Genomic DNA, 57,671 nt, shown 5'->3' on the forward strand with positions numbered 1-57,671 from the left:
GAAATTCACAGCCTTACAAACCGTTCCTTCCTCAATACATCAAGCAAACCTAAACCCGCTCAATGCCGCCCAGCTAACAACTCTTAACATCACTGCCAAGCACTCTAACTAAACTACAAGGACGAAACTATCTGCCGCTAGCAGCGTCGCCGCCCTCGTTGATCGCCATATACAACCCGCAAAGACGGGAAGTCAACGGACTTTCTGCAAAAATGCTAAAGTTTCTTTCCACAGGGAATATGGGCTTTTTTAACCAGACTTCAACCACTATCACCCGTTGATTCTTATCTTTTGCAACAATGAAATGACAAGCCAATGCATTATCTCTTCGGAATCGACGGTGGCGGCACTGGATGTCGCGCAATATTGGCCAACAAAGATGGAACCATTCTCGGAAATGGCCTATCCGGTCCTGCCAATATAGGTGCCGATACGCCAAATGCCATTCGACATATAAGGGAAGCCGCTGAACAGGCCCGGCTGGAGGCCGGATTGCACTCTTCTATATATGAAACAAGCAGCGCCGTACTGGGACTGGCGGGAGCAAACTCCCTCGCCGACCCTGACAGCGTCTATGAAGCGTTGCCATTCGCAGAAAGCAGAATCGTTTCCGACACAATAACGGCCTTACAAGGCGCAGTTGGTAATGGCGACGGTGCTATTGCAATTCTTGGCACCGGTTCTGCATTTGCAAAAAGAACAGGAAATATCGTCAAAATTGTAGGCGGGCACGGCTTTATGCTCAGTGATCACGCCGGCGGCGCACGTCTTGGCCGCGATTTGCTGGAACAATCATTGCTTGCTCATGATGGAATCGTCAACGAAACAGTACTGACCACCACTATAATGAGCAGATTTGGCAATGATGCGCACAAGATCACCCAGTTTTCCAGAACTGCGACTGCCGCCGACTATGCGATTTTCGCGCCAATGGTGTTTGAATTTTTTAAAAAAGATGATCCACTCGCTCTGAAACTTCTGTCAGATGCCTGCGTGATGATTGAACGACAGCTAGACAAATTAAACATCAAGGCTGGTAAGCGGTTCAGCATAATTGGTGGTTTGGCGTCTTCTTATGCCTCACTCGACTTGTTGCCATATAAAGAATATTACATCCCCGCGCAGGGCGACAGTTTGCAGGGCGCATTGGCCTTGGCTTTGCAAAAAAATGCTGATCACGCAACTGCGACGCGAAGGTAGCTTGCCGCAGCCTGTTTTCCTGCCTAATTCTCTTATAGATATAAATCGGGTTTGGGTTGTCCAACGGACATTGCAACGGGGGCATCATGCTAACCAAAAAAGGCAAATATGGCCTGAAAGCCATGGTTCATCTTGCCAATGTAACCGATGACCAACTGGTTTCAGCAAGCGAAATCGCAGAACGGCATCATATCCCGCGCAAGTTTCTCGATAATATATTCACCGAACTGCGCAATGCAGGCTTTGTGCTTAGTCGCAAAGGCAAAGGCGGCGGCTTTTGTCTGGCCCGTCCCGCAAATGAAATCCACATTGGCAATATCATCCGTGCATTGGACGGCGCCCTCGCCCCCATTGCCTGTGCAAGCAAGACTGATTATCAACCTTGCGATGACTGTGATGAGACGGAGTGCGAGGTTCGTCACATGATGCTGGAGGTTCGTGAAGCAATCGCCAATGTGCTTGATCATCGTACGCTTGCCGACAGCAGGGCTTCCGAACTTGCCGCGCTGTCGGCTGAGTAGATTTTAAGCCACGGCGGACCAACTCGGGAACGGATCGTTCAGACCTGTCCAGCTTTCCGGTTTAAACACCTCTTCCGGCACCAGACAGCTATCCAGTTCAGCAATTATCGCCGCCTTGTCCATTGGATCAACGCCGATGAAGACAATCTCCTGCCGACGATCTCCCCATTCAGCATCCAGATAGTCCTGCATTGCCTGATGCCATTGCGCATCTTGAGGCCAATAGCTGCGCGGAACGGCTGACCACCAGCGACCACGCTTGCTGGTGCGGACCAAAGCACCTGCCTGACTTAACTCGCCGACATAATCAGGGCGCGTTGCCAGCCAGAAAAACCCTTTGGCGCGAACAACGCCGGGCCAGCTTCTGTCGATAAATGTCTGAAACCGTGCCGGATCAAAAGGACGTCTGGCCCGGTAGACGAATGAATGCACGCCATATTCTTCCGTTTCCGGGATATGATCATTGAAACCATGCAGTTCTTTATACCAAAGCGGATGCTCGTGAGCGCGGTTGAAATCGAAACGTCTTGTGTTGAGAATCACATCAAACGCGACCTGACCGAAATCGACTTCTTCAATATGAGCGTCACGATTGAGCGAGCGGATAACTTTTCGTGCCAGATCCAGCTCTTCAGCGGAAGCCGTAGAAACCTTGTTGAGTATCACAATATCAGCAAATTCAATCTGTTCGACCAGCAGATCGACCAGCGTACGCTCATCTTCATCCCCAAGCGACTCACCGCGATCACGCAAAAAATCACTGGAAGAATAGTCTTTGAGCAGGTTCGCCGCATCTACGACCGTTACCATCGTATCAAGACGCGCCAGATCTGACAGGCTTTCGCCCTTTTCGTCGCGAAACTCAAATGTCGCAGCAACCGGCAAAGGCTCGGATATGCCGGTCGATTCGATAAGAAGATAATCAAAGCGGTCCTGCGATGCGAGTTGCGCTACTTCTTTTAAAAGATCATCGCGCAAAGTGCAGCAAATGCAGCCATTGGTCATTTCGACAAGCTGTTCTTCAGTGCGCGACAGATCGGCCCCGCCCTCACGCACCAGAGCAGCATCAATATTGATTTCACTCATATCATTAACAATCACCGCAACACGGCGGTTTTCCCGATTGTTGAGAACATGATTGAGAAGTGTGGTCTTACCTGCACCGAGAAAGCCGGAGAGTACAGTAACGGGAAGCCTTTTCATGGCAACTCCTTTGCTGGCAATTATAAGATAAGCTGGCTAGGTATTAATGTTATATCATTACATTTATTCGCCGAATAAAAGGCGGCAAAGCCACCTGATCTATTCACCGCATTCCGGTCCAAAATCCGAAAATGCGAAAACTTGTTTTAGAACATGCTCTGTTTCAATAGCTATAAAAGGTAGTGCCGGACTATCAAAAATCATGACAGTCCGGCACCAAGAACTGATCGCTGCCGGAGTGGGGTCCAGACTGCTCGCGACCAGCGCTATTTCGACAAACAGTCCTTCAGTGAATCAGCCAGATTACGAATGAGCTGCGGATAAAGATCCGGCCCATCCTTGAGTTCCGAACCAAGCGGATCGAGAACACCTGTCTTTGCCTGTGTTCCATCGATAACCGTATTGACCAGCTTGGGCTCGAATTGCGGTTCCGAGAAAACACAGACCGCACCCAGCGATTTGATTTTCTCGTGAATATCCTTGATGCGTGCAGCACCCGGTGCCTTTTCCGGGCTGACCGTTATCGATCCGGCTGCATTTACACCAAAGCGGTTCTCGAAATACTGATATGCATCATGGAAGACAATAAACGGCTTGTCCTTGACCGGTTGGAGTTCCGTTTCAATATCCTTATTGAGCGCATCGAGCCTAACAGCATAATCGGCTGCATTTTTCTCATATTGGGATGCATGTTCAGGATCACTTTCGCCAAGCACCCTGGCAATATTGCCAACCAGCACCTTGCCATTTTGCGGATCCAGCCAGAAATGCAGATCAAATTCCCCATGATGATGGTGATGATCATGCCCCTTCTCAGCAGCCTCATCTGCATGATCATGCTTATGGTCATGCTTATGGTCATGCCCGTGATCATGTTCATGAGCATGATTATCATGGGAATGGGAATGCTCTTCTGCACCATGATCGTGACCTTCATGTCCGTGATCATGGGCTTCAAACGGACCGCCCTCACGGAATTTCAGCTTCGTCAGACCATCAGTTTCACCAAGCGCTACCACTGTTGCACCTTCGCCAAGCGTGTCGATGGGCTTATCCAGAAAAGTCTCCATTGACGGTCCAGCCCAGAAGATCACTTTTGCGCCCTCAATAGCTTTCGCGTCAGATGGCTTGAGATTATAGGAGTGCTCTGAGCCGGCCCCCTGAACAATCAGCTTTGGCTCTCCCACCCCCTGCATTACCGCAGACACCAGCGAATGCAAGGGCTTGATCGAAACGACAACGCCTTCACGTTCGCCAGCAAAAGCCGCGCCACTCACAACAGACATAAAGGCAGATGCCAAAAGCAGAGATCGTAAGTATTTCATGATAGCCTTCTCAAAGTCTCTCTTGAACGTCCCCTGAACAGGAACAACATATAAGAATGATATGTTATTTTATTACATCATTTGCGTTATGCTATAACGTCTGCAATAAGGAGACACAACCTCTTTTTGGAGAAAAATGCACAGCGCCTAACCGCGCGAGGCAAATGATACCGAATCAGAATATCATTCACATATCTTGAGACAGGAATTTCGGGGCGGCTTTTATCCTTCGATAAAGGCATTTGCGCCCTGTCAAAAGGCAGCGAAAGCGCATTTAATGGCCCAAAAGACCGCCCTCCCCGCAGATCACAGACGGGAACCACTTCTGGAACTGAAAGGCGCCGGCATTTATCGCAATGGCCGCTGGCTTGTCCGCAATGTCGATCTGGCGATCAATCGCGGGGAAATCGTCACGCTGATTGGTCCTAATGGTGCGGGCAAAAGCACGACCGCCAAAATGGCACTGCGTATTCTCAAGCCTGATGAGGGTGAAGTTCGTCACATAACAGCTCTGCGCATCGGTTATGTACCACAAAAGATCAATATTGACCGGACCATGCCATTATCGGTTGAACGTCTGATGACCCTGACGGGGCCGCTTTCCAAAGCCGATATTCTCCATGCGCTTGATGCAGTTGGAATCTCGCATCTTCTCAAGGCGGAAATCGCCAATTTGTCGGGCGGTGAATTCCAGCGTGCATTGATGGCACGTGCCCTCGCCCGCAAACCGGATATTATGGTGCTTGATGAGCCGGTGCAGGGTGTTGATTTTTCCGGCGAAGCCGCCCTTTATGAACTGATCGCCAAATTGCGTGACGAGACCGGTTGCGGCGTATTGCTGATTTCCCACGACCTTCATCTGGTGATGGCGGCAACCGACCGCGTTATCTGTTTGAACGGCCATGTCTGTTGCAGCGGAACACCGCGCGATGTGACGGCAAGTCCTGAATATGCGCGATTATTCGGCAGCCGGGCCGTTGCTCCCCTCGCCATTTATGAACATCACCATGATCACACGCATCTGCCAGATGGTCGTGTCATACATGCCGATGGGACAGTAACCGATCACTGCCATGCAGAAGACGGCCACCATCACCACCATAAAGGGGAAGAACCCCATGCTTGATGATTTTTTTACACGCGCCCTGATTGCCGGCATCGGCCTGGCAATAACCACAGGACCGCTCGGCTGTTTCATCATATGGCGGCGCATGGCTTATTTTGGCGATACAATGGCGCATTCAGCCTTGCTGGGTGTGGCTTTAGCCTTGATTCTCGATATCAATCTGATGATCGGGGTTTTTGCAGTCGCTGTCGCAATTTCCGCCATTTTGCTTCTGCTTCAAAAGCGGCATTCTCTGTCGGCAGATTCACTTCTTGGCATTCTGTCCCACGCTACCTTGTCTCTGGGGCTGGTCATTGTGGCTTTCATGACATGGGTGCGCGTTGATCTGCTGTCCTTCCTGTTCGGCGATCTGCTTGCTGTTTCGCGTCTGGACATTGCTTTTGTTTATGGCGGCGGAATTCTTGTTCTGGCGCTGCTTGCATGGCTGTGGCGACCATTGCTTGCGGCAACACTAAGCGAAGATATCGCACAGGCTGAAGGCCTTAATCCGGCTTTATCACGGATTATTTTCATGCTCCTGCTGGCAATCGTCATCGCAATTTCGATGAAGATTGTCGGCATTCTGCTCATCACTTCGCTTTTGATTATTCCTGCCGCTACAGCACGACGTTTTGCATCGACGCCCGAGCAGATGGCCATTATTGCCTCTGTTATCGGCGTGTTTGGTGTCATCGGCGGGCTTTATGGCTCGGTTGAATTTGATACACCATCCGGCCCCTCAATCGTCGTTGCCACACTGGCTATTTTCATTTTAAGCCTCTTGCCATTACATAGGAGAGAGACTTCACCGAAACGGACCGCTGACAATGAGCAATCATCACGATCATAATCACGCATCGCACGATCTGACCCGTAATCAGTCTCTCGTTTTTGATGTATTATCAAAAGCAGATGGTCCACTGAGCGCCTACACCATTCTCGACCAGTTGCGCGATGATGGTTTCCGGGCTCCGCTGCAAGTCTATCGTGCTCTGGAAAAACTGCTGGAATACGGGATGATACATCGTCTCGAAAGCCTCAATGCCTTCGTTGCCTGCGCGCATCCGCAATGCCATGAGCATGGTCTCATCGCCTTTGCCATTTGCGAACAATGCGGCCAAGTCACCGAATTTTCCGATCCGGCGATTGAAAATCTCGTTGGTGCATGGAGTGTTCAAAATGGTTTCAAATCGCGCAAAACCACACTTGAATTACGTGGCTTATGCGAAAAATGCGGCCATCACTGATTTATACAACTCATAAAAAAGGCGGGCAATGCCCGCCTTTTTTAATATGCTCTTGAATATTACACAATCAGATGCCCGACTTCGAGCATATCTATAATGCCAAGCGAAAGGGCGGTTGCGACAGCTGCCGTCCTGTTGGCGCAGTTCAGCTTGATTTTCGCATTTTGCAAATAGGTGACAACTGTCCAGCGTGCGATGCTAAGAATTTCTGCAATCTCGCCATCGGTTTTTCCACTCGCAGCCCAGCGCAGACAATCGATTTCACGCGGTGTCAGCAAGCCTGCAGCAGAACTTACATCTTTGCTGCCACACATTGAATTGTGAATGATACCCGAAAGGCTCAGAAGTCGTGGACGCATACGCGCCACAAATTGCTCATGGTCCTCGTTTTCAATTTCAAACGTGAACAATGTGCATCCCAGAACGCCCTTTGCATTACGCGCAGAAACCGCAACATAGAGATTGCCAATTCCATGCTTCTCAGCATCTTGCAACATCTCTGCAACTGCCGGACATTCCTTCGCATCTTCTGCAAGGTTTTTAACAATTCCACTGGCATCGCTGTTGAAAAAAGGCGAGCTATCCTGGAAAATTGGGTCAATGACAAAATAGTTTTTCGTCGAATAGCGCGAGGCCCAGTTTGTCGGAACTGTTATGACAACGGTGAGGTCATCGGAACTGACCTTAGTGCTGTTACCCATCCGCCCCTGATAGGCATGCATGATATGGCGACAGTCAATCTCATCGCGAATACGCTGAAGCAGCGAGAGTGTATCACTCTGAAAAGACAGACCAAAAAAGGTCTTCTTGAAGTTTGGAAAATGAATCAGATCTAAAGTCATTGGCTAAATTCCTTGGCAGCGCAGATGCTCATTCCTCTCTTCAGAAACGGAACATCCACTTTGAAAAATTGAAGCTCCAAATGCTTCAATTCTCCATAAGTCACATAAAAAATACGTCTTAAATCAACTCGCAACTAATTTATTGCAATGAATTACCTGCATAAAATAAGTCAAAAAATATGACGTTCATGCACAAAAACTATTTTTTTTGTAAATTAATGCCCGCATGAAAGCGAAAAAAGGACCAGCTGTTTCATTTCTGAACAGCTCACTTTTTCTTACCAAATGCCTTGAAGAAAAAATCAACAGCCGATTCGACATTTTTAACGATCACCTGATCGGTCGGAGATTCTGGCATAGCACCAAACAGACGCGGACGATAAAGCCCCGCCAAAAACAGATCTATCAACTGTTGGGCTTTTTCCATTGGGTCAAGCGGTTCAATTTCCCCGGCCTTGACCATTCTTTCGAGATAATCTGCCATAATCAGAAGACTGCGCTTTGGACCCCGCTCATAAAAATGCGCCGCAAGTTCCGGCTTGCGCTCACTCACACCTATGATGATGCGCTGGGCACGCAGTGCCGTCGACGATGTGATGATTGTCACAAGCGCCACCCCGAATTCGACCAGTTCCTGCCGTGTAGAAAATCCGCGTTCGAGTTTGTCTATGAGATTACTGAACATTGTGCGCCGATAATGCTCGCACAATGCAACAAACAGCTCTTCTTTGCTGTTGAAATAAACGTAAATGGTGCCCTTTGAGACACCTGCTTCGCGCGTGATGTCATTCATACTCGCCGCGTCAAAACCCATGCGCAGAAAAACTACCTGTGCGCCTTCAAGAATCTGCTGTCGCTTAACCGGATCCTGCCCGGCACCCAGACGTATCCGCCCAGCTTCAGTGCTCAGTTCTTCAGCAGCGCCCAATTCTCCACCAGCACTCAGTTTTATTGACTGCGTTTCAACCTGATCATTTGTGGCGCCATCTTTGATGCCGTGTTCACGATTCATTGTACAAACTCATCATTAATTTCGAACCAAGCGGTTCGATGACACTTGATATGGGCAACTTATTGCTCTAAGTCAACATCGAACCAAGCGGTTCACCAGGGTCCATCCAGAAAGCTTTCCCATGCCCGCACCCAAATCTGTTGATACAGCTGATATACGCCAGTTTCCAAATTCATCGTCGCCGGATGAGCCGCAGACAGCGGCACCGGCAGCTGAGCAGCATTCGGACGCATCAAAAAGCAGCAGGAAAAAAGGCTTTGGCAAAGGATTTCTGCTTCCAGCCCTTCTTGTCGCCGCTGTCGCCGGCGGTCTGTGGTATGGTTATGACTGGTGGACAGTGGGCCGGTTCATGGTTTCAACTGACGATGCCTATGTGCAAGGTGATATTGCCTCCATTGCACCAAAAGTCACCGGCTATATTGAGAATATTCCTGTCGCTGCCAACCAGCATATCAAGGCTGGTGACGTGATTTTCCAGCTTGATTCAGGCGATTATCAGATTGCACTGGATGAAGCAGAGGCCAAGCTTGCGACACAACAGCAGACGCTGAACCGCATCAATGCACAGATCAAGGCGGCAAATGCCGCGCTTGAACAGGCAAAAGCAGATGAGCAGTCCTCCCGGGCTGTTCTGAAAAATGCCGAAAGCACGATGGTTCGCATTCAAAGGCTGCACGATACGCGCTTTTCTGCCCAGTCTGAACTCGACAATGCGCAGTCAGCGCTTGATCAGGCGAAGGCAAAAGTCGCCGGATCAAATGCGCAGATTGCATCGGCCAATGCGAATATTGATGTGTTGAATGCGCAATATAAGGAAGCGGAAAGCGGCATGCGTTCGCTTGAGCTTGCACGTGACAAGGCTGCCCGTGATCTCGATTTCACCACATTGCGTGCACCATTTGACGGCGTTGTCGGCAATCTTGCTGGCAAAAAGGGAGACCTTGTTTCCGCTGGTCAGAAAATTGCAGCCCTTGTTCCGGTTAATCAGCTCTATATCGATGCAAACTTCAAGGAAACACAGCTCGGCCATATCAAAACTGGCGAAACAGCACGTATCCATGTCGATGCCATTGACGGTCCCTATTTTGAAGGCAAAGTCGCATCAGTTGCGCCTGCATCCGGTGCCGTGTTCTCGCTATTGCCACCTGAAAATGCGACCGGCAATTTCACAAAGATCGTTCAGCGCGTTCCGGTTCGCATCACGATTCCGCAGGAAGCGCTTGATTCGGGCAAAATCCGCGCAGGTCTGAGTGTTACCGTAGAGATCGATACGCGCACGGCACCTGAAGAAACCGCAGATTGAATCGACGCGCCACGTTCCTTTTTCCTTTTCGGAGTGCGCCTTCATGGCTGCAAACACCACGATGGGAGCAATAACTCCCGCAGATGATCGCATTGATCCCAAAAAAGCTATTGCTTTTCTGGCGATGGTGTTTGGCATGTTCATGGCTATTCTGGATATCCAGATTGTCTCGGCGTCATTGTCCGAAATTCAGGCCGGCCTGAGCGCCAGCTCCGATGAAATCTCGTGGGTCCAGACCTCCTATCTGATCGCGGAAGTCATTATGATCCCGCTATCGGGGTTTCTGGGGCGCCTTGTCTCGACCCGCGTTCTGTTTACGGTTTCTGCGGCAGGCTTCACGTTTGCTTCCATGCTCTGCGCGACTGCAACCAATATCGATCAGATGATCGTCTATCGCGCCATTCAGGGCTTTATCGGCGGCGGCATGATCCCAAGTGTGTTTGCGGCAGCCTTCACAATCTTTCCGCCATCCAAGAGGTCTATTGTTTCGCCGATGATCGGCCTCGTCGCAACGCTTGCGCCAACCATTGGCCCGACCGTTGGCGGCTATCTGAGCCACGCTTTCTCATGGCACTGGCTGTTTCTGGTCAATGTCGGTCCCGGCATATTGGTGACAATTGCAGCCTGGAACCTCATCGATTTTGACGAAGGCGACAGCTCGCTTCTGAGCAAGTTTGACTGGTGGGGACTGGCTGGCATGGCAGCCTTCCTTGGCTCGATGGAATATGTGCTCGAAGAAGGTCCGCGCAACGACTGGCTACAGGATGAAGCGATCTTCATTTTAACCGGTGTGATGACCCTTGGCGGCATCGTGTTTTTCTATCGAGCATTTACTGCCGAAGAACCCATCGTGGATCTGCGTGCTTTCAAAAACGTCAATTTTGCCTTTGGCTCTCTGTTTTCCTTTGTGATGGGCGTTGGCCTTTATGGTCTCACCTATCTTTATCCGCTTTATCTGAGCCAGATACGCGGCTATGACGCCCTGATGATCGGCGAAGCACTGTTTGTCAGCGGTCTTGCCATGTTCTTCACAGCGCCGCTTGCCGGATTCCTCTCAAGCCGCATGGACCCGCGTCTGATGATGATGATCGGCTTTTTGGGTTTTGCCGCAGGAACATGGATGGTCACGGGCCTGACCGCTGACTGGGATTTTCATGAATTGCTGATCCCGCAAATCCTGCGCGGCTGCTCGCTGATGCTGTGTATGGTGCCGATCAACAATCTGGCGCTCGGAACCCTGCCCCCTTCCTTGATGAAAAATGCGTCCGGTCTGTTCAACCTGACGCGCAATCTTGGCGGCGCAGTCGGTCTGGCAGTGATCAATACAATTCTCACACGCCGCAGCGACATGCATTATGAGCGTCTGGCCGAACATGTTCGCTGGGGCAATAGTGAAGCTGAACAGATGCTGGCCAACCTCACTGCCAAATACAATGCAGCCGGTCTCGATGGAGCAACTATTGCGATCTCAAAAATGTCCGGCATAGTGCGTCAGCAAGCAACGCTGATGTCATTTATCGATGTGTTTTTTATTCTTACAGTCATGTTCTGCTCGCTTGCTGTTTGTGCGATCATGCTGCGCAAGCCAAAACAGGGCGTTGGCGGTGGTGGTGGTGGTCACTAGGAACAAAACCTGCCGTTTTGAGAAAAGCCCCGTTTCAAAATATGACAATGACGAAACATTTGTCATATTTATTGTCATAAAACTATGCATCACCCCATGGGTCAATTGCTAAGTCCCTGAAAACATGTTTCACTTTCTGTCATTGATAATTTGTGACAATAAACAAACTGTCATCCAACCGTCATCCATGACGGCTATCGGAAATGCGCGCGCACTGGAATCGACCGGGAGCGTTCGTCCGACTTAAACAGGGGAGTCAAACAATGCTTGCATTTACTGCGCGTCTGCTGTCGTTTTCGACCGCAATCGCTGTTTGTGGCGTTTCCATCGCTGCTGCTGAACCATCAGCCGAACTGATCGCCGCCGCCAAGGCCGAAGGCGAATTGACAACCATTGCACTGCCGCATGACTGGTGTGGCTATGGCGACATCATCCAGAGCTTCAAGGACAAATATGGCCTGAAGGTCAATGAACTCAACCCTGATGCGGGTTCAGGTGATGAAATCGAAGCCATCAAGGCCAACAAGGATAACAAGGGTCCACAGGCGCCTGACGTTATCGATGTCGGCTTTGCATTTGGCACCACTGCCAAGAAAGACGGCCTGACCCAGCCATACAAGGTCGCAACCTGGGACGAAATTCCAGATAGCGCCAAAGACCCGGAAGGTTACTGGTATGGCGACTATTACGGTGTTCTCGGTTTTGAAGTGAACAAGGACATCATCAAAGATGTTCCACAGGATTGGGAAGACCTGCTCAAGAGCGATTATGCCAATTCGGTCGCCCTTGCCGGTGATCCACGGGTTTCCGCACAGGCAATTCTTGGCGTTCACGCTGCCGGTATCGCACGCGGTGCAGAACCGGGTGCTGAAGCTGGCAAGAAGGGTCTTGAATTTTTCAAGGAACTCAATGCTGCCGGCAACTTCGTTCCGGTCATCGGCAAGGCTGCTTCGCTGGCCCAGGGTTCAACCCCTATCATTATTCGCTGGGATTACAACGCGCTCGCAGACCGTGATACGCTGAAAGGCAACCCGGAAATCGAAACAGTCATTCCAAAGAACGGCGTCGTTGCAGGCGTTTATGTGCAGGCGATCAGCGCTTATGCACCGCATCCAAATGCTGCAAAGCTCTGGATGGAACACCTTTATTCGGATGAAGGCCAGCTTGGTTATCTGAAGGGCTATTGTCACCCGATCCGCTTCAACGCAATGGCTAAGGCTGGCAAGATTCCACAGGAACTGCTCGACAAGCTGCCACCGGCAGATGCCTATGAAAAGGCTATCTTCCCAACTCTTGAACAGATTGAAACCGCTCAGGAAGAAATCACCAAGAACTGGGATAGCGTTGTTGGCGCAAACGTTCAGTAAACGCCCTTAGAGCGCATTTCGATCTGATTGAATCAGATCGGCGCTCTAAAGTCTTTGTATTTGAAGCATAATCTTATCGATCCTCGTTGAACGAAGGTCGGATTATGCTCTAAACTTGCCCTGTTTATGATCTGTGACGGCCAGAAATGGTCGTCACAGTCTTTGCTTTCATAGCGGACAGTTATGCCGATTAATCTGGAAAGCCTGTGGTATTTTCAGATTTCAGCCTCTAAGAAAGAACATATGAATTCAGCAATCGATACAGAAGCATCGTTCAAGCAGGTGCGTAAGCGCCAGTTACCGCTTTCCTATATTGGTGTTGCGCCTTTTTTCCTGTTTGCAATACTCTTCCTCTTATGGCCGACAATGTATCTCATTATCGGTGCCTTTCAGGACCCGGACGGCAATTTCACTCTCAAAAACGTACAAGATCTTTTCCAGCCCCAGATTATGAATGCCTACTGGGTTTCGATCAAAGTAAGCCTTGCATCGGCGCTTGGTGGCGCCTTTATCGGCTTCTTTCTGGCATGGGCCGTGGTGCTGGGCAATCTGCCGCGCTGGTTGCGCCCGACAGTTCTGACTTTCTCAGGTGTTGCATCCAATTTCGCTGGCGTTCCGTTGGCCTTCGCGTTCCTCGCGACCCTTGGCCGGACCGGTTTTGTCACTATTTTATTACGCGAATGGTTTGGCTTTAATCTTTACTCGACCGGTTTTAACCTTCTGAGCTTCTTCGGCCTGACGATCACCTATCTATTTTTCCAGATTCCATTGATGGTGCTGATTCTGACACCTGCGCTTGATGGCCTGAAAAAAGAGTGGCGCGAAGCGTCCTCAATTCTTGGCGCAACCAATCTGCAATATTGGCGCATGATTGCCTTTCCGATTCTCTGGCCGAGCCTGCTCGGAACCACCTTGCTTTTATTTGCAAATTCATTTGGTGCGATTGCCACAGCCTATGCATTGACCGGCTCTTCGCTCAATATTGTTCCGATCCTGCTCTTTGCACAGATCCGCGGCGACGTGCTGCATAACCAGAATCTGGGCTATGCGCTGGCGCTTGGCATGATCGTCATTACCGGCATTTCAAACCTGATTTACATCTGGCTACGTATGCGTGCCGAAAGGTGGCAACGATGAAAAAGGGCTTTAACCCCCAAAAAATCGGGGCATGGATCGCTTTTCTCATTGGCGCAATCTACTTCATTGTCCCGCTGATTGGCACGTTTGAATTCTCGCTGCGCATGCGCCGCGGTGAATATTCATTCGATGCCTATCGGGTTGTTTTCAGTGATCCAAAATTTCAGGAGACCTTCTCCTATTCGATTATTCTTGGCATTCTGACAATCATTTTCGGTATATTGCTGGTGGTGCCGACCGCCTATTGGGTGCGTTTGCGTCTGCCGCATCTGCGCCCATTAATCGAATTTATCACCTTGATGCCACTGGTTATTCCGGCCATCGTCATCGTATTTGGTTATCTGCGCATATATAACTCGTCTTCATGGCTGCCATTCACAGCATCGACACGTGCAACCGATCTGCTTTTGATGTTCGGTTATATGACCCTGTCATTGCCTTATATGTATCGCGCCGTCGATACAGCCATGCGCACGATTGATGTGCGCACGCTCACCGAAGCAGCGCAAAGCCTTGGGGCCGGCTGGGGCCGGATCATGTTCAAGATCATTTTCCCGAATGTGATTTCCGGTGTCATGAGCGGTGCCTTCATCACCTTTGCCATTGTAATTGGTGAGTTTACGCTGGCGTCGCTTCTCAATCGCCCTGCCTTTGGTCCTTATCTCCAGCTGGTCGGCGCCAACCGCGCTTATGAGCCATCAGCACTGGCGATCATTTCCTTTGGCATCACATGGCTCAGCATCATCATGTTGCAGCTTGTGTCCCGCCTCAATAAATTCAAGACAAATGCCGGGTAAAATTCATGGCTTTTCTTAATCTCAAGCACCTGAAAAAAAGCTTCGGCGCCAATACCGTCGTTCACGATTTCAACCTTGCCGTCGAAAAAGGGGAATTTGTTTCCTTTCTCGGGCCATCGGGCTGCGGCAAGACAACCGTTCTGCGTATGATTGCCGGTTTTGAAAGCGCGGATCAGGGCGCAATCGAAATTGACGGCAAAGACGTTGTTGATCTCAAACCGAACCAGCGCAATATCGGTATGGTCTTTCAGGCCTATGCGCTGTTTCCAAACATGACGGTTGCGCAAAACGTGGCCTTTGGCCTGCGGGTTTCGGGCAAGCCGAAAGCTGAAATCGATGCAACGGTCAAGGAAATGCTCGGCCTTATCCGGCTTGAGCATCTTGCAGACCGCTATCCCTATCAGATGTCGGGTGGCCAGCAGCAGCGTGTTGCACTGGCGCGGGCATTGGCAACCAAACCGCAGGTACTTTTGCTGGACGAGCCGCTTTCTGCACTTGATGCAAAAATCCGTATCTCGCTGCGTCAGGAAATCCGTGCAATCCAACAAAAACTTGGCATTACCACGGTGTTTGTCACCCATGATCAGGAAGAAGCGCTGTCTATCTCGGATCGTATCGTCGTCATGCATGAAGGCAAGGCCGATCAGATTGGTACGCCATTCGATATTTACAATCGCCCGGCATCACGCTTCGTCGCTTCCTTCGTCGGCACGCTCAATATGCTTGAAGCATCAATAGCCCAACCGGATCAAAACAGCATTGAACTTGATGGGCATATGATCAAGGTGAATGAGGAGCTTGGCCATCATCCAAAGGGTAAGACGATCACCCTCGCGCTGCGCCCGGAAGCCGTCAGCATGGAAGCACGCAAAAGTCATGATACGGCGCTTGAGGCAACGATCGAAGACGTCCACTTCCTCGGCTCAGTTATTCGGACGCGCGTTGCCCTTGGCAGCAATCAGCTATCATTTGACACATTCAATGATCCGGCACACACGCCGCCTCAGCGCGGCGACAAAGTGACGGTGCATTTTGCAGCCCATGATCTGCTCGTTTTGGCCGATTAATTCATAGAAGTAACAAAAAAGCCGCCAAAACTGGCGGCTTTTTTGTGAAACTGGTGTTTATAGCATGTCAATTTTATGGCCCTTTTGTGATTTTCATCATTCAGGACCATAAAGTCAGGCTCTTAGCTGCCCCAGGGACCGTGGAAATCACCTTCCTTGTCGATGCGCTTGAAGCCGTGCGAACCGAAGAAATCACGCTGACCCTGAATGATATTGGCATTGCCCTGCGACTGGGTGAAGCTATCAAAATAGCTCAATGCCGAACCCAGTGCCGGAAGCGGCAGACCGGCAAGTGCTGACTGTGCAACAATCTTGCGAAGACCCTTCGATGCCTTGCCCATGCGTTCAACAAAGGCTGGAACCAGCAGAAGATTTTCGATGTCCTGACCTTCAAAGGCTTGCGCAATATCGTCAAGAAACTGAGAGCGGATAATGCAGCCTTCGCGCCAGATGCGGGCGGTAGTTGCAAGCGGAATATTCCAGCCATGCTCCTTGGAAGCTGCGGCCAGAACTGCAAAGCCCTGCGCATAGGCAACGATCTTGCCAGCCAGCAGCCCCTGCTCGAGATCAGCCAGGAACTGAGCCTGATCAGCAATATCAAGTGTGCGCGGCGCAGGCTTATAGGCTTTTTCAGCAGCCTGACGTTCAGCTTTCAGCGACGAGATCGAACGTGCATCAACGGCTGCTTCAATGCCGGTCGCAGGAACGCCAAGCATTTGTGCTTCAATCGCCGACCAGCGGCCAGTGCCCTTCTGTCCGGCCTGATCAAGGATCATATCGACCATTGCCTTGCCGGTTTCGGGATCAGTCGCCTTCAGAACTTTGGCAGTTATTTCAATCAGATAGGAATTGAGCGGACCTGCATTCCATTTCTCGAATACATCACCGATTGCAGGCGCCGAAAGGCCAAGACCATCACGCAGGATGCCATAAATTTCGGCAATCATCTGCATATCGGCATATTCGATACCGTTGTGAACAGTCTTCACAAAATGGCCTGCACCATCCGGCCCAACCAGCGCACAGCAGGATTCGCCCTTGTATTTTGCAGCAGCAGCCAAAAGAATTGGCGCAATACGATCATAAGCTTCCTGCGTACCGCCTACCATCATTGAAGGGCCGTGACGGGCACCTTCTGCACCGCCCGATACGCCCATGCCGACAAAGGTCGGATCGTTCGGACCAAGTGCTTTCAAACGACGCATCGTGTCACGATAATCGGAATTACCGGCATCGATCATGATGTCGCCCTTCTCAAGATAGGCCTTGAGGCGGGTGGTTTCGGCATCAACCGGAGCGCCGGCCTTGATCAGAAAGATGATCGGACGCGGCTTGCGAATATTGTCAGCCAGTTCTTCAAAAGTGGCGCAAGGGATGATCTTGTCACGCAAAGCGCCTGCTTTTTCGATGAATGCTTTCAGGACTGGCTCATCGCGGTCATAAACGGCTACTGTATAGCCTTTCTCGGCGATGTTCAGCGCAAGGTTTGAACCCATGACGCCAAGGCCAACCATTCCGATATCTGCTTTTTCCATTTTCTGCCCTTTTGAAACACAGCCATCCAGCTTGTTATACATAAATAGAGAGCTAGGGTCAGGACCCTAACAGACTGGACTGTCTTAGCTTTGACTATCGCATCATTAAGCGACAGCCTGTATCCTATTCTTGGGTGATCTAGGGCATATGACGCAATTTTGATAGGGCTTTTTCTAAAATACTAACCGATTTAAATACCCCACCCCTCTCGTATTTCCGATAGAACGGGGTTAGCAAACAAAAAACCGGGGATATGAGAGGCATTGGCGGGAAAACCATGACAAGCAAGCAACACGACGCAAAGCACTTTCGCTGGGGCATCTGGGGCACAGGCACTATTGCCAATGCTTTTGCCGCTGATATTCAGGCGAGCAATGATATGCGTGTGAGTGCCATATGCTCCCGTTCGCTTGAAACTGCTGAAACTTTTAAAACCCTTATCGGTGCAGACCATGCATTTGATGATGCATCGGCCTTTCTTGAATGTGCCGATTTTGATGCCGTCTATATCGCCACCCCCAATGCCATGCATGTATCTCAGACTTTACAGGCAATCGCCGCAGAAAAAGCGTGTCTCACGGAAAAGCCGCTGACACTTGATGCCGAGAGTGCAAGCCGGATTGCAGCGGCAAGCAAGGAACGCAATGTCTTTGCCATGGAAGCGATGTGGAGCCGTTTTCTGCCGGCCATTCATGCAGTGCGCGAATATATCAAAGCCGGGCGGATTGGCAGCGTTAAACGCATCGAGGCTGACCTCTCCTATTGGCGTGAAGAAGACCCGCAAAGCCGCTTTTTCAATCCCGCCCTTGGCGGTGGTGCCGCTTTTGATCTTGGTGTCTATCCTGTTTCGCTTGCCCTGAGTTTTCTGGGGCTGCCCGATGCATTCAGTGGAAGCTGGACAAAATCCAAAAGCGGCGTCGACATGCGCACAAAGATTACATTGAGCTATGCAAATGCGAAAACAGAACTCTCATGCGGCTTTGATCATGATGGTCAAAACCAGATGCTGATTGAAGGAACTGACGGTGCGATTCTTATTCACGCGCCATTTCTCAAAGCACAGCGTCTGACGATTTTTTCTGCAAAGATGCTGCATTCATCCCTTGGGCCAAAAGGCCCGGGCGGATTGATTGGCAAGGTTCTCAACCGTCTGCCACTGCCGGGCAGAACAATCGAGAATCATGCATTTTCCGGCAATGGATTGCAGTTTCAGGCGCAGGCTGTTCGCGATGCGCTCACACGTGGCGAGATTTCAAGCCCGGTCATGCCGCTGGAACACAGTGCTGCAGTGGCAAATATCATCAGCACTGTGCTTGCGCAAAACCCGGATTAAAAGCTGCTCTGCACCTTATAGGGTGCTGCATTTTCACCGGCATTGTTGAGCGCAAGAGCAACTTCGGTGATATGCAGAGCGACAGCGCCTGAAAAGAATGCCGTGGTACCCGTTTCAATGGCACGCGCCTGATCAGCCACGCCGCGCATGAAATCAATCTGTGACGGAAAGGATGGCAAGCGCAATGCATCGCCTTTTGGATAGGCAAGCTTGCTGCCAATGGCCGGTTTCCACGACAATGTCTTGCCGAGCTTTGCTTCCAGACGGCCAAAGACGCGAGACAGAATAGAGCGCTTACGATCAGTTGATTCAAGACGGACTGTAGAACGGTTGTTCCAAAGATCATCGACCGTAATCGAGCCTTTATCCGCAACAATCGTCAGGCTCCGATCTTTGGGCATGGCAAGACCGGACGTCAGACGCGCAACAAGGCCGGATTTGAAGCGCAGGCAACCGACCGAGAAATCAGGCGCCATGTGCAGATGCTCCGTGCCCGGTCCTTTATTCTGGAAAGTGATCGAAGAAAAAGCCGTAACAGTTTCAACCGGGCCAAACAGCGACACCAGCCATGAGAGTGCGTAGCCTGCATGTTCCAATGTGCAGCCAATTTCAAACTCATGCAGGCCCGGCCATGGCGCACCCGATTGCGAGCGCCAAGTCGCCCATTTGTCACGGAAAACCGGGCCGTCTTCCATCTCGGCATAGACCAGACGCGGCGTGCCGATCTCGCTCATCGAAGTTGCGACAAGCTTTTGTGCATCGCTCAAACCATTGGCAGGGGCTGCGGCAAGGGTAAGGCCTTTGGAGGATGCAAATTCAACCAAGGCTTTCGCATCATTGAAATCCATCGCCAGCGGCTTTTCCGAATAGACATGCTTGCCCGCCTCAAGTGCCGCGCGTGAAATCGCATAATGATTTTCCGGCGTGGTCAGGTTCAGCACAATCTGCACATCTTTATCAGCAAATACGGCCTCAAGGCTCTCATAAGCGCGCAGCTTATAATGTGCCGCAAAAACCTTCAGCCGCTCTGATGAACGATCATAAACACCAAGCAGCTTTAGCTGCGGGTAATTTTGCAGCGTCGTCATGTAGTAATCAGCGACGAAGCCCGTGCCAATGAGTGCAATATTCATGCTAACTCCGATCAGAGCATTTCCAGCAAAAGTGCGAAGCGGTTTTGCGTAGGATAATGCGTAAAAACAAAACGATAGAGCAGTTCTTACGTTTCCTTTTCAACAGGAACTGCTCTAAACAGCCCGTTTGGGGATGGTGACTTTGGCTGTCATCGCCAAGCCAAAAATTGCAAAAACAAGCATGAGCCAGACCGGGTCCATACGACGAAAGAAAAAGCTTTCCAGCATTGCATTAAGCGTGCCAAAAAACACATACATCAGGAAGAAATCTGCAAGAAGCAGGTTCTCGCGTTTGGGTCTGCAGCGCATATAATTGACCAAAGGCATTATGATGATCACAGCAATCGCACAAAGCAATGCCGGAATCCCCATTGTGACGGCTATATCCAGATAACCATTATGCCCGTGCACAATGCCACGCACATCCCAATCGAGATAATAGGGTTTGGCAGCCTCTTTCGCGACATCGCCACCCCAGAAACTTTCATAGCCAAAACCCGTCCACGGACGATGATGCAATGCATCAATTGCAAAAGCCCAGATCGATGTTCGACCGGTAAAAGTTGGGTCAACAGAGCTATTTTGCACAATCTGTTGTATCGGCTCAAACAGCACAGTGCCGATGGTAAAAAGCGCAAACAAAAGCTGCGTGATAAATATTATCAAAGGCGCAAGGCCACGCAGCCCAAACAGGCCGGGGATGATCACAAGCAACATAGCAAAGGGCACAAGGGCGACTGTGGTTTTTGACCCCGTATGCGCGACAAAAAACAACGCAAGCACGGCAATCAGTGCGCCACTGATCCGCCAGCCGCGCCGCCACAGATAAATGCCTGCAAAGGCAAAAAACGCCATAACAGGTCCAGCAATATTCTTGTGCGTAAACACCCCTCGCCAAAGAAATGAATTCTGCGGCTCGCCGGTATCAAACCCATGGGTGCCAAGATTGGGCAGAAAAACAACACCCGCATATGAGATGAAAATGACAATGAATGCCGCAATGAGCAGCATCCAGGAATAGCTCTCCCCATCCTGCGGCAAGGAGAGTACAGCGAGGATCGCAAGCACACCGATCATGGTCAGCATGATACCGCGAATTGCCGTGCCCGGATCAATGCTTGTGAAAGCTGACATCAACAAAAAGCCGAACATTAACAGCCAGCCGGGACTGATCAGCCGCAAAAGCCGGGCAGGATTGGCCAGCATCGCCATTGATGCCAGCGCCAGCATTCCGACAAGCCCGAAACCAATCTGGGTGACTGCATCACCGGCCTGTTGCCCATCTGCCGCCACAAAAGGGGAAAACGGGCGAAAGGAAATCAGCAAAATGCAGAATATAGTCGTCGCGATGACGAGCGCAGTCTTGCGCATCGTCATCCTCAACGGATCGGACAAGGCCCGATCAGTTTTTGTCCGGGTTGCGATACTGCTCATTCAGATATCCAAAATGCGCCATAACCCGACCAAGACCAATATGGATAAAGTAGGTGCCAACAGGCGCAAAACCGGCAGCAACACCTCTTCTCACAGCCTTGATTGGCGAATAGGCCAGAAGAGCAAGGCTTTTCAGGAATACACGCAGCTGACCAAATGGCTCGTCCTTGCGTTTACGCTGTTCAATCAGCGTTGAAAGAACACCATTGCGAAGACCGCGTGATCTGATCCAGTCATTTTCCAGACGGCGCTCAGGAATAGTTTCGCGTACAATGCCTTCAGCACACCAGGCAACTTTAAAACCCTTGGCAATGGAACGCGACAGGAAGTCTGAATCACCACCACCGGTAAAGTTGAATTTGAGATCCATAAATGGATAGCTGTGAGCCTCGATAACTGCACGCGCAATCAGCAGATTGCCCGACGAATAGATAATCGGAACCGGGCCAGTCTTGGTATAATGCGGCAGAAAGATAGGGTGTTTTTTCCACTTGTCCGAATTTGGCTTTTCAAAGATCGGATATTGCGGACCGCCAACCAGACTGGCATCATAACGCTCAGCGGTCGCAACCATATTCTCGATCCAGTCAGGATCAGCCAGCTCATCATCATCAATGACAATGATATATTTATAGTTCGGGAAATACTTCGTCGCCGTCAGCCAGCCAGCATTATAGGCGTTGCAATTGCCGCGATGCGATTCACCGATCAGCATGCCCCTGTATTTGCCCGCATCGAAAAGAGGGGCTGCAACAGTCGCGCCTTCCTTCTTTTCAGTCTCGTTCTCAATCACAACAACGGCCCATTTACGCTTGGTCGTCTGTGCATTGAGTGTATCGAGCGTTCTGATCAGATGTTCCGGCCTGCGAAAGGTCGGAAGAGAAACGACGATTTCAATTTCCTCATAGGGAAGATCAGGTGTTTTAGCAATTACTTCAATATGATCTGGTAAATCTGTCATCTCAGCTTCCAATTATTTCAGAGATTTGTATTTCTATGTTTAACCTTCCACTATTGATAAACGCTTAAAGAAAAGTTCACTTCATGGCTGTAGAGACTGCTATTAACAAACACACGCTAAAATTGGTCAGGAACTGAATGCAACCGTTACGCCTTGTCTTCGTGACATCTCTTGTTCCGCATGCCGTGGCCGCAACAGGTTATGAAGTGGCCAATGCTGCCGTGATCGATGGTCTGCGTCGCGCGGGCGCACAGGTTACCGTTATCGGCTTTACATGGCCGGGCCATGAGGCGGCCGAGAGCAAAGACACGATCGTTCTTGGCGAAGTCGAAGTGCGAACCGAAGGAGCAGGTCTCAAGCGCAAGGTGGGCTGGGTGCTGAAATCCTTCCTGAGCGGGCTTACGGTTTCCTCAGCCAAGCTACGGGTGATCCCGGCTGTCGAAATACGCGAGGCGATAGCTGATCTGGGGGATTTTGATGCCTATGTTCTCAATGGCGTCACTCTTCCCGGCGCATTCGAAGATGTTTTCAAAGACAAGCCCTCACTCTTCATTGCCCATAATGTCGAACACCGTTCAGCAGAAGAAAATGCCGCCGATGCCAAAGGGAAAATTCAGAAATTCCTGTTTGGTCGCGAAGCACGGATTCTCAAAAAGCTTGAAAAGCGCCTCTGTGAACAGGCCTGCTTTGTCTTTACATTCGCAGAAGATGATGGCCCTGCCCTTGGCCTGTCAGCGGAAAAATTTGCAACCCTGCCGCTGGTCATGCCCGTAAACAATGCCAAAACGAAAGCCCAGCCAGCAGAATATGACCTTGCATTGATTGGCACATGGACATGGCACCCCAATCGCATTGGTCTTGAATGGTTTCTGCGCGAGGTAAAACCTTTGCTGCCCGAAACTGTTTCTATAGCAATAGCCGGCAATACACCGGCTGACCTCATTGCAGCCTATCCCGGTGTCAATTTCGTCGGCAAAGTACCGGATGCGACCGAATTTGTGGAAAAATGCCGGCTCGTTCCGCTGATCAGCCGTGCAGGTACCGGTGTTCAGCTAAAAACGATTGAAACATTTGAACTTGGACTGCCAAGTGTGGCGACCGCACATTCAGTGCGCGGTATTGGCAATATTCCGGCCAATTGCACCATCGCCGACAAGCCGGCTGAATTTGCTCAGGCCATTATTGAGCAATTAAAAGCAATTAATGAGGGTGACAGCCAGCGACTGAATGGTAAAGCCTTCAAACAGGCACAGATTGCAGGCATGGACAGCGCTATCGCCCAAGGTTTAAAGAAGCTTCAGGATGTCACAGGAAAAGCAAACTGAATATGACGCAAAATTCATCCGAAAAACTCAAATATCGAAATATTCTCGGCATCAAGGTCGCCTGTTTCGATTGGGACAGTTCATTTGCTTATTTTGAAAAGCGGATTGAAAACCGCGAATTCCTGAAACAGGGTTGGCTTAATGCCAATAATGCCAATATTGCGCATGAAAACCCGGACTATATGGCTGCGCTGAAAAATTTCCTGATATTGCCTGACGGTATCGGTGTCGATATTGCCAGCAAGGTTGCCTATGGTGAAATATTTCCGGCCAATCTGAATGGTACCGATTTTATTCCCGGTCTGATGCAGCACATCAAGCGTCCGATGAAAATAGCCCTTTTGGGCGGCGGCCCGGGCGTTGCAGCAGAAACTGCCATATTGTTTAAAACCCAGATTCCACAGCATGATTATCGCGTCATTGCGGATGGTTATTTCAAGCCCGATGCGCTCAATGATATTCTTGCGCAGATAAAGGATTACCACCCGGATATGCTGCTTGTCGCCATGGGGGTTCCACGACAGGAGCTGTTCATCGACCAGCATATTACAGCCGGGCATTGCACGATTGCGAGCGCTGTCGGCGCCTTGTTTGATCTGCATACTGGCCGCGTGCAGCGTGCACCGGGCTGGGTCCGCACGCTCAAAATGGAGTGGCTGCACCGCCTTTCACAAGAGCCGCGCCGTCTGGCAAAACGCTATCTCATCGGCAATCCGGTCTTCCTGTGGCGGGTCGCCAGGAACAAGCTTTCAGGGGGCAAACCTTGAAGACAGCGATTGTTACGGCAAGCTGGGATCAGGATTTTGAACGCTGCAAGCTCCTGTGTGAAACCATGGATAAATATGTCACCGGTTTCACCAAGCATTATATTCTTGTCGACAGTAAAGATGTTGCGCTCTTTCGTAAAATAGAGAGCACAAACCGCATCGTCATCGATGAACGCGATCTGCTGCCTTCATGGCTGCGTCCTTTCCCGGACCCGACCTATCTGGGCCGACGGCGCGTCTGGCTGTCGCTCAAGACAAAGCCCTTGCGCGGCTGGCATGTGCAGCAATTGCGCCGCATCGCCCTTGCCAGCAAGGTCGATGAAGACGGCCTTCTCTATACCGATTCCGATACGGCCTTTGTGCGTGACTTTGATTGCAGCAAATTATGGCATGGCGACAAGTTACGCCTGTTTTACCGGCCCAATGCGCTTGCCAATCCCGAATGGCCCGAGCATCCGGTCTGGGCTGAAAATGCCGGCAAACTTCTTGGCGTCAAGAATGGTAAAAGTTTTCTGAATGACTATATCGGCCAGCTTGTGTCATGGCGCAGAGATTCAGTCATCGAAATGTGCAAGCGTATCGAAGAACACACAGGGCAACATTGGGTTGCAGCGATTGGCAATGTCCGCCGCTTTTCCGAATGCTTCATATATGGTCATTATGTCGATGATGTTCTGGAAGGGGCCGGACACTTCCACGACACCCATGATCTTTGCCGTATGCAATGGTTCGCCCCGCCTCCCACAGAGGAGGAATTTCGCACTTTTATTGCTGAAATGGAGCCGCATCAGGTCGCCATCGGAATGCAGTCATTCCTCAGCCTCTCGGTCGCAGATATCCGGCGTATCATTGGCGCGTAATTGCCCCCGGAGTGGTCATGCTCCGGGCATTACACCCGTTTTGCAGGCAATCGCATACTCGTATAGGTGAAAACCAGCGACAGAAGATAAATCCCTGCAAAGACAAAATTCAAGCCGACAATCCAGTCACTATTATCACCATAATTGACAAGAAGCTGCCAGACAAACAAAGCCTTGGCCGCTGTCATCAAAACCATGCTTATGGTGCGCAAGCCTGACTGTCCGCGCGCGTATAAAATCTCTGTCTGATACTCAATCAGATTGCGAAAACCCGGAACCAGCAGAACCAGTGGCAAAAGACCGACGATCGGTGCAACACTTGCACCCAGTGCATTTGGAAAGAAATGCAGAAAAACCACCATCGCGCCAAGACCCGCGACGGAAACTGCAAATACGGCAAGCTCGAGTCCAGCCCTGATGCGCAGGGAAGCGAGCATATCAGGGGTCCGCATGAGCTTCTGAACCAGAAGCATGTTGAAAGAACGGATCGGCAGCGCTGTGAGGTCCACAAGCCGCATGATGATTGCGTAAATACCGGCAGTCGTTGGACCGCCAATACTTAAAACCAGAAGCTTGTCGAGTTCGCTCTGGATATAGAAAAGCAGCTCTGCACCCATGACGGCAATGGAATCTGAAACACGCCGGAGATAAAGACGCAACTCAAAGCGCAATTTCACTTTCGGATAGAACCACAATGCAACAATCAGCGCGACAGCATTGGCTGCAAGATACCACCAGGCCCAATGCGCAACATCATGGGTGGAGGCTAAAAACATAAACAAAACGGCAGCTATCGCGCGTGTGCTTGTGCCAAAAATCACCAGAAATGCAGAGATTCCAAACCGGCGCAGCCCATTATTGACAATGATGATCATTTCGATTGAGCGCCACAAAAGCGCTTCTGCAATCACCACCACAGCAAATGGCAAGAATGGAATATCGCGACTGAAAAACACAAAATAGACCAGCCATGAGCATAGGGCGAAAAGCGGCAGTGAAAGCACGACCGCAGCAAGATAACCCGTGGTATATGTGCCAAGCAGCAGGGGCTTAACGGTCGAAATGCGATAAAGTGGTGAACTGAAACCAAGCGAAACCAGACGCGACAACACAACGCCAGTCCCCGAAGCGGTCGCAAAAATACCAAAATCCCCTGTCGGCAGGCTATTGGCGAGTGCAATGAAATAAAGAAGCGAGACCACAAGCCTTCCAGCGGAACCGGAAAACAGCGAGAAAAAATCCCGTATCATGGAGCCCCGGCTTCCCAATAATCTCTGGACTGCTTTCGCGATCACCCAAACGCCTCATCTTTATATTTCATAATGCTTATTTAGTTACCTATACTAATCCGCAGAACAAAACTTAGCCGAAAAGACTTAATTAAAAAGAACCAAGTCAATTTCGATCAGCAAATTAACCATTTGTTCTGCACAAAAACATATAATCGCCTCAGATAAGTCATTTCGGGATACGGAAATCTTTGACGATGAATGGTGAGGACAAGCGCAACAAAGGAAGAGAGGATAAGCCTCTTCTGGCATTTTCAGACGCGTCAAAGACAGACCGCGAAGAATTTGCCATGCGCGATGATGAGCAACCATCGATAATCCCGCCATGGACACCGCCAGCCAAACCGGAAGAGCGCACTGAATTTTTCCGTAAACAAAATGAAAAGACGGCTGCTGAAGAACACGACGTTTCTGAGCTGCGCACGCGCATGGCATCAATCAGGGCCGAGCTTGAGCGCAAGATCGCCGAGCACGAAAATGCCTCAAAAGCAGAGCAATCTGCTGCACGTGCTATAACACCGCAAGCAAGTGCGGCAGAGGAAAAACTGCCATTGCAACAGATTGATCCTGAGAGCGAATGGAAGCCGCTGATCGATCCGCGGGCTGCATTTGAAGTGGTGCGCGGCGCACGCAAGCTGCTGATTGCAACAACCCTGCTTGGCGGCATTATCGCTACACTTTATGCGCTCACCATTCCGCAGATGTATGTTGCTTCAACCGATCTTCTGGTTGACCCGCGCAACATTAAAACCGTTGGAACAGAGCTGACGCCTGGGCAATTGCCAACCGATGCTTCACTGGCCATTGCTGAAAGCCAGGCTCGCATGCTTGATTCAAGCAGTGTTTTGCTCAAAGTCATCAAACAGGCCGACCTTACAAAAGACCCGGAATTTAACGGCAGCTTTGTGCCGACTGGCATTGCAGGTTTTTTTGCGCAACTTAAAAACCTGTGGGAGACAAAAACCACAAGCGATGGTCAGGCGCTGGAAACCCGCGTCCTCTATAATCTCTATGACAGTATCACGATCGGGCGTGATCCCAAGACCTTCATTTACTCAATCGCGGTCAAAACCCGCAACCCGGAAAAATCGGCTGAAATCGCCAATCTCATTGGTTCTGTCTTTCAGGAAGAACTTGATTCCGTACAATCCGATGCTGCCAGACGCAATGCAGAAGAGCTTTCAAAACGTCTTGCAGACATGCGGGCCAATGTTGAAGCAGCAGAAAAAGCCGCAGCAGATTTTCGTGCCACACGCGATCTGGTTGATGTCGATGGCAAGCTGATCAGCGACAGTGATCTGGCACGCCTCAATGACCAGTTGACCAATCAACGCGCCGAAACCATGCGGGCGCAGGCGCGGGTTCAGGTGCTCAATGATACCAATACCGGCAGTGTTATTGCCGGCACCCTGCCAGAAGATCTGCGTTCCAACACGCTCACAGCATTGCGTGCGCAATATGCGCTGGCAAGCCAGAACGCCAATAGTGCATCGTCCCAGCTTGGCCCGCGACACCCGCAATTCATTCAGCTTCAATCACAAAAACAGACAGTTCTGAATGATATTGATGCGGAATTGCGCCGTATCCGCGCATCTTTACAGGTAGAAGTTGCCCGTTCCGTTCAGCAGGAGAAAGACCTGAGCGCAAGGCTTGCGCAACTCAAGTCGCAACTTGCCAACAGCAATAATGATCGCGTGAAACTACGCGAGCTGGAGCGGGAGGCAACAACATTGCGCTCCGTCTATGAAGCTTTTCTGCTGCGCACGCGTGAAACAAGTGAACAGGAAGGCATCACAACAACCAATGTTCGTGTGATCTCGGAGGCACGGCCTCCGCTTGATCCGGCAGGATCGTCGCGCAAACTGATCGTGATTGCAGGTTTGATTGCAGGCTTTATGGTGGGGCTTCTCATTACAGCCGTCCGCAATTTCGGACGGCTGGTGCGCCTGAATTAGAGCGCGTTTCGATCTGATTGAATCAGACCGAAACGCGCTCTAAATATTCGTTTTTAACACGCATCTTTATCCGAAAACCGTTTCATACTTCGGGATGCATTCTATAAGCGCGATATTTTTCGTCCGCTGGCGCGTAAAATTCCCTTTGCACCATCAAGATAAGCCGGTTTCAACTCAAGAGCCAGAAAACGGTGTTTTTCAAACGGACCAGGCATGGAGAGATCACCCGTCCTGATCGCGCTAAAGCCAAAACGGGCATAATAATCCGGGTCGCCAACCAAAAGAATGGCGCCATAGCCACGCAGTTTTGCCTGAGCAATCGCATGCTGCATCAAGGCCGAGCCGATGCCGCGCCCGCTTGCCGATGGATCAACGGCAAGTGGACCAAGCAATAAAGCTGATAGCGGCAAGCCGGACGCATCATGGCCAGCATGGATATTCCACAACCGGACAGTGCCTGCCAGTTGCCCATGGTGATCAATCGCTGAAAAAGCCAGACCCTCTGCTGCTAAGCGGCCGCGACGCAGTTTTTCTGACGATTTCCTGCGGCGTCCTTCGCCCATGGCGCGATCAAGCAAAGCCTCACGCGCAACATTATGCTCCGCCTTTTCATCCACAATGGAGAAAGCTGGCACAAAAAGCGGCGAGAGGCCGGTTTCAATATTTTCCTGAATTTCCAGATTTGTATTCATGACATCTCAGCCCACGCATGGCAGCCACACAGCCCCACCGGCATCTTGCGATACCGGTGAGATTGAGAGAAGCAATCGGGAAGAACCCGATTGATCAGATGACGTATGATCGGAGCGGTTCAAAGCCATTAAACGCGACTGCCGAATAGGTGGTCGTGTAAGCACCGGTGCCTTCGATGAGAACCTCATCACCAATGGTCAGCGAGATCGGCAGCGGATATGGCGTCTTTTCATAAAGGACATCCGCGCTGTCACAGGTTGGACCCGCCAGAACACAAGGCTCGGTTTCGCCACCATCACGCGGGGTCACAATCTGATAGCGGATCGCCTCATCCATGGTTTCGGCCAGACCGCCAAATTTGCCAATATCGAGATAGACCCAGCGCACATTGTCATTATCCGACTTGCGCGACACCAGCACCACTTCGGTCTTGATCACGCCTGCATTGCCAACCATGCCGCGGCCCGGCTCAATAATGGTTTCTGGAATCCGGTTGCCGAAATGCTTGGAAAGCGCGTCGAAAATCGACATGCCATAAGCCTGAGCGGTCGGAACATCCTTGAGATAGCGGGTTGGAAAGCCGCCACCCATATTGACCATACGCAAGATGATGCCTTCGTCAGCCAGCGTGCGGAAAACCGATGCAGCATCGCCAAGCGCACGATCCCATGCGCTAAGATCTGTCTGCTGTGAGCCAACGTGGAACGACACACCATAGGAATCAAGACCAAGCGACTTTGCATGACGCAGCACGTCAATCGCCATGGCAGGTACGCAACCAAACTTGCGCGACAGCGGCCATTCAGCGCCTTCACCATCGGTCAGAACACGGCAGAATACACGACTGCCGGGAGCGGCACGCGCAATCTTTTCAACCTCTTCAACGCAATCAACGGCAAAGAGGCGAATGCCCAGCTCGAAGGCACGCGCGACATCACGCTCTTTCTTGATGGTGTTGCCATAAGAAATGCGGTTTGGTGTTGCGCCCGCTTCCAGTGCCATTTCAATTTCGGCAACCGATGCCGTATCAAAGCACGAGCCAAGCGATGCCAAAAGGCGTAAAACTTCCGGTGCAGGATTTGCCTTCACAGCATAAAAAATGCGCGAATAAGGCAATGCCTTTTCAAAATTATGATAGTTTTCGCGCACGACGTCGGTATCGACGACGAGGCAAGGACCATCCGGACGACGGGTGTTGAGGAAGTCGATAATACGCTGTGTAGCCATGGTCGTTCTCCCGCACGGCTTATACAAATGCCGCATTCAAAGGGACAAAGTATATGCATAAGCGTATCCGCAGTGAGGCCAGCCTTTGGAGATGCTGAGGTCACGCGAAAACTCATGCGGCGATGGAACAACGCTCAACTCGCGTCACTCCGCTTTGTCTGCCTTGGATTGGAGTTGGAGAACCGCGTCCGCACTTCTGGCAATGAAGGTGTGCCTCTTCAGCAATTTCGGCTTTTGGACAGCCGAAAGACACTAGAAAGGCCCGCACCGTCGTTGCTTCAAGATGTCCTTGATCTGGCGGTTGGCCAACAGATCAACTGGAGCGGTTAGGTCCAGGTACCGTACCGAATTCCTCACCATTCGAGGATCGGCGGACACCCACAGGCACGTGCGACTTTGGGCAATGGCGATATAATCGCAAACATGTGTCCATACAATGACAAATATGTGCGAGGAAAAATTATTTTTCAGACGGATCAAACGGGCGCCATACTTGCCATTGTTCAATATTAGTGAAACAATTCATGGGTATAATTTCCGTTTCTTGAACCATAAACGCTGTTTTCCCAGGCAAGTCGTGAACAATGTCCCAGTTTTTTCCTTCATTGATCTCATCAAACCAGATGAAACAGGTCCGAAACGCTTCACAGGCATCCCATTACGAAGTGAGCAATTGGCCACGAAAAACAGCGATAACATGTTTCAAATGCAAAAAGCGTTCATAAATTTGCAGCATACAGGCGAATCACCTGCCAGAAAGCAGGGTTTTACCAAATGCTGCCTGCCCATTCCCGGCAGCCCCTTTTCAACCACGTAAAATCGCATCAGGACACAAGGCCGAGCCATGGATACTCTCACACGTATGCGCGCATTCATCGACGTGGTCGAAGCAGAAGGTTTTTCGGCAGCGGCACGAAAAATCGGACGTTCCAAGGCACTGCTTTCCAAATATGTACGCGAACTGGAAGACGAACTCGGGGCACGGTTGTTAAACCGCACAACCCGTCAGTTCTCACTCACAGAAGCAGGCCATACCTATTATCACCGCGCCGGTGAGATCATTCGCGAGATCGACGCATTACAGGATGCTGTCAGCGAAACAAATTCGGATGCCCGCGGACGCATCAAACTTTCTGCACCACGTACCTTTGCCGATGCGGTAATCGGACAATCGCTGATCGATTTCTGCCTTGCACATCCAGAAATCGTTCTTGATGTGCGGCTGGATGATCGCTTTGTCGATATGGTGGAAGAGGGTTTCGATCTTGCCATTCGCATCACGCGCCTGCAGGATTCCTCACTCATTGCCAAAAGGCTTGCACCCTTCCATTCAGTGCTGTGCGGAGCACCGGAACTCATTGCCCGTGTTGGCAAACCACAACGCCCGGAAGACCTGACGGACAAACCCTGCATCATCGATACCAATGCGCGTTCACGCAATAACTGGCATTTCCGCAATGTTGACGGCTCGATGATGACCATATCGGTCAATGGGCCCATCGAAATAAACAGCCCCGTTGCAACCAAGACCGCAGCACTTGCCGGGCTTGGCTTTTGCACACTTCCGGCTTTCATCGCGGAAGAGGAAATCGAGCGCGGCAGGCTTATTCCGTGCCTTGAGGAATTTATCATAAAGGATGGGGGGATTTATGCAGTTTACCCGCATCGCCGATATCTGCCCGCCAAAATTCGCGCGCTTGTCGATTTCCTGGCACAATGGTTTAAAGACCACGAAACGCGCGAAGACACAAAACTGTAAGCAACAGCATATAAACGACAGCTCATACAAATTGTGTCGCTGGTCCCACTTTTGCCGCCTTCACCATTATCTCTTACGGGGTAACTTCTGGAATCATACATGCTCGATTTATGCCCATGGCTTAAAAAACCTGTTGGCCTCGCGGTAACGCTGATCGCAGTGTTCACGCCTGTGGCAACAATTGCGCATCCGCATGTCTTTGCCGATGCGCGGCTGGAGCTGACAATTGCCCCCGATGGCACGGTGCAAAATCTCGCCCATATCTGGCGCTTTGATGATGTATTTTCATCGACCGTGCTGATGGAATTTGACAAGAACGGCGATTTGCAGCTCGACAAGAATGAGCTGATTGACCTTGGCCATGTCATCAATGATTCCATTGCCGAGTTTAAATATTTCCAGACCGTGCTTGCCGATGGCAAAGATGTCAAAATGGCTCGTCCCAAAGATCTGGCAGCGGATTTTATCGACAATCAATTGCTGATTATCTTTACCAGCAAGCCCGAAAAGCCACTGAAGCTTGAACCCGGACACAAGGTCAGTTTTGGCGTTTATGATCCGACTTTCTATACGGCCATCGATTATGTCAGTGACAAGGAAATGACCGTCAAAGGCCTTCCCGCCGGCTGCAAGTCCAGCGTCGTGCGCCCTGATCCTGATGAAGCTATTGCGCAAAATCAGGGAACCCTGACGGATGCCTTTTTCAATGATCCGGCAGGCACAGACATGTCGAAGATTTTTGCCACCCGTCTTGAAATAGACTGCGAGAAAAAAGGATAGGGGCCTTATGAGAACAATGCTCCGTTTCATTCTCACAATAAGTCTTGTGATGATCACCACACATATGTGGGCGCAATCATCATTGGGCATTGGTGCCAATGAAGTCGCCATGAAACCGACCGGACCTTTTGCGCATATCATACTGTGGATGAATGAACAGCAGCGCAGCTTCTATCTCGCCATGACCAATGCGCTCAAAGCCATGCGCGAAGATCCATGGCAGGCATCTGTGCTGATCGGTCTTTCCTTCGTCTATGGCATTTTCCATGCGGCTGGTCCCGGCCATGGCAAGGCTGTGATTTCATCTTATATGATCGCCAATGAAACAGCGCTGAAACGCGGCATTTTCCTGTCTTTCATCTCATCACTTCTGCAAGCGATCATGGCCGTATTCGTGGTGGGACTGGCATGGTTTCTATTGCGCGGCACCGGCATTTCGATGAACCAAACCGCACGCTATATGGAGATTGCAAGTTTCGGGCTAGTGCTGTTTTTCGGCCTCTGGCTGCTTGCACGCAAATTGCCGCTTTTGTTTAAAAGAGGTGATGGCGATGAGCCTTCATCGACAAGTGCCCTTTTTACAGCGACCCCGCAAACAGCCCTGGCCAATGGCCCTGCCTGGCAGGGCAGCGTTTCGCAAAGCACACGGGCGCTCGGCACAAGCAACACTGTCAGGCTCAATTACAAGCCTGCAAATGCCACCACAGATCATGTTTTCATCGGTGAAGGCGACATATGCGCAGATTGCGGCAATGCCCATATTGCAGATCCATCAACGCTTGGTGACGATTTTAACTGGAAAACCGCATGGTCAGCAATATTTTCAGTGGGCCTGCGCCCCTGCTCCGGTGCGCTGATCGTGCTGACCTTTGCACTTCTCAACGGTTTGATGATTGGCGGATTGCTCTCGGTCTTTGCAATGGCCTTTGGCACATTTCTGACAGTCGCCTTTCTCGCAACCCTTGCCGTAACCGCCAAGAACACCGCCTTGCGCTTTGCGGGCAGCAGCGCCATGACAGGACGGCTGAAAGCAGCAATTGAAGTGGGCGCGGCTTTGTTTATTGCGCTGACCGGTGCCCTGCTACTCAGCGCTGCACTCGCAGTTTAATTCTTGTTCTGGCAGCGCGAGCGCAGCCAGAATATGCCAAAGAAACTAAGCACGAACACTATTCCAAAAATAGCCGCAGCAATATGCGAACGTTCACCAAGCGCAATCATAATGCTCGGCAAATAATAGGCGAACACGCCAAATCCAACCAGAATAATGGCCGCGGCAATTGCCGGATTGCTCTTCTTCGATTCAGCCAAGACTGCGAAACTCCTCAAGCTTCTTTTTCTGCTTACCGTCCCTATCAAAATTTGTCCGTGCAAGCCATGCCTGATAGGCCTGTTTCAATGCTGGCCACTCGCTGTCGATAATCGAGAACCACGCAGAGTCACGGTTTTTTCCTTTCGCAATCATATGCTGACGAAAAGTGCCTTCAAACTGAAAGCCAAAACGTGTCGCCGCCCGCTTGGATGGCGCATTGTCATCATTGCATTTCCATTCATAGCGGCGATAACCAAGCTCATCAAAAACATACTGCATGAACAGAAACTGCGCTTCGGTCGCAGCCGGTTTACGCGAAATAAGCGGTCCCCAATAGACATTTCCAATCTCGATAGCACCATGAACCGGATCAATGCGCATCAGCGCCTGACGGCCAGCAACCTTGCCGCTGGCCTTGTCTATAACGGCAAAGAACAATGGATCTTCGCTGGTCGAGGCTTTATCAAGCCATGGCTGAAAATCTTCGCGCGTTTGAGGCGGAAACTCGAACAACCACGTAAAACGCCGATCCGCATCATCGACAGAAGAAGCGGCAAAAAGCTCATCTCCATGCTTTTGCGCATCAAGCGGCTCAAGTCGGACATAGTGGCCTTCCAGCACTTTTCGTTCAGGCTTCGGGCGTTGTGTCCAGTTGTGCAAATCAGTCATCTTATGCTCCCATCTGATACAGACAGGAGCATAAAAGGCGGATTACGCAAACAGGAAAATTTTCACGTTTTTTACTATGGCTTATTTTTCCCTGACTGCAGCACGATCCACGGAGACAGCCTTGACAAGCGCCACGACCTGATCGCCCACAGCAAGCCCCAGATCATCAACCGAGCGCCGGGTCAGCCTTGCACCAAGACGCCGTCCCTGAAAGTCGAGCGCGACATGCGCATTGGGACCGTCTGCCGTTTCAATCGCCACAATGGAAACCGGCAAGACATTGCGAATACTGATTGCATCTGGTGCCTTGCGGGCAATCGAGACATCGCGTGCGCGAACCCGAAGACGCACATGCATATTTTGCTGAAGCCCCGTATCGCTTAGCTGGAATGTTGTCCCGCCAAGGTCGATTTCTGCAAGCTTGTAATGCTCGTCATAGGCGCAAACTATCCCCTCCAGCAACACGCCAGCCCCCTCGCCATCCCCATCGATGAGCGGGAAAATTTCAGCAGCCTCGCCACTGGCTTTCACCTTGCCGGCTGAGAGCAAGACAATTTCATCGGCAAGCCGCGCAACCTCATCGATTTCATGGCTGACATAGACAATCGGCACATGGCTTTCATCGCGAAGGCGCTCGATAAATGGCAAAATCTCCTGCCTGCGAGCATGGTCAAGCGAAGAAAGCGGCTCATCAAGCAGCAGCAAAGCCGGATCAGACAAAAGCGCACGACCAATTGCCACGCGCTGCCGCTCACCACCTGAAAGCGTTGATGGACGACGATCAAGCAAATGCGCAACACCAAGCAGCGCCACCACTTCATCAAAACTGCGTCTGTTCTGGCGCTTGCCAGCCCAACGCGCATAATTGAGATTGCGCTTCACACTCATATGCGGAAACAGCCGCGCATCCTGAAACACATAGCCGATACGCCGTTTTTCAGGCGGCAGGTTGATGCCTTTATCTGCATCAAAAAGCGTAAAATCATCAACAGCTATACGGCCAGTTTCCGGGCGCAGTGTGCCTGCAATCATTTTGAGAAGAGTAGTCTTTCCCGCACCTGAATGCCCGAAAAGAGCCGTTATGCCTAAACCTGCGGAGAAATCTGCCTCAACCTCAAATTTGCCATTACGACCAGTGACAAAAACTTCAAGACCGCTCATTTCGCGTCTCCTGCAAGCCTGCGCTGCAACCATTCAGACAACACCACGGCGGCGATAGAAATGGCTGCGGAAATCGCAATCAAACGGAAAGCTTCAGCGTCACCGCTCGGCGTCTGCAACAGCGCATAAATTGCCAGCGACAGCGTTTGCGTTTCACCCGGAATGTTGGAAACAAAAGTGATGGTTGCACCAAATTCACCCAGCGCCTTGGCAAAACCAAGCACAGCACCCGCCAGAATACCCGGCAGCAAGGGCGGCAAAATCACCGTGAAAAAAGATACAAACCTGTTGGCGCCCAGCGTACGCGCCGCTTCTTCCAGCCCGCGATCAAGCCCTTCAATCGACAGGCGAATAGGGCGCACCAGCAAAGGAAACGCCATCACACCAACAGCAAGTGCCGCCCCTGTCCAGCGAAAAGAAAAGGAAAGGCCAAACCATTCCTGCAAAGGTGCGCCAAGCGCACCGCGCGCTCCAAACAGGATCAGCAGCAGATATCCCGTCACCACCGGCGGCAAAACCAGCGGCATGGTGACAATGGCCTGCACAAGCGACTTGCCCGGAAAATTAAACCGGGCAAGAATCCATGCAACAAGGAAGGCGATGGGCAGCGCCACTAAAATAGCTATTCCGGCAACCCGGAGCGACAGAGCAACAATCTGCCAGACATCCCCTTCACTCATTATTCAGTTGCCTCTTTAGCGCCTACAAAGCCCTTATCCTTGATGATCGCCTGACCGGCATCGCTTTCAAGGAAAGCAAGAAAAGCCTTGGCCGCATCGGTTTCATTTTTCGCAATCAGGGCCGCAGGATAAAGAATAGGCGCATGGCTGGAAGCCGGGAAGCGATAGGCTTCAATCAGATCAGGTGCTGCTGCGCGATCAGATGCATAGACTATTGCAGCCTTCACTTCAGCACGGCTCACATATTGAAGGGCAACCCGCACATTTTCGGTAAAGACAGCGTTCTTTTCAACGTCTTTCCAGATGCCAAGCTTTTCGAGCGCGGCCTTGCCATATTTGCCAGCAGGCACATTTGATGGATCACCCATGGCAAAACGACCAGCGCTTAAGAGTTCCTTGGCATCACCCTTTGCATCATCTTTCTGCGTTGCAATCACCAATGCATTACCGGCAATCACCTTGCGCGAAGCCTTGTCAATCACATCAGCTTTCTCGACATAATTCATCCAGTCGAGATCGGCAGAAATGAATATATTTGCTGGTGCGCCCTGCTCTATCTGCTTTGCAAGAACCGATGACGAAGCAAAAGAAGCAACCACTTCTGTACCGTCCTTGGCCTTGATCTGCTTGGCAGCTTCCTCGATCACATCCTTCATGCTGGCTGCGGCAAAAACCGTGACCTTTTCAGCAGCATGGGCAACCGATGCAGCGCCGGCTGCAACCGTGATAAGAAATGCAGCAATAAGTTTTTTCATTGTCGACCTCCATAGAACCCGAATTTGGGCAATCACCATCATCCGCCGAAAAAATCCGACGCTATTTCAACTTGCGATGATGGGAATGATGGAGGCAAACGCGACCCGGATGCCGTCAGACCCTTGGCTAACATGGGCGTTCATGCAAAAGTCGCCCCATTTTCCGTAACGAATTCAGATCGTTCCGAAAACGAGGCCACTTTAAAGAGCTGTGTTGGCTTTGACTAGGGTCAGGACACGAATATAATGCGGCAAAAGAACCGCGCACCCCTAAATTCTAGCGACCAATATGTTTGTGGCTTGTGCCGCGCTGCTTGGCGAGACGTACCTGTTTTTCACGCTCGGCAAAGCGTGCTCGATCTTCCGGCGTGCGCTCATCATAACAGCCCGCGCAGGAAATGCCTTCCTCGAAAAACTGTGAAAGCTTGTCTTGCGCAGTGATCGGACGACGGCAGGCCCGGCAAAGTTCAATATCACTTTCCGTCAACCCATGGCCGATTGCCACGCGCTCGTCGAACACGAAGCAATCCCCCTTCCACATGCTTTCTTCCTTGGGCACGTCTTCAAGATATTTCAGAATGCCGCCCTTGAGATGAAACACATCATCAAAACCCAAACCTTTGACAAAGGCAGTCGCCTTCTCGCAACGAATGCCGCCCGTGCAGAACATGGCAATCTTCTTGCCTTCAAGCTTATCGCGGTTTTGCTCTACCCATTGTGGAAACTCGCGGAAGGTTTTGGTGTTCGGATCAAGCGCACCCTCGAAAGTGCCAATCGCATATTCATAATCATTGCGGGTATCGACCACCACGGTATCTTCATCGGCAATCAGCGCATTCCAGTCCTTTGGCGCAATATAGGTGCCAACGCTTTTCAGCGGATCAATGCCATCCACACCCATGGTCACAATTTCACGCTTCAAACGCACCTTCATGCGATAGAAGGGCATTTCAGTTGCATGGGAATATTTAAGCTCGGGATTGGCAAGCTCAGGGATAGACGTGATGTAAGCAATCAACTTCTCAATGGCAGGTTTTGTGCCTGCAACCGTTCCGTTAATACCTTCCGCAGCCAGCAGCAACGTCCCCTTGATGCCATTTGAGCAGCACAGCTCGGCCAGCGGCTCACGCAGGCTTTCATATTGCGGCAGCGGCGCAAAACAATAAAGGGCAGCAACAGTAAAAGGTAAATTACTCATCGGTCGTATCTCTTTTCGGTTTCTTCCGAACTAGTCCCCGAACGCGGCAAATTCAAGTTATTTATCCCCGCCCCCTGAAAGGCAGCGACAATCTGGCCTCGATAAATGTGCATTTCAGAGGGAACCCTATTGTTTGATACCGAAACTTTTGCAGCAATTATTACAATGGCCAATGAAGCGGAGATTACCCCTGCCGCACTTCTTGCGGTCGCAGAAGTCGAAAGCGGTGGCCGTGCCCTTTTTGACGTGACCGGAAAAAAAGAACCGGCCATCCGTTTTGAAGGCCATTATTTCGACCGCCGACTTGCCGGCAAGCTCAGGGATCAGGCGCGAAAGGCCGGATTGTCAGCACCCGAAGCCGGGCGGGTACGAAACCCAAAAACGCAGCGTGAACGCTGGCTTTTGCTGGAAAGGGCTATAAAACTTCACAGACAGGCAGCGCTTGAATCCACCTCATGGGGTCTTGGTCAGGTGATGGGTGCCCATTGGCAATGGCTTGAATATCGCAGCATTGATGAACTGGTGACAGAAGCCCGCAGCAGCATTGCAGGTCAGGTCGCCTTGATGCTGAACTTTATCGACAAGGCCGGGCTGAAAACAACGCTTCGGGAAAAGAACTGGCGCAATTTTGCGCGTCGTTATAATGGGCCAGGTTTTGCCCGCAATCACTATGACAGCCGCATGGCCGCAGCCTATGAAAGATGGAGCCGCAGCTTGAGCCATATGTTTCAAACAGTGTAAAAAAGGGCGCTCAAAGCGCATCCCGAAAAGTGTGAAGCGGTTTTCGGATAAGATGCGCTTTAAAACTAAGCTTTAGAGCGCCCTTCTTTTTACAACAGAACGACAGCTTATTGTGGCAGCTTGTCGTCAACACCTTCAACATAGAAGTTCAGACCGAGCAATGTTGCATCATCAGCCTGTTCGCCTTCCTTAAGCCATACCGAACCGTCCTGCTTCTTGATAGGACCAGTGAATGGCTTGAGTTCACCCGACTTGATCCTGGCTTCGGTTTCCTCTGCCATTTTCTTCACGTCGTCCGGCATATTGGTATAGGGTGCCATTTTGACGAGGCCTTCCTTCATGCCCCACCAGATATTCTGGCTTTCCCATTTGTCATCAAGCACAGCCTTGGCGCGGTCGATATAATATGGGCCCCAATCATCGACAATCGCGGTGAGCTGGGTTTCAGGACCAAACTTGATCATATCAGAAGCCTGACCGAACGCCTTGATGCCACGCTCATGCGCAACCTGAATGGGAGCGGTCGAATCTGTATGCTGCGTCAGAATATCGACTCCCTGATCAACCAGCGCCTTGGCAGCATCTGCTTCCTTGCCCGGATCAAACCATGAATTGACCCAGATGACCTTCACTTTAAATTCAGGATTGACCGATTGCGCACCAAGCATGAATGCATTGATGCCCTGAACAACTTCCGGGACCGGAACCGAGGCAATATAGCCTGCAACACCCTTTTCCGAAAGCTTTGCAGCGATCTGGCCCTGCACATAACGGCCTTCATAGAAACGTGCATTATAGGCGGAAACATTATCAGCAGTCTTATAGCCGGTTGCATGTTCAAATTTCACATCCGGGAACTTGGCTGCAACCTTGATGGTCGGGTCCATATAGCCAAATGAAGTGGTGAAGATCAGCTTGTTGCCAGCGCGTGCCAGACGTTCAATGGAACGCTCGGCATCGGCACCTTCCGGTACATTTTCGAGAAAAGTGGTTTCAACCTTGTCCCCAAGGGCTTCGATCATTTCCTTACGCGCGACGTCGTGCTGATAAGTCCAGCCGAAATCTCCCGGAGGTCCGATATAGATGAAGCCAACTTTCAGCTTGTCTTCTGCATGTGCTGCACCGCCAAGCACGAAGCTTGCTGCGGTGGCAATCGCCAACAGCATCTTTTTCATGTTCCCTGCACTCCTTTTTTTCACCCTCAAAACAAAACGGCAGGCCGTGGGAGCCGGTCTGCCGTTCAGAACGCATATTTACCTGTCCGGCACGAATGGCTTGCCAAGCGACGCAGGCGTATTCATCATCGTCAAACGTCTGTTGCGCGAGATAATGACCAGCACCACGATGGTCGCAATATAAGGCAAAGCCGACAAAAACTGCGATGGCAGACCAAAGCCAAGCGCCTGCGCGTGAAGCTGTCCGATTGTCACCGCACCAAACAGATAAGCACCGATCAGCACGCGCCACGGACGCCATGATGCAAAAACCACCAGCGCAAGTGCAATCCAGCCGCGCCCGGCTGACATGTTTTCAACCCATTGCGGCACGTAAACCAGTGAAAGCTGCGCCCCGGCAAGCCCGGCGCAAGCTCCGCCAAACAGCACAGCCAGATAGCGCGTACGCACCACATGCACACCAAGCGCATGGGCAGAGCCGTGATTGTCACCAATGGCCCGCAATTGCAGCCCTGCGCGTGTGCGAAACAAAAACCATGTCACACCGATTACCAGCAGGATGGAGATATAGAAAATCGGATCCTGTCCGAACAAAAAACGTCCGGCATAAGGAATATCGGTCAGATAGGGAATGCTGATTGCATCGAGCCTGACGCCCGGCATGCCGACAAAGCTTTCGCCCAGCATGGCCGATGCACCAATACCCAGAATGGTGAGCGCAAGTCCTGTTGCCACCTGATTGGTTACAAGTGTCAGGGTCAGGAATGCAAAAATACCGGAGAAAAGACTACCGACAATAATGGCTGCAATCATGCCAAGCCATGCCGAACCGGTAAATTGCGCTGCCGCAAAGCCGGACACGGCTCCCATCAGCATCATGCCTTCAACACCAAGGTTAAGCACGCCAGAGCGCTCGACGACCAGTTCGCCAATCGCTGCGATCAGCAAAGGCGTTGCAGCGGTTGCGATGGTGAGAAGGATTGCCTGTGTCAAATCCATTGATCACACCTTTCCTGCTGCGCGACCCGCCACAAAGCGGATGCGATAGTGGATGAGTGTGTCGCAAGCCAACACAAAAAACAGGATCATGCCCTGAAACACCCGGGCCGATTTTTCAGAAATACCAATGGCAACCTGTGCAGCCTCGCCCCCGAGATAGGAAAGCGCCAGAACGAAGCCGGCTGCAATCGCGCCAATCGGGTTGAGCCTGCCAAGAAAAGCGACAATGATGGCCGTAAAGCCATATCCGGGCGAAATGACCGGACGAAGCTGGCCAATTGCACCGGAAGTTTCTGCAATACCGGCTAGACCGGCCAAGGCACCAGAAATCGCAAAAACGAAAAACACCAGCCTGCCCCGGCTGAAACCTGCAAAAAGGCCTGCTCTTGGACTTTGGCCAATAACCTTGATTTCAAAGCCTTTCAGCGTTTTGGCGAGCAAAAACCAGACAATGATTGCAGCAATAATGGCAAAAATGAATCCCCAATGCGCACGTCCCGATGCGCTCCATATTTCCGGCAGCACCGCACTTGCATTAAACTGTCGTGTTTCGGGGAAGTTGTACCCTTCCGGGTTGCGCCATGGACCACGCACCAGCCAATCAAGGAAAAGCTGTGCCACATAGACCAGCATCAGGCTGGTCAGAATTTCATTGGTATTGAAGCGCACTTTCAACAAAGCAGGAATAGATGCATAGGCAGCACCACCTGCCATGCCCATCAGCATCATTAAGGGCAGCACAGCCCATATCTGCAAATCGGGAAACATCACCGGCAGGATGGATCCAGTAATGGCACCGATGATAAATTGCCCTTCGGCGCCGATATTCCAGTTGTTGGACTGGAAACATACACAAAGACCGATCGCAATCAGGATAAGCGGTGTTGCCTTGACCAGAAGCTCATGCCACGACCAGACATCCAGCAAAGGCTCGACAAAGAAGACATAAAGCGCATGAAGCGGATCCTTGCCCATCAATGCAAAGGCAATACCGCCAAAAACAAGCGTCAGCGCCAGTGCCAGCAATGGCGAAACGGCACTGAAGATTTTTGAAGGTTGCGGACGTTTTACCAGTTCAATACGCATCACGCCGCCCCCGCCTGATCAGAGCCGGATATACCCCCCATGAGCAGACCGATCTTTTCCAGCGTCACCTGTGCAATCGGCATTGGTGTGGAAAGCGTGCCATGGTGCATCACGGCAATACGGTCACTGATTTCAAGCAGTTCATCAAGATCCTGACTAATCACAAGAACGGCTGAACCAGAACGGGCGAGATCAACCAGTGCCTGACGGATATGCGCAGCCGCACCCGCATCAACACCCCAGGTCGGCTGATTGACGATCATCACCGCTGGAGAACGATCAAGCTCACGCCCGATGATAAATTTTTGCAGATTGCCACCAGACAAAGCCGATGCCGGCGGGTTTTCAGCACTCTTGCGCACATCCATTGTCTTGATGATACGCTCTGCGGCCAGCCGCAGCGCAGTTTCCGCAATAAGCTTCAAACTGCCTCCGCGCATGAATGATCTGGCATCCGTTTTATAACGTGAGAGAAAAAGATTATCTGTGAGTGACAAAGCAGGTGCTGCGCCATGTCCCAGACGCTCTTCCGGGACAAAAGCGGCGCCCATCATACGGCGATCGCTGATACCGCACTTGCCGGCATCCTGGCCACGAATACGCACGGCGGATGCAGTTGATTGCTGAGCCTCGCCGGAAATGGCTTCAAAAAACTCACCCTGCCCATTGCCTGCAACCCCTGCAATACCAACAACTTCGCCAGCTTTGATAGACAGCGAAATATCGTTTAATGCAGTGGAAAATGGACCCCGCGGTGGCTGCGACAGATTGCTGATTTCCAAAAGCGGGACTGGCTGGCTTTGCGCGCCTTCAATCGGGCTGCGTGCCACGACTTTAATATCATTACCCACCATCATGCGGGCAAGCGATGCGGCAGTTTCCTGCCTTGGATCGCAATGCGCAACAACTTTACCGTGACGCAATACGGTAGCGCGATCACAAAGGCGCTTCACTTCTTCAAGACGATGCGAAATGTAGAGGATCGACTTTCCTTCCGCCTTCAGACGCTCAAGCGTTTCAAACAGACGATCCGCTTCCTGAGGGGTCAGAACCGAGGTGGGTTCGTCAAGAATAATCAGGTCTGGCTGCTGCAAAAGGCAGCGCACAATCTCAATACGCTGGCGCTCCCCCACCGAAAGATCACCAATATGAGCCTGCGGATCAATCGGAAGGCCGTAGGCCTGTCCCACATCATAAGCACGCTTGGCAATGTCAGAAAGCGAGAGCGAACCTTCAAGAGAAAGAGCAATATTTTCGGCAGCAGTCAGCGAGTCAAACAATGAGAAATGCTGAAAAACCATACCAATGCCAAGCTTTCTGGCCATGGCAGGCTCGGTAATCGTTACACGCTCGCCTTTCCAGACGATCTCGCCTTCCAGCGGCTGCAATGCCCCGAACAGCATTTTTACAAATGTGGATTTGCCAGCACCATTCTCGCCCAGAAGCGCGTGAATTTCTCCTTCAGCAATGACAAGATCAACGGCATCACAGGCTTTGAGCTTACCAAATATCTTAGTAAGCCCACGGACATCCAGAAGAGGCCGGGCGGTTAAAGGCGCTGACATTATTCCCCGAGTTTATTTTTGGATAATCTTATCCAGCAAGATCACAGTTGAAAAGCTAAAAAGAAAACGGCGGAGGACATATGCACACCGCCGTCAGATTTATACACTCAACATAAACTATGGGAGCAGGATAGTCGCACCCGTTGTCTTACGCGCTTCAAGGTCTTCATGCGCCTTGCGCACATCTTTAAGCGCATAGGTCTGGTTGATTTCGATCTTCACCGCGCCGCTCGCCACCACATCGAATAATTCATTCGCGGTCTTTTCGAGTTCAGAACGCTTGGCGACATAATTGAACAATGTCGGGCGGGTCGCAAAAAGCGAGCCTTTCTGCGCAAGCAGATTGAGATCAAAAGGTGGAATAACGCCAGATGACTGACCAAAACAGGCAAACATGCCCAGCGGCTTCAAAACATCAAGCGAACCCATATAGGTATCACGCCCAACGGAGTCATAGACAACATTGACGCCTTCGCCGCCGGTCAGTTCCTTCACACGCTCAACAAAGTTTTCGGTGCGGTAATTGATGACATGATCATAACCATGCGCCTTGGCCAAAGCGACCTTCTCTTCCGATCCGGCCGTCCCGATAACAGTTGCGCCAAGATGCTTCGCCCATTGACCGGCAATAAGCCCGACACCACCGGCTGCCGCATGAAACAGGATTGTATGTCCCGGCTTCACCACAAAGGTCTGACGCAGAAGATATTGCGCCGTCATACCTTTAAGCATCATGGCTGCGGCAGTTGTCAGTTCGATATTGTCTGGTACTTTGACAAGCCTGTCGGCGGGCAAAATACGTTCTTGCGCATAGGAACCCGGTGTCGCAGCATAGGCAACCCGATCACCAATTTTGAGATTTTCAACCCCGTCGCCAACGGCCACAACAATGCCTGCACCTTCATTGCCGGGTGTGAACGGCATCTGCGACGCTTTGTAAAGTCCGGTACGGAAATAGACATCGATGAAGTTCAGCCCGATAGCCTCGTGACGCACCTTGGCTTCACCCGCTTGCGGTTCACCGATCTCGACCTGCTCATATTGCAGAACTTCCGGTCCGCCAGTCTGGTGAACCCGAATGGCATTAATCATGTTTCCTCAGCCTTTCTTTTTCGCGTCAGCCGCCTGCTCCGCCGCAATCACCGCAGCGGTTCGTCCAAGCTGTGGAAAGAACTGCATGATTGCACCGATGAAATAGATATAAAGCCCCGTCACCGTAATGCCGATGCGCACCCAGAGCGGGGCATCAAGCATATAATAAAGACCGGCAACACCAAAAGCACACCAGAGTAAAAAGATCGTCAGATTAAGCGGGCGCAGACGCACCACGCGCACCGGATGCAAAAAGCTGATTGGCAGGAAAGAAAGAATGGCCGACAGGACCACAATGGCAAAAGCTTCCCATTCGCCGGGGCGGACAATGAAAAGCGTGAAAACCACCATGTTCCAGACAACGGGGAAGCCTTTGAAGAAATTCTCCTTGGTCTTCATACCGGTATCGGCATAATAAATTGCGCTGGTTATCACTATGATCGCCCCGGATATGAAGGAAAGATTGGTCCCCATAAATCCGCTTTGATAGAGCGCAAAGGCTGGTATCAGGACATAGGTCACATAGTCGATGATATTATCGAGCAGCTCTCCCGACCAGTTGGGAAGAACATATTTGACTTCCAGCTTGCGGGCAATCGGTCCATCAATACCATCGACAAACAGTGCCAGGCCAAGCCACCACCACATAGCGGTATAACGCCCGTCACTGGCTGCAACAATGGATAAAAACGCCAGAAACGATCCCGACGCAGTAAGCAGATGCACAGAAAATGCCTTCGCCTGGGGCGCAGTCACTTTCCTGGCTTTTAATTTTCCGGTCAGTTTGCTTTTCACGCCGCTCGCCATTTCTCTTGATCACCGTCACCCGCATTTTCAAAACAGCATGAGACGGCAGACAGGACTTACGGGCATAAAGCCATCGCAAGCCATACTCTCTTGATAAGCTTTCTCCGAATAAGGCCAAAAGAGCAAGTAAGTCATGAGACAAAACCGCCATCATTCCACCAAAGATTGGGATTTAGCTGAACGCGCAATGGCCTTTGGCTGTCACTTGCGGTTAAATACCATAAGACACGATGCGATAAGAATCGCTTTGGACCGAAACATCTTCGGTCAGGGATAGAGCATTATGAATGATGTAATTGTAGAAAAGCCCCTCACCGAAATCACGATCAGCGGCAGCGGGCCTGCTGGCATGATGGCGGCACTGGCGCTCAGTGCCAAAGGATATCGCACTGCATTGCTCGGCCCTGAAACCGATATCAATGATCGTCGCACCACGGCTCTCATGATGCCTGCCATTCGTTTTCTTGAAGACATCGGAATATGGGCCAATATTGCCCCGGAAGCCGCCCCTCTTGCCTCGATGCGCATTATTGACGCAACAACACGGCTTATCCGCAGCCCCACCGTTACTTTTCGCGCCGGCGAAATTGATGAAGAGGCTTTTGGTTACAATATTCCAAATGCAGCACTCAATCAGAAACTCGCGCAAGCCGTTGCTGAAAATCCGAATATTAAGCGCATAACCCGCAACGCCATTGAATATCGCAACAATAGTGATCACATCACCATCACACTTGCGGATGGCAATACACTGCATACACGACTTGTCGTTGCCGCTGATGGGCGCAATTCTGCAGCGCGTCAGGCAGCAGGCATTCGCACCCGCCGCTGGAGCTATCCGCAGACTGCCGTTGTGCTGTCCTTTGCGCATGAAGTCGATCACCAGAATATCTCGACCGAATTTCACACCGAAGAAGGTCCGTTCACACAGGTTCCGCTTAAAGGAAAGCGCTCCAGTCTGGTTTGGGTTGTTAATCCAAACCGCGCTGACGAGCTGCTTAAACTTGATGAAACAGCTTTTGCCCAGCGTATTGAAGCCATGATGCAATCAATGCTTGGCAGGATTACCATTGATATCCAGCCCCAGGCATGGCCGCTATCGGGGATGGTGCCTTTGTCATTTGCAGCAAAACGCACCATTCTGATCGGTGAGGCAGCCCATGTCTTTCCACCGATTGGTGCGCAGGGTCTCAATCTCGGCACACGCGATGTCGAAACACTCGTCCGGGCAATGGCAAGTGATCCTTCCGATCCCGGTTCAGACCGTGTGATCCGTGCCTATGATCGTGGCCGCCGCCCTGATATTCTGGCACGCACCGGATCAGTCGATGCCTTAAACCGCTCGCTCCTCTCGCCAATGCTTCCTGCACAAATAGCACGCAATATGGGGTTGGAAATGCTGCGCTCATTCGCGCCACTGCGTGCATTCTTCATGCGTGAAGGTTTAAAGCCCGGCAGCGGCTTTTCCAAATTTTTGCCGCAGCTTCCAAAATCACCGGATCATGGAAACCGTGCGACAAAATAGTTAATGCCCCTGAAAATTCTGCAGCTTTAATTTTGCAGCCGATGAACTACATATGTTCCATGGGTATGACACAGATAAAACACGCCAAGTTTCAGATCGGACAGATTGTCAAACATCGACTGTTTCCATTTCGCGGAATCATTTTCGATGTCGATCCGGAATTTGCCAATACGGAAGAATGGTATGATTCCATTCCCGCAGAAACACGGCCACGCCGCGATCAGCCATTTTATCATCTTTTGGCAGAAAACGAGGAGGCCGAATATATGGCCTATGTTTCCGAGCAGAATCTCATAGCGGACATAAGCGATAAACCCCTGCGCCATCCGCAGATCAGGGAAATGTTTGATAAGCTTGAGAATGGATCATATCGCGTCAAGCTCCATGCAAACTGAGCACATCCCGAAAAGCGGAAAGCCGGTTTTCGGAACAAGGTGTACAAACAAAAAGGGCGCTAAAAGCGCCCTTTATCAATTCATGCACAGCGCAAATTAATTCGCTGCACCCTTTGCCTTGGCCTGTTCAGCCTTCATCTTTTCTTCGAATTCCTTCTGGCGCTTTGCAACAGCATCCTGAAGTTCTTTCTGGCGTTCTTCAAGTTCAGACTGCTTGAGACCCGGACCGGTAAGAGCTGCCGAGAAACCGGTCAGCGCAACAGGAATCGGGTTCTGCTTGTTCTGGTAGTTAACCGAAGTCAGAGTAAGCTTGCTGCCCTTCTTGAGCGCATTGATCAGATCGACAGAGAGCGGAGCCTCAGCAATACAACGATCCGGGAAGCAGATGCCATATTCAAGCTTGGTTGGCTTGTTGTTGTCGATCTGCAAGCCAACGCCCGCAGGAATCAGACGACCGATTGGTACAGTGACCTGAAAAATCTTGCGGTTGATCTTGCCCTTGATCTCAATGAGGTTCACAGCGGTCAATAGCTGGCCTGAGTCAGCGGTCACAATGTTCTGCGTATTGCAGATGTCATTGTCTTCCTGTTTTGAGCAAACCTTGAACCAGCCCTGCGGGGGCTGCTGTGCGGCTGCCGGCATTGTCGCAGAGGCAAGCAGGGCGAACGCGCCAGCAAATGCAGATGCGGCAGCGATTGTCTTCGTGCTGGTCATGATCAACGGTTTCCTTTCAAGGCTTTGATCTTCCGTCTCTGTTTTGAGTCAGCGATAGACCGTCACTGATTTGAAAATGCGGCAACAGCGTGACCTCCGGGTATGAACAATCCCGATCTGTGCGTGGTGTTACAACGAGTTGCCGCATGAATCCAGATGGTTGAATGCATTCAGAGAGCAAAATGCAACATATTCTCTGTTTTAATTTGCACTGTAACGCCTCAGACACGCTCTTGATCGGCATCGGGGCAAGGAACATGCTAATTTCGCCATACGAATCAATGATAAGATTTCACATTTATTTACAGTGAGCTTATTGAAGTTGAACAGGATGCAAAAACTTGACTGAATTGTTTGCTCTTTTCCGCAAAGCAGCTTTTGCTGGAATGATCGGCATTTTTGCCGCTCATGCCCCGGCGCATGCAGCAAACAATGTTACGCCGGATTACGCACTTTCAATGCATGGCGATGTTGCGCTTCCTGCCGGTTTTACGCATTTTCCCTATGCCAACCCCGATGCTCCGCAAGGCGGAACACTCAGAACAGGTGTTGTGGGCACATTCGACAGCCTTAATCCGTTTGTGCTTAAAAGCATGCGCACAACAGCACGCGGCGTGTTTGGCGATCAGGATTTCGGCAATCTGGTCTATGAAACGCTGATGCAACGCTCGCGTGACGAGCCTTTCACGCTTTATGGTCTGCTTGCCGAAAAAGTTGCAATCGATCCTGAACGCAAATGGATTGAGTTCACCCTCAACCCGCAAGCCAGGTGGTCTGATGGACAACCTGTAACTGTCGATGATGTGCTGTTTACCTATGATATTTTGACTGAAAAGGGCCGGCCACCTTATAACAACCGCATGAGCCGCATCGAAAAAATCGAAAAAACCGGCGAAGGCTCGGTGCGCTTTGTGTTCAATGACAAGTCAGATCGTGAATTTCCGCTGCTGATTGCCGGAAATATGCCCGTATTGCCTAAACATGCAATCGACCCGGCCAGTTTTGGCAATTCCACCCTTCAACCACCGCTTGGCAGTGGACCATATATCATATCGAATGTGCAGCCAGGACAGCGGATCATCTATAAGAAAAATCCCAACTATTGGGGCAAAGATCTGGCTGTGCGACGCGGTTTTGATAATTTTGATACATTCAGTATCGAATATTATCGCAATGAAACCGCGCTGTTTGAGTCCTTTAAAAAGGGACTGCTTGATGTATTCATTGAAGCCAACCCGACCCGCTGGGAAAAATCCTATGATTTCCCGGCAGTGACACAGGGCAAGGTCATCAAGGAAAGCTTTGAAAAAGGCACCCCTGCAAATATGCTGGGATTTGTCTTCAATACACGTCGCCCGGTATTTGAAGACCCGCGCGTGCGGCAAGCGCTTGGCTTGTTGTTTGATTTTGAATGGGCCAATCGCAATCTTTTTGCAGATCAGTACAATCGTTTGCAAAGCTTCTGGCAAGGCTCGGAATTATCATCAATTGGCAAGGCGGCCAATGCGCGCGAGCGTGAACTGCTTGCACCTTTTCCAAAAGCCGTGCGTGAGGACGTGATGGATGGAAGCTGGCGGCCTTCCAAAACCGACGGCACCGGGCATGATCGCGGCCCGGCCAAACGAGCTTATGAGCTTCTGATTGAGGCCGGTTATTCGATTGAAAACGGCCAGGCAACAGACCCATCCGGCAAGCCGTTGCAATTTGAAATCATGACGCGCTCTGTGGATGAAGAAAAAATAGCGCTGGCCTATAAGCGCAATCTTGCACGACTTGGCATCAATGTCGAAATTCGAAGCGCTGACGATGCGCAATATCAGCAACGTTTACAAACCTTCGATTATGATATGATCCTTGGTGCTTTGACCGGCTCGCTTTCCCCCGGCAATGAGCAATGGATGCGTTGGGGTTCTGCATCGCGCGATGCACAGGGCAGCTTCAATTATGCAGGCGTTGCCGATCCGGCGGTTGATGCCATGATCGAGGCGATACTTGCAGCACGCGACAGAGATGACTTTGTAAGTGCTGTGCGTGCGCTTGATCGCATTCTCATCTCGGGCGACTATTATATCCCGCTCTATTACCTGCCTTATCAGTGGGTTGCACGCTGGGACCGGATTGGACGCCCTGAAAAAACATCGCTTTACGGCTATCATCTGCCAACATGGTGGCAGGCAGAGCAATAGGCCTTGTTGATCGCAGTCTAATTCACCCTATATTTTCGATCTAAAATTAAGAAGTCAGCGACAGGGTAATCCTGCCGCCTGCTGAATGGAGCACCTTATGACCATCAGAAAAATCACCATCGACGTTGTGTCCGATGTCGTCTGTCCATGGTGTTTCCTTGGCCGCAAAAGACTTGAACAGGCACTTGAGATGACGCCGGAGGTTGATGCAGAAGTGCGCTGGCGCCCTTATCAGCTTGATCCGGCAATACCTGCGCAAGGCAAGGATCGTGAGACCTATATGCGCGAAAAATTCGGCAATGGCTCGAAGATCGATGATATTCACAAACAGCTCACCGAGCTTGGTGAAGAAAACGATATTGTCTTTGATTTTGAGGCAATTACCCGTGCGCCCAACACGCTTGATGCGCATCGCCTGATCCATTGGGCAGCACAGGCTGGTCCCGGTCTGCAAGACAAGCTGGTGGGACGGCTGTTCTCGCTCTATTTCGAGCAGGGACAGGATATTGGCGACCATGAGGTTCTGGTGGATGCTGCCGCAAGCATCGGCATGGAAGCCCCCATCGTTGCACGACTTTTGCAAAGTGATGCTGACAAGGACACAATCCGCGAAGAAATCGACACCGCCAATCGCATTGGTGTACGTGGTGTTCCGTGTTTTATCATTGATCAGAAATATGCTGTCATGGGTGCGCAATCAGCTTCAGCCCTCGCCGATGCCATCCAGCAAACGGCAGAAGGCTTTGAGCCGGGTATTTCTGAAGATCGATAAACCTAATCAGCGGCGGGTTAACCCGCCGCAATTTTGGCAAGCTGCGTCATGATAACGGCTGATCCATTCAGGCGCTTTTCAGGCGTTGGCCAATCGCGGATGAAGACAATGCTCTGATCCGGCCTGATCTTGGCCATGGAGCCATGTTCGCCGATCATCTTTACCAAACCAACCGGATTGTTGAATGTCGCATTGCGGAACTGGATAACCACGCCCTTCGGACCGGCATCCAGCTTTTCAACATTGGCGCGGCGGCAAAGTGCCTTGATGTAAACGATTTTCAACAGATGCTGAACCTCTTCCGGCAATGGGCCGAAACGGTCAATCAGCTCTGCGCCAAATGCATCAATATCCTGCGGCTCGGCAAGATCAGCAAGACGACGATAAAGCCCAAGACGCAATTGCAGATCCGGCACATAGGCTTCCGGGATCATCACGGCTGTGCCGATGGCAATCTGTGGCGACCACTGGCTGTCCTCAACTTCAATCGTTCCCTTGAGCGTCGCAACAGCTTCTTCCAGCATCTGCTGGTAAAGTTCAAAACCCACTTCCTTGATATGGCCCGACTGTTCCTGACCAAGCAGGTTGCCCGCGCCGCGAATATCCATATCGTGGCTTGCAAGCTGGAAACCCGCACCAAGCGTATCAAGCGATTGCAGCACTTTAAGACGACGCTCGGCGGTAGGGGTCAGAGTGCGGTTTGCAGGCAGTGTGAACAGTGCAAAAGCACGCTGTTTGGAGCGGCCCACACGTCCGCGCAACTGATAAAGCTGCGACAGGCCAAACATATCGGCGCGATGCACGATCATCGTATTGGCGGTTGGAATATCAAGGCCGGATTCCACGATAGTCGTCGACAAAAGCACATCATATTGCCCGTCATAAAATGCATTCATGATGTCATCGAGCACGCCCGGCGCCATCTGGCCATGGGCTACGGCCACTTTCAGCTCAGGCACATGTTCCTTCAGGAACTCTTCAATCTCGCTGAGGTCGGCAATGCGCGGACAGACATAGAAGCTCTGGCCACCACGATAGCGCTCACGCAACAATGTTTCGCGGATGACCAGCGGATCAAATGGTGAAACAAAAGTACGCACGGCCATGCGGTCAACGGGTGGTGTCGTAATCAGCGAAAGCTCACGCACACCCGTCAGTGCCAACTGCAATGTGCGCGGAATTGGTGTGGCCGAAAGGGTCAGAACGTGAATGTCAGATTTCAGCTCCTTGAGCCTCTCCTTATGCTTCACACCAAAATGCTGCTCTTCATCAATGATAAGAAGGCCAAGATTTTTGATCTTGATCGAATTGCCCAGCAGCGCATGGGTGCCAATCACAATATCGACTGTGCCATCTTCCAACCCCTTCTTGGTAGCGGCAAGTTCCTTTGCCCCGACAAGACGCGATGCATGGGCAACAGTGACCGGCAAACCATGAAAACGGGTTGAGAAAGTCTTGAAATGCTGGCGCGACAGCAATGTGGTCGGGACGACGACTGCCACCTGAAAGCCGCTTAAAGCTGCAACAAAAGCGGCGCGAAGCGCCACTTCGGTTTTACCGAAACCAACGTCACCACAGATGAGACGATCCATCGGCTTTCCGGCACCAAGATCATCGGTGATTGCATCGATAGCGCGAAGCTGATCTTCGGTTTCGTCATAAGGGAAGCGGGCGGCAAATTCTGCATAAAGCCCTTCGGGTGGCTGCATAACCGGCGCACCACGCATCTGGCGTTCGGCTGCAATCTGGATCAGATGACCCGCAATCTCAAGCAGGCGTTTCTTGAGTTTGGCCTTGCGCATCTGCCATGCGCCGCCACCAAGCTTATCAAGAACAGCCTCTGAACCTTCAGACCCGAAACGCGATAACAGCTCGATATTTTCAACGGGCAGAAACAGCCGATCATCACCGGCATAATGAATTTCCAGACAATCATGCGGCGCGCCCGCTGCCGTAATCGTCTTAAGCCCTATAAAGCGACCAATACCGTGATCGACATGAACAACAACATCACCAGCCGAAAGCGATGCAACTTCGGAAATGAAATCCTGATCGCGCTTGCGGCGCTTGGAACGGCGCACAAGGCGGTCGCCAAGAATATCCTGCTCGGCAACAACAACCAGATCACCCGCATCAAAACCACTTTCAACCGCCAGAACCGCCGCCGTGATCTTGTCGCGCGACAACGCCTTGACCATTGAGAGCCGATCCACCGTCTCGATCTTCTCCAGCCCATGCTCGTCCAGCACTTGCAACAAACGATCAAGCGAGCCTTCCGACCATGCGGCCAGCAGCACTTTTTTACCCGCAGCACGCAGATCAGCAATATGTTTCACTGCCGCTTCAAACAGGTTCACATCGGTTGCAGCGCGTTCTTCGGCAAAGCTGCGGCCCTTATGCACATCGGCATGAATGACCACACGCCCCGAAACCTCCGGCGCACCAAATGGTGTGAAATCAATCCGCAGCCCCTTGCTTGCTGCAATTGCCTCGACTTCTTCAGGTGTCAGATAAAGCGTTTCCGGCTTGACCGGCTTATAAGGCACAGAATCGCTGCCCGGCTCCTTGCCTTCCGCCTGTCTCAGACGCGCCTCATAGTGATCGACAACCATTGTGTGGCGTTCACTCAGTGCTTCATGCACCAGATGATCAAACACCACCGGCATACCGCCTGCATGATCAAATAGGGTTTCAAGATTGTCGTAAAAGAGCGGCAGCCAATGTTCCATACCGGCAAAGCGGCGCCCTTCACTGATTGCCTGATAAAGCGCATCATCACGTTGCGGTGCGCCAAACATCGCCACGTAATTTTTGCGAAAACGGCTGATCATATCGGCTGAGAGCGAAATTTCGCTCATTGGCTGAAGCGTGAATTCCTTGCGTGCGCCCGTGGTGCGCTGCGAAGCCGGATCAAATGCGCGGATTGTTTCAAGCGTATCGCCGAAAAAATCAAGCCGCAGCGGTTCTTCCGAACCTGGTGCATAAAGATCGAGAATGCCGCCACGCACCGCATATTCGCCAATGTCGCGCACAGTCGAAACACGCTCAAAACCATTGCGCTCAAGCCGTGCACCCAGATCATTCATATTGAGCTGATTGCCGGGACGTGCAGAAATAACCTGTTCCGCAATCGCCGCCTGTGGCGGCAGCTTTTGCAAAATGGCATTGGCTGTCGTGATAATAATGGCCGGATGCGGCGATCGTTTCAAAGAAGCCAAAGCGCCAAGCGCCGAGAGCCTGCGTGCGGAAGCATCTGCACCCGGCGATACACGATCATAGGGCAGACAATCCCATGCCGGCAAATGCAGAACCGGCAGGTCCGGCGAGACAAAATTCAGCACCTGTTCGAGATCGGCAATGCGCTGACCATCACGCACAATATATAAAACTGGCCCGCGTTCTCCAATCTCTTCAACCAGTCGTGCAAGACAAAAGGCTTCAAAACCATCAGCAACGCCATCAATGACGATATGCTGGCCATTTTTAAAGCTTGAGCCGGTTTTAAGACCAAGTTTGCTGAATACGGGCATCGGTATTTATTCTCAGAATTCTATACGGTCACGGAAAGCGATAATGTCGCGGAATAAAGGCGTGTCATATTCCTGCGGTGTTTCGCTTTCACCTGTCACCCATTTCAGAAGGTCACGGTCCAGCACTTCAAGAATATGCTCAAACTCGTCAAGCTCAGCTTCAGTAAAGCCGGGAAGATACTGATCGGCATATTGGCCAAGGATCAGATCCATCTCACGCATGCCACGATGCCAGGCGCGAAACAAAAGCTTGCGACGCCTTACATCAAGATTTCCTGCCGCAAGTGTGCTGCCAGTCATTGTTTGTGCGCTCCGTTAAAAAATATGTTGCCGGTATATAGCATCATCCATGCAAGTGGGAACCCGTTTCCGTAATAAGAACAAAAATAGTACAAAACTATTTCAATGGCTTGCACATCAAAGCAAAGCAGTTAATGCTCCGATTATGCGTCCGTCTTTGCTTGATCCGTTTTTCGCTTCCGTCCGCTCACTTTCCGGCATTGGCCCGAAAGTGGCAGCTCTGCTTGGCAAATTATTGGGCACAGATGTGCCCGGCACTGAACCTAAGGTTGGTCAGCTTCTGTTTCTGCCGCCCCATAGTGTTATAGACCGCCGCAACCGCCCCGGCATCGCTTTTGCGCAAGAGGGAGCAATTGTCACGCTGGAGGTGAAAGTCGATCAGCATCAGCCGGCACCGCGCGGCAAAGGCAATGTCCCGCATCGGGTGTTTGCCCATGATGATACCGGCGAAATCGCTCTCACCTTCTTCCATGCACAATTGCCTTGGCTTGAAAAAATGCTGCCCGAAGGCGAAACCGTCATTGTGTCCGGCAAGGTCGAATGGTTCAATGGACGTGCCTCAATGGTGCACCCGGATTATATCGCAAGCTTGGAAGATGCGGCCAGTCTGCCGCTGGTCGAGCCGGTTTATCCGTTAACCGCTGGCCTTTCATCGAAAACCCTTGGCCGCGCGATGAAAGAAGCGCTGACACGCGTGCCTGTTCTACCTGAATGGATCGACGGGCCGCTGATTGCGCGTGAACGTTTTGCACCATTCAAAGTTGCGCTGGAAACAATACATCTGCCAGAAGACCCAAGCGATATCGCGCTTGAAGGCATCACACGGCGCAGGCTTGCCTATGATGAATTTCTGGCAGGCCAACTGGCTCTGGCGCTGGTACGGGCCAAAACGCGCCGCCTTTCAGGGCGTCCGCTTGAAGGCAATGGACGAATTGTCACTGAAATCATGCGCCACCTGCCCTATCAATTGACCAAAGGTCAGGATCAGGCAGTGCGCGAGATCATCTCCGACCTTAAATCACCAGAACGCATGTTGCGGCTTTTGCAGGGAGATGTGGGTTCCGGCAAAACGGTTGTGGGTCTTTTATCGATGGCACATGCCGCAGAATCCGGCGGCCAGTCAGCATTGATGGCACCAACGGAAGTTCTGGCACGACAACATTTTGCAACCATTGCACCTTTGGCCGAAAAAGCTGGCCTGAAAGTGGCCCTGCTCACAGGCCGCGATAAGGGCAAGGAGCGCACAGCCACGCTTGAAGGCCTGAAAAACGGGGATATCGATATTGTCATCGGCACCCACGCACTGTTTCAGGAGAAGGTCGAATATCACGATCTGGTTTTCGTTATCATCGATGAACAACACCGTTTTGGTGTACATCAGCGTCTGATGCTGACTGCCAAAGGCACCGCACCTGATATGCTGGTCATGACAGCGACACCCATTCCGCGCACGCTGGTGCTCACTGCATTTGGCGATATGGATGTTTCCAAACTCACTGAAAAACCAGCCGGACGCCAGCCAATCACCACGGCAATTCTACCCATGGAGCGGATGAACGAACTGGTTGAACGTATCCGAAAGGCCATCCATGAAGGACAGAAGATTTACTGGATTTGCCCACTTGTGGAAGAATCCGAACTCGTCGAACTGACTTCTGCAGAAGAACGGTTTGAATCGTTAAAAGCCAGTTTTGGCAACAAGATCGGCCTTATTCATGGACGCATGAATGGCGCTGAAAAAGACGAAGCCATGCGTGCTTTCAAGCAGGGCGAAACACGGCTGCTTGTGGCCACTACCGTCATTGAAGTTGGCGTTGATGTGCCGGACGCAACTATCATCATTATCGAACATGCCGAGCGTTTTGGCCTCTCGCAATTGCATCAGTTGCGTGGACGTGTTGGGCGTGGCGACAAGCCATCCACCTGCCTGCTGCTCTATAAAGGGCCGCTTGGTGAAATCGGGCAGGCACGGCTCAAGGTCATGCGGGAAACGGAAGATGGTTTCCGTATTGCCGAAGAAGATCTGAAACTGCGCGGCGAAGGCGAGTTGCTCGGCACCCGCCAATCCGGCACGCCGGGTTTTCGGCTTGCTTCCATCGAAGCGCATGGTGATCTGCTGGAAATAGCACGCAAGGATGCCCGCTATATTCTGAACAGCGATCCTGATCTTGAAAGCCAGCGGGGACAGGCGCTGCGGGTATTGCTCTATC

At 51.2% G+C, this 57,671-nt stretch carries 51 protein-coding genes (1 of these 51 running past the window's edge); 25 read left to right on the forward strand and 26 right to left on the reverse strand.

What is annotated here, in order from left to right; genetic code table 11:
• Nucleotides 1-315 precede the first annotated feature (315 nt).
• The gene (locus FHY56_RS14175; RefSeq protein WP_140905812.1) at nucleotides 316-1,200 is read left to right on the forward strand and encodes a glucosamine kinase nucleotide-binding domain-containing protein; all 885 of its coding nucleotides are present in this window, start codon (nucleotides 316-318) and stop codon (nucleotides 1,198-1,200) included.
• Between the two features lie 86 nt (nucleotides 1,201-1,286).
• Nucleotides 1,287-1,721: an RrF2 family transcriptional regulator gene (locus FHY56_RS14180; RefSeq protein ID WP_140905813.1), complete on the forward strand. Its 435-nt coding sequence runs from the start codon at nucleotides 1,287-1,289 to the stop codon at nucleotides 1,719-1,721.
• 3 nt (nucleotides 1,722-1,724) lie between these two features.
• On the opposite strand, the gene zigA is transcribed toward FHY56_RS14180, so the two are convergent.
• Together zigA and FHY56_RS14190 are read right to left on the reverse strand one after the other, a co-directional pair.
• On the reverse strand, nucleotides 1,725-2,924 hold the full coding sequence (gene zigA, locus FHY56_RS14185) for a zinc metallochaperone GTPase ZigA (protein ID WP_140905814.1): 1,200 nt from the start codon (nucleotides 2,922-2,924) through the stop codon (nucleotides 1,725-1,727).
• A gap of 266 nt (nucleotides 2,925-3,190) precedes the next feature.
• On the reverse strand, nucleotides 3,191-4,249 hold the full coding sequence (locus tag FHY56_RS14190; RefSeq protein WP_140905815.1) for a zinc ABC transporter substrate-binding protein: 1,059 nt from the start codon (nucleotides 4,247-4,249) through the stop codon (nucleotides 3,191-3,193).
• A gap of 277 nt (nucleotides 4,250-4,526) precedes the next feature.
• Here FHY56_RS14190 and FHY56_RS14195 point away from each other — a divergent pair, with 277 nt between their 5' ends.
• From FHY56_RS14195 to FHY56_RS14205, 3 genes are read left to right on the forward strand one after another with little or no spacing between them, the layout of a single operon-like run.
• On the forward strand, nucleotides 4,527-5,375 hold the full coding sequence (locus FHY56_RS14195) for an ATP-binding cassette domain-containing protein (RefSeq protein WP_140905816.1): 849 nt from the start codon (nucleotides 4,527-4,529) through the stop codon (nucleotides 5,373-5,375).
• Entirely contained in the window at nucleotides 5,323-6,204 is an 882-nt protein-coding gene (gene znuB, locus FHY56_RS14200) for a zinc ABC transporter permease subunit ZnuB (protein WP_235889511.1), read from the forward strand. The genes FHY56_RS14195 and znuB overlap by 53 nt, the downstream gene beginning before the upstream one ends.
• Nucleotides 6,182-6,601 carry a Fur family transcriptional regulator gene (locus FHY56_RS14205; RefSeq protein WP_140905818.1) on the forward strand — a complete coding sequence of 140 codons (420 nt, stop codon included), beginning with the start codon at nucleotides 6,182-6,184 and terminating at the stop codon, nucleotides 6,599-6,601. The genes znuB and FHY56_RS14205 overlap by 23 nt, the downstream gene beginning before the upstream one ends.
• Nucleotides 6,602-6,660: 59 nt before the next feature.
• Here the strand turns inward: FHY56_RS14205 and FHY56_RS14210 are convergent, their stop codons facing one another.
• A complete protein-coding gene (locus FHY56_RS14210; protein ID WP_140905819.1) occupies nucleotides 6,661-7,443 on the reverse strand; it encodes a helix-turn-helix transcriptional regulator in 783 nt (260 codons plus the stop codon).
• A 268-nt stretch (nucleotides 7,444-7,711) separates the two neighbouring features.
• Complete coding sequence (locus FHY56_RS14215; RefSeq protein WP_140905820.1) at nucleotides 7,712-8,455, reverse strand: TetR/AcrR family transcriptional regulator; 744 nt, start codon at nucleotides 8,453-8,455, stop codon at nucleotides 7,712-7,714.
• 121 nt (nucleotides 8,456-8,576) lie between these two features.
• Between FHY56_RS14215 and FHY56_RS14220 the strand changes: the two genes are divergently transcribed.
• The 6 genes from FHY56_RS14220 to FHY56_RS14245 all read left to right on the forward strand — a co-directional run bounded on the left by FHY56_RS14220 (nucleotide 8,577) and on the right by FHY56_RS14245 (nucleotide 15,750).
• Nucleotides 8,577-9,758 carry an HlyD family secretion protein gene (locus FHY56_RS14220; RefSeq protein ID WP_140905821.1) on the forward strand — a complete coding sequence of 394 codons (1,182 nt, stop codon included), beginning with the start codon at nucleotides 8,577-8,579 and terminating at the stop codon, nucleotides 9,756-9,758.
• 43 nt (nucleotides 9,759-9,801) lie between these two features.
• Nucleotides 9,802-11,382, forward strand: a complete 1,581-nt coding sequence (locus tag FHY56_RS14225; RefSeq protein WP_140905822.1) for a DHA2 family efflux MFS transporter permease subunit — start codon at nucleotides 9,802-9,804, stop codon at nucleotides 11,380-11,382.
• 263 nt (nucleotides 11,383-11,645) lie between these two features.
• A complete protein-coding gene (locus tag FHY56_RS14230; protein ID WP_140905823.1) occupies nucleotides 11,646-12,749 on the forward strand; it encodes an ABC transporter substrate-binding protein in 1,104 nt (367 codons plus the stop codon).
• Between the two features lie 243 nt (nucleotides 12,750-12,992).
• The gene (locus FHY56_RS14235) at nucleotides 12,993-13,886 is read left to right on the forward strand and encodes an ABC transporter permease (protein ID WP_140905824.1); all 894 of its coding nucleotides are present in this window, start codon (nucleotides 12,993-12,995) and stop codon (nucleotides 13,884-13,886) included.
• Nucleotides 13,883-14,683, forward strand: coding sequence for an ABC transporter permease (locus tag FHY56_RS14240; RefSeq protein WP_140905825.1), 801 nt, complete (start codon nucleotides 13,883-13,885; stop codon nucleotides 14,681-14,683). Before FHY56_RS14235 ends, FHY56_RS14240 begins: the two co-directional genes overlap by 4 nt.
• A gap of 5 nt (nucleotides 14,684-14,688) precedes the next feature.
• Nucleotides 14,689-15,750, forward strand: coding sequence for an ABC transporter ATP-binding protein (locus FHY56_RS14245; RefSeq protein WP_140905826.1), 1,062 nt, complete (start codon nucleotides 14,689-14,691; stop codon nucleotides 15,748-15,750).
• A 122-nt stretch (nucleotides 15,751-15,872) separates the two neighbouring features.
• Here FHY56_RS14245 and gndA read toward each other — a convergent pair whose 3' ends face one another.
• Complete coding sequence (gene gndA / locus FHY56_RS14250; protein ID WP_140905827.1) at nucleotides 15,873-17,285, reverse strand: NADP-dependent phosphogluconate dehydrogenase; 1,413 nt, start codon at nucleotides 17,283-17,285, stop codon at nucleotides 15,873-15,875.
• A 278-nt stretch (nucleotides 17,286-17,563) separates the two neighbouring features.
• On the opposite strand from gndA, the gene FHY56_RS14255 reads away from it, so the two are divergent.
• Complete coding sequence (locus FHY56_RS14255) at nucleotides 17,564-18,619, forward strand: Gfo/Idh/MocA family protein (RefSeq protein WP_140905828.1); 1,056 nt, start codon at nucleotides 17,564-17,566, stop codon at nucleotides 18,617-18,619.
• Here the strand turns inward: FHY56_RS14255 and FHY56_RS14260 are convergent.
• The 3 genes from FHY56_RS14260 to FHY56_RS14270 form a co-directional block, all read right to left on the reverse strand.
• On the reverse strand, nucleotides 18,616-19,752 hold the full coding sequence (locus tag FHY56_RS14260) for a Gfo/Idh/MocA family protein (protein ID WP_140905829.1): 1,137 nt from the start codon (nucleotides 19,750-19,752) through the stop codon (nucleotides 18,616-18,618). The genes FHY56_RS14255 and FHY56_RS14260 overlap by 4 nt on opposite strands.
• Before the next feature lie 114 nt (nucleotides 19,753-19,866).
• Nucleotides 19,867-21,186 (reverse strand): O-antigen ligase family protein, encoded by a 1,320-nt coding sequence (locus FHY56_RS14265; protein WP_140905830.1) that lies wholly within the window; start codon nucleotides 21,184-21,186, stop codon nucleotides 19,867-19,869.
• Nucleotides 21,155-22,147 (reverse strand): glycosyltransferase family 2 protein, encoded by a 993-nt coding sequence (locus tag FHY56_RS14270; RefSeq protein WP_140905831.1) that lies wholly within the window; start codon nucleotides 22,145-22,147, stop codon nucleotides 21,155-21,157. Before FHY56_RS14270 ends, FHY56_RS14265 begins: the two co-directional genes overlap by 32 nt.
• Before the next feature lie 137 nt (nucleotides 22,148-22,284).
• On the opposite strand from FHY56_RS14270, the gene FHY56_RS14275 reads away from it, so the two are divergent.
• From FHY56_RS14275 to FHY56_RS14285, 3 genes are read left to right on the forward strand one after another with little or no spacing between them, the layout of a single operon-like run.
• Nucleotides 22,285-23,472, forward strand: coding sequence for a glycosyltransferase (locus FHY56_RS14275; protein WP_140905832.1), 1,188 nt, complete (start codon nucleotides 22,285-22,287; stop codon nucleotides 23,470-23,472).
• A gap of 2 nt (nucleotides 23,473-23,474) precedes the next feature.
• On the forward strand, nucleotides 23,475-24,239 hold the full coding sequence (locus FHY56_RS14280) for a WecB/TagA/CpsF family glycosyltransferase (protein WP_140905833.1): 765 nt from the start codon (nucleotides 23,475-23,477) through the stop codon (nucleotides 24,237-24,239).
• A complete protein-coding gene (locus FHY56_RS14285) occupies nucleotides 24,236-25,099 on the forward strand; it encodes a DUF6492 family protein (RefSeq protein WP_140905834.1) in 864 nt (287 codons plus the stop codon). Before FHY56_RS14280 ends, FHY56_RS14285 begins: the two co-directional genes overlap by 4 nt.
• Nucleotides 25,100-25,128: 29 nt before the next feature.
• Here FHY56_RS14285 and FHY56_RS14290 read toward each other — a convergent pair whose 3' ends face one another.
• Nucleotides 25,129-26,349: a lipopolysaccharide biosynthesis protein gene (locus tag FHY56_RS14290; RefSeq protein ID WP_376890549.1), complete on the reverse strand. Its 1,221-nt coding sequence runs from the start codon at nucleotides 26,347-26,349 to the stop codon at nucleotides 25,129-25,131.
• A gap of 236 nt (nucleotides 26,350-26,585) precedes the next feature.
• Here FHY56_RS14290 and FHY56_RS14295 point away from each other — a divergent pair, with 236 nt between their 5' ends.
• Nucleotides 26,586-28,343: a GumC family protein gene (locus FHY56_RS14295; protein WP_140905836.1), complete on the forward strand. Its 1,758-nt coding sequence runs from the start codon at nucleotides 26,586-26,588 to the stop codon at nucleotides 28,341-28,343.
• A 101-nt stretch (nucleotides 28,344-28,444) separates the two neighbouring features.
• Here the strand turns inward: FHY56_RS14295 and FHY56_RS14300 are convergent, their stop codons facing one another.
• Nucleotides 28,445-29,035, reverse strand: a complete 591-nt coding sequence (locus FHY56_RS14300) for a GNAT family N-acetyltransferase (protein ID WP_140905837.1) — start codon at nucleotides 29,033-29,035, stop codon at nucleotides 28,445-28,447.
• A 94-nt stretch (nucleotides 29,036-29,129) separates the two neighbouring features.
• Nucleotides 29,130-30,263, reverse strand: coding sequence for an ornithine/lysine decarboxylase (gene odc2 / locus FHY56_RS14305; RefSeq protein ID WP_140905838.1), 1,134 nt, complete (start codon nucleotides 30,261-30,263; stop codon nucleotides 29,130-29,132).
• 844 nt (nucleotides 30,264-31,107) lie between these two features.
• On the opposite strand from odc2, the gene FHY56_RS14310 reads away from it, so the two are divergent.
• From FHY56_RS14310 to FHY56_RS14320, 3 genes are all read left to right on the forward strand, one after another.
• Entirely contained in the window at nucleotides 31,108-32,022 is a 915-nt protein-coding gene (locus FHY56_RS14310; RefSeq protein WP_140905839.1) for a LysR family transcriptional regulator, read from the forward strand.
• A gap of 99 nt (nucleotides 32,023-32,121) precedes the next feature.
• Nucleotides 32,122-32,802: a DUF1007 family protein gene (locus FHY56_RS14315; protein WP_140905840.1), complete on the forward strand. Its 681-nt coding sequence runs from the start codon at nucleotides 32,122-32,124 to the stop codon at nucleotides 32,800-32,802.
• A 7-nt stretch (nucleotides 32,803-32,809) separates the two neighbouring features.
• Entirely contained in the window at nucleotides 32,810-33,910 is a 1,101-nt protein-coding gene (locus FHY56_RS14320; protein ID WP_140905841.1) for a nickel/cobalt transporter, read from the forward strand.
• Here the strand turns inward: FHY56_RS14320 and FHY56_RS14325 are convergent.
• From FHY56_RS14325 to trhO, 6 genes are all read right to left on the reverse strand, one after another.
• Complete coding sequence (locus FHY56_RS14325; protein ID WP_168927614.1) at nucleotides 33,907-34,110, reverse strand: hypothetical protein; 204 nt, start codon at nucleotides 34,108-34,110, stop codon at nucleotides 33,907-33,909. The two genes, FHY56_RS14320 and FHY56_RS14325, sit on opposite strands and share 4 nt — an antisense overlap.
• Nucleotides 34,103-34,780 carry a GNAT family N-acetyltransferase gene (locus tag FHY56_RS14330; RefSeq protein WP_140905843.1) on the reverse strand — a complete coding sequence of 226 codons (678 nt, stop codon included), beginning with the start codon at nucleotides 34,778-34,780 and terminating at the stop codon, nucleotides 34,103-34,105. The genes FHY56_RS14325 and FHY56_RS14330 overlap by 8 nt, the downstream gene beginning before the upstream one ends.
• 81 nt (nucleotides 34,781-34,861) lie before the next feature.
• Complete coding sequence (modC, locus tag FHY56_RS14335) at nucleotides 34,862-35,941, reverse strand: molybdenum ABC transporter ATP-binding protein (protein ID WP_140905844.1); 1,080 nt, start codon at nucleotides 35,939-35,941, stop codon at nucleotides 34,862-34,864.
• Nucleotides 35,938-36,621, reverse strand: coding sequence for a molybdate ABC transporter permease subunit (modB, locus tag FHY56_RS14340; RefSeq protein ID WP_140905845.1), 684 nt, complete (start codon nucleotides 36,619-36,621; stop codon nucleotides 35,938-35,940). The genes modC and modB overlap by 4 nt, the downstream gene beginning before the upstream one ends.
• On the reverse strand, nucleotides 36,621-37,376 hold the full coding sequence (gene modA / locus FHY56_RS14345) for a molybdate ABC transporter substrate-binding protein (RefSeq protein ID WP_140905846.1): 756 nt from the start codon (nucleotides 37,374-37,376) through the stop codon (nucleotides 36,621-36,623). The genes modB and modA overlap by 1 nt, the downstream gene beginning before the upstream one ends.
• A 277-nt stretch (nucleotides 37,377-37,653) precedes the next feature.
• A complete protein-coding gene (gene trhO, locus FHY56_RS14350) occupies nucleotides 37,654-38,574 on the reverse strand; it encodes an oxygen-dependent tRNA uridine(34) hydroxylase TrhO (protein WP_140905847.1) in 921 nt (306 codons plus the stop codon).
• Nucleotides 38,575-38,703: 129 nt separating this feature from the next.
• Between trhO and FHY56_RS14355 the strand changes: the two genes are divergently transcribed.
• The gene (locus FHY56_RS14355) at nucleotides 38,704-39,315 is read left to right on the forward strand and encodes an N-acetylmuramidase family protein (RefSeq protein ID WP_140905848.1); all 612 of its coding nucleotides are present in this window, start codon (nucleotides 38,704-38,706) and stop codon (nucleotides 39,313-39,315) included.
• A 107-nt stretch (nucleotides 39,316-39,422) separates the two neighbouring features.
• Here FHY56_RS14355 and FHY56_RS14360 read toward each other — a convergent pair whose 3' ends face one another.
• From FHY56_RS14360 to pcsA, 6 genes are all read right to left on the reverse strand, one after another.
• The gene (locus FHY56_RS14360; RefSeq protein WP_140905849.1) at nucleotides 39,423-40,490 is read right to left on the reverse strand and encodes a BMP family ABC transporter substrate-binding protein; all 1,068 of its coding nucleotides are present in this window, start codon (nucleotides 40,488-40,490) and stop codon (nucleotides 39,423-39,425) included.
• 78 nt (nucleotides 40,491-40,568) lie between these two features.
• Nucleotides 40,569-41,489 (reverse strand): ABC transporter permease, encoded by a 921-nt coding sequence (locus tag FHY56_RS14365; protein WP_140905850.1) that lies wholly within the window; start codon nucleotides 41,487-41,489, stop codon nucleotides 40,569-40,571.
• A gap of 3 nt (nucleotides 41,490-41,492) precedes the next feature.
• On the reverse strand, nucleotides 41,493-42,575 hold the full coding sequence (locus tag FHY56_RS14370) for an ABC transporter permease (protein ID WP_140905851.1): 1,083 nt from the start codon (nucleotides 42,573-42,575) through the stop codon (nucleotides 41,493-41,495).
• On the reverse strand, nucleotides 42,575-44,140 hold the full coding sequence (locus FHY56_RS14375; RefSeq protein WP_140905852.1) for an ABC transporter ATP-binding protein: 1,566 nt from the start codon (nucleotides 44,138-44,140) through the stop codon (nucleotides 42,575-42,577). Before FHY56_RS14375 ends, FHY56_RS14370 begins: the two co-directional genes overlap by 1 nt.
• 117 nt (nucleotides 44,141-44,257) lie before the next feature.
• The gene (locus FHY56_RS14380) at nucleotides 44,258-45,232 is read right to left on the reverse strand and encodes a quinone oxidoreductase family protein (RefSeq protein ID WP_140905853.1); all 975 of its coding nucleotides are present in this window, start codon (nucleotides 45,230-45,232) and stop codon (nucleotides 44,258-44,260) included.
• A gap of 6 nt (nucleotides 45,233-45,238) precedes the next feature.
• Nucleotides 45,239-46,039 carry a phosphatidylcholine synthase gene (gene pcsA, locus FHY56_RS14385; RefSeq protein ID WP_140905854.1) on the reverse strand — a complete coding sequence of 267 codons (801 nt, stop codon included), beginning with the start codon at nucleotides 46,037-46,039 and terminating at the stop codon, nucleotides 45,239-45,241.
• Between the two features lie 283 nt (nucleotides 46,040-46,322).
• Between pcsA and FHY56_RS14390 the strand changes: the two genes are divergently transcribed.
• On the forward strand, nucleotides 46,323-47,564 hold the full coding sequence (locus FHY56_RS14390) for a UbiH/UbiF family hydroxylase (RefSeq protein ID WP_140905855.1): 1,242 nt from the start codon (nucleotides 46,323-46,325) through the stop codon (nucleotides 47,562-47,564).
• A 59-nt stretch (nucleotides 47,565-47,623) separates the two neighbouring features.
• The gene (gene hspQ, locus FHY56_RS14395; RefSeq protein ID WP_140905856.1) at nucleotides 47,624-47,959 is read left to right on the forward strand and encodes a heat shock protein HspQ; all 336 of its coding nucleotides are present in this window, start codon (nucleotides 47,624-47,626) and stop codon (nucleotides 47,957-47,959) included.
• Nucleotides 47,960-48,055: 96 nt separating this feature from the next.
• Here hspQ and FHY56_RS14400 read toward each other — a convergent pair whose 3' ends face one another.
• Entirely contained in the window at nucleotides 48,056-48,673 is a 618-nt protein-coding gene (locus FHY56_RS14400) for an invasion associated locus B family protein (protein ID WP_140905857.1), read from the reverse strand.
• 386 nt (nucleotides 48,674-49,059) lie between these two features.
• Here FHY56_RS14400 and FHY56_RS14405 point away from each other — a divergent pair, with 386 nt between their 5' ends.
• Both FHY56_RS14405 and FHY56_RS14410 read left to right on the forward strand, forming a co-directional pair.
• A complete protein-coding gene (locus FHY56_RS14405) occupies nucleotides 49,060-50,859 on the forward strand; it encodes an extracellular solute-binding protein (protein ID WP_140905892.1) in 1,800 nt (599 codons plus the stop codon).
• A 97-nt stretch (nucleotides 50,860-50,956) separates the two neighbouring features.
• Nucleotides 50,957-51,631, forward strand: coding sequence for a DsbA family oxidoreductase (locus FHY56_RS14410; RefSeq protein ID WP_140905858.1), 675 nt, complete (start codon nucleotides 50,957-50,959; stop codon nucleotides 51,629-51,631).
• A gap of 17 nt (nucleotides 51,632-51,648) precedes the next feature.
• On the opposite strand, the gene mfd is transcribed toward FHY56_RS14410, so the two are convergent.
• Together mfd and FHY56_RS14420 are read right to left on the reverse strand one after the other, a co-directional pair.
• Entirely contained in the window at nucleotides 51,649-55,161 is a 3,513-nt protein-coding gene (mfd, locus tag FHY56_RS14415) for a transcription-repair coupling factor (RefSeq protein WP_140905859.1), read from the reverse strand.
• Between the two features lie 12 nt (nucleotides 55,162-55,173).
• Nucleotides 55,174-55,461: an FAD assembly factor SdhE gene (locus tag FHY56_RS14420; protein ID WP_140905860.1), complete on the reverse strand. Its 288-nt coding sequence runs from the start codon at nucleotides 55,459-55,461 to the stop codon at nucleotides 55,174-55,176.
• A gap of 145 nt (nucleotides 55,462-55,606) precedes the next feature.
• On the opposite strand from FHY56_RS14420, the gene recG reads away from it, so the two are divergent.
• On the forward strand, nucleotides 55,607-57,671 hold the 5' portion of the coding sequence (recG, locus tag FHY56_RS14425; protein ID WP_140905861.1) for an ATP-dependent DNA helicase RecG. 44 nt of this gene lie beyond the right edge of the window; only the first 2,065 of its 2,109 coding nucleotides appear in the window; it begins with the start codon at nucleotides 55,607-55,609; the stop codon falls past the right edge of the window.

The organism is Brucella gallinifaecis, assembly GCF_006476605.1.
GTDB classification, from domain to species: Bacteria; Pseudomonadota; Alphaproteobacteria; order Rhizobiales; family Rhizobiaceae; genus Brucella; species Brucella gallinifaecis.

Coding starts and splice junctions, on each gene's coding strand:
- znuB (WP_235889511.1), top strand. CDS start 5,323: ATGCAGAAGACGGCCACCATCACCACCATAAAGGGGAAGAACCCCATG.
- FHY56_RS14230 (WP_140905823.1), top strand. CDS start 11,646: ATGCTTGCATTTACTGCGCGTCTGCTGTCGTTTTCGACCGCAATCGCT.
- FHY56_RS14255 (WP_140905828.1), top strand. CDS start 17,564: ATGACAAGCAAGCAACACGACGCAAAGCACTTTCGCTGGGGCATCTGG.
- FHY56_RS14375 (WP_140905852.1), bottom strand. CDS start 44,140: ATGTCAGCGCCTTTAACCGCCCGGCCTCTTCTGGATGTCCGTGGGCTT.
- FHY56_RS14370 (WP_140905851.1), bottom strand. CDS start 42,575: ATGCGTATTGAACTGGTAAAACGTCCGCAACCTTCAAAAATCTTCAGT.
- FHY56_RS14220 (WP_140905821.1), top strand. CDS start 8,577: ATGCCCGCACCCAAATCTGTTGATACAGCTGATATACGCCAGTTTCCA.
- mfd (WP_140905859.1), bottom strand. CDS start 55,161: ATGCCCGTATTCAGCAAACTTGGTCTTAAAACCGGCTCAAGCTTTAAA.
- FHY56_RS14225 (WP_140905822.1), top strand. CDS start 9,802: ATGGCTGCAAACACCACGATGGGAGCAATAACTCCCGCAGATGATCGC.
- modB (WP_140905845.1), bottom strand. CDS start 36,621: ATGAGTGAAGGGGATGTCTGGCAGATTGTTGCTCTGTCGCTCCGGGTT.
- FHY56_RS14235 (WP_140905824.1), top strand. CDS start 12,993: ATGAATTCAGCAATCGATACAGAAGCATCGTTCAAGCAGGTGCGTAAG.
- FHY56_RS14265 (WP_140905830.1), bottom strand. CDS start 21,186: ATGAGCAGTATCGCAACCCGGACAAAAACTGATCGGGCCTTGTCCGAT.
- FHY56_RS14275 (WP_140905832.1), top strand. CDS start 22,285: ATGCAACCGTTACGCCTTGTCTTCGTGACATCTCTTGTTCCGCATGCC.
- FHY56_RS14295 (WP_140905836.1), top strand. CDS start 26,586: ATGAATGGTGAGGACAAGCGCAACAAAGGAAGAGAGGATAAGCCTCTT.
- FHY56_RS14270 (WP_140905831.1), bottom strand. CDS start 22,147: ATGACAGATTTACCAGATCATATTGAAGTAATTGCTAAAACACCTGAT.
- FHY56_RS14330 (WP_140905843.1), bottom strand. CDS start 34,780: ATGACTGATTTGCACAACTGGACACAACGCCCGAAGCCTGAACGAAAA.
- FHY56_RS14280 (WP_140905833.1), top strand. CDS start 23,475: ATGACGCAAAATTCATCCGAAAAACTCAAATATCGAAATATTCTCGGC.
- FHY56_RS14390 (WP_140905855.1), top strand. CDS start 46,323: ATGAATGATGTAATTGTAGAAAAGCCCCTCACCGAAATCACGATCAGC.
- hspQ (WP_140905856.1), top strand. CDS start 47,624: ATGGGTATGACACAGATAAAACACGCCAAGTTTCAGATCGGACAGATT.
- FHY56_RS14215 (WP_140905820.1), bottom strand. CDS start 8,455: ATGAATCGTGAACACGGCATCAAAGATGGCGCCACAAATGATCAGGTT.
- trhO (WP_140905847.1), bottom strand. CDS start 38,574: ATGAGTAATTTACCTTTTACTGTTGCTGCCCTTTATTGTTTTGCGCCG.
- FHY56_RS14410 (WP_140905858.1), top strand. CDS start 50,957: ATGACCATCAGAAAAATCACCATCGACGTTGTGTCCGATGTCGTCTGT.
- FHY56_RS14260 (WP_140905829.1), bottom strand. CDS start 19,752: ATGAATATTGCACTCATTGGCACGGGCTTCGTCGCTGATTACTACATG.
- zigA (WP_140905814.1), bottom strand. CDS start 2,924: ATGAAAAGGCTTCCCGTTACTGTACTCTCCGGCTTTCTCGGTGCAGGT.
- FHY56_RS14290 (WP_376890549.1), bottom strand. CDS start 26,349: ATGATACGGGATTTTTTCTCGCTGTTTTCCGGTTCCGCTGGAAGGCTT.
- FHY56_RS14175 (WP_140905812.1), top strand. CDS start 316: ATGCATTATCTCTTCGGAATCGACGGTGGCGGCACTGGATGTCGCGCA.
- FHY56_RS14405 (WP_140905892.1), top strand. CDS start 49,060: ATGATCGGCATTTTTGCCGCTCATGCCCCGGCGCATGCAGCAAACAAT.
- FHY56_RS14365 (WP_140905850.1), bottom strand. CDS start 41,489: ATGGATTTGACACAGGCAATCCTTCTCACCATCGCAACCGCTGCAACG.
- odc2 (WP_140905838.1), bottom strand. CDS start 30,263: ATGGCTACACAGCGTATTATCGACTTCCTCAACACCCGTCGTCCGGAT.
- FHY56_RS14245 (WP_140905826.1), top strand. CDS start 14,689: ATGGCTTTTCTTAATCTCAAGCACCTGAAAAAAAGCTTCGGCGCCAAT.
- FHY56_RS14190 (WP_140905815.1), bottom strand. CDS start 4,249: ATGAAATACTTACGATCTCTGCTTTTGGCATCTGCCTTTATGTCTGTT.
- FHY56_RS14400 (WP_140905857.1), bottom strand. CDS start 48,673: ATGACCAGCACGAAGACAATCGCTGCCGCATCTGCATTTGCTGGCGCG.
- modA (WP_140905846.1), bottom strand. CDS start 37,376: ATGAAAAAACTTATTGCTGCATTTCTTATCACGGTTGCAGCCGGCGCT.
- FHY56_RS14420 (WP_140905860.1), bottom strand. CDS start 55,461: ATGACTGGCAGCACACTTGCGGCAGGAAATCTTGATGTAAGGCGTCGC.
- FHY56_RS14180 (WP_140905813.1), top strand. CDS start 1,287: ATGCTAACCAAAAAAGGCAAATATGGCCTGAAAGCCATGGTTCATCTT.
- FHY56_RS14360 (WP_140905849.1), bottom strand. CDS start 40,490: ATGAAAAAGATGCTGTTGGCGATTGCCACCGCAGCAAGCTTCGTGCTT.
- FHY56_RS14380 (WP_140905853.1), bottom strand. CDS start 45,232: ATGATTAATGCCATTCGGGTTCACCAGACTGGCGGACCGGAAGTTCTG.
- FHY56_RS14195 (WP_140905816.1), top strand. CDS start 4,527: ATGGCCCAAAAGACCGCCCTCCCCGCAGATCACAGACGGGAACCACTT.
- FHY56_RS14320 (WP_140905841.1), top strand. CDS start 32,810: ATGAGAACAATGCTCCGTTTCATTCTCACAATAAGTCTTGTGATGATC.
- pcsA (WP_140905854.1), bottom strand. CDS start 46,039: ATGGCGAGCGGCGTGAAAAGCAAACTGACCGGAAAATTAAAAGCCAGG.
- FHY56_RS14210 (WP_140905819.1), bottom strand. CDS start 7,443: ATGACTTTAGATCTGATTCATTTTCCAAACTTCAAGAAGACCTTTTTT.
- modC (WP_140905844.1), bottom strand. CDS start 35,941: ATGAGCGGTCTTGAAGTTTTTGTCACTGGTCGTAATGGCAAATTTGAG.
- FHY56_RS14315 (WP_140905840.1), top strand. CDS start 32,122: ATGCTCGATTTATGCCCATGGCTTAAAAAACCTGTTGGCCTCGCGGTA.
- gndA (WP_140905827.1), bottom strand. CDS start 17,285: ATGGAAAAAGCAGATATCGGAATGGTTGGCCTTGGCGTCATGGGTTCA.
- FHY56_RS14310 (WP_140905839.1), top strand. CDS start 31,108: ATGGATACTCTCACACGTATGCGCGCATTCATCGACGTGGTCGAAGCA.
- FHY56_RS14240 (WP_140905825.1), top strand. CDS start 13,883: ATGAAAAAGGGCTTTAACCCCCAAAAAATCGGGGCATGGATCGCTTTT.
- FHY56_RS14205 (WP_140905818.1), top strand. CDS start 6,182: ATGAGCAATCATCACGATCATAATCACGCATCGCACGATCTGACCCGT.
- FHY56_RS14300 (WP_140905837.1), bottom strand. CDS start 29,035: ATGAATACAAATCTGGAAATTCAGGAAAATATTGAAACCGGCCTCTCG.